The sequence below is a fragment of the Salipiger aestuarii genome (genome assembly GCF_003259905.1).
Taxonomy (GTDB): Bacteria; Pseudomonadota; Alphaproteobacteria; order Rhodobacterales; family Rhodobacteraceae; genus Salipiger; species Salipiger aestuarii.
The window spans coordinates 1-43266 of record NZ_QLMG01000037.1 but is presented as its reverse complement, the minus strand read 5'-3'; the positions used below and the strand labels follow the sequence as shown (position 1 = coordinate 43266).

The following is a 43266-nucleotide window of genomic DNA, read 5'->3' as shown; positions in this document are numbered from 1 at the left end:
TCCAGCGGCAGAAATAGTCGTTTACCGTGCTGCGCGGCGGCAAGTCCTTCGGCAGCGCAGCCCACTGGCATCCGGTGCCGAGAATATACATCAGCCCGTTGACGACCTCCCGCATCACGACCGTCCGCTTGTTGCCGCCCCGCTTCGCGGGCGGGATCAGCGGAGAAATGATCCCCCATTCCTCGTCCGTCAAATCGCTGGGATAGCGCAGTCCACTGCGATCATAACGACCGCGGTTCTCGTTGGTCCACATCCAAAAGCTCCTGCAAAACCTTGCCTCCGCCAAGGATTCACAAGTGATTCCAAAGATTCAAGATGTTCCCGGATGGACACTAAGGGGGCGAGGTGCGGGCAGAACCAGGGCACGCGCCGCGCCGGCTGTACCGATGTCAGGGACGCCTCATTCGCGGGGGCGCGGGCGCGAGGGCGGCTCCTTGAGCAGACCGCCGACGCCCATGCGCATGATGTCGCCTTCGCCGATCGTTACCCCGCACAGGATGCGTTCAAGCACCCAGTCGGCCCCGTTCAGCGCGGGCGAGCGCGCGCAGCCAGGCAGGCCGATCACCGGGGTCCCGCCGAGATCGCCGTAAAACAGCAGATTGCCGGGATCGACGGGCATTCCGAAATGCGTGACGGTGCCGCCCGCAGCGCGCAGTGCCTCGGGCGCGGTATCGTACAGGTCAGAGGTCGCCGATCCGGTCAGGACAAGGATCACATCAGCGGCGCTTGACGCGATCGCTTCCGCCAGGGGGGCGGTGTCGTGCGCGACCAGCCGTGTGCGCGACAGATCCGCGCCAAGGCGTTGAAGCCGCTGGCGTATGGCGCGCCGCCCCTTGCCCGTGGCGCCGGCGCCGATGCTGGTTTCGATCAGCTCGGCCGTACGCAGCACCGGGGGGCGCAGCGCCAGGGCGCGCGCGCCCGCCGCCGAGGCCGCGACCAGGGCATCGGACGGCACCGCATAAGAGATGATCTTGATCGTGGCGACCATGGTGCCCTCTGCGCAGCGCGACCAGGGGCGCAGCGTCGCCACGGTGATCATGGGATGGACAGCGTTGGCGGCGTCGATCCGCGTCGTGTCCAGTTCCAGCAAGCCCGGCCCGAGGCTGTGCAGATTGACTCGCCCGGTCGACGCGGCCCCGATCCGCAGACCGGCGGTGTGCGGATCGGGCACCAGCGCGGCGGCAAGGCGGGATGCGGCCGCATCCTCGCCCACGTCGCCGGGTTCCAGCCTGGCGATCACCACATGGTTATGGCCATCAGCCCCCAGCGCCGAGATGTCCGCGGCGTCAAGCACCCGCCCCTTGCGCAGCCTGCCCCGCGTCAGCGCCACCGAATGGGCCAGCACGCCGCCAAGCGCCTCCTGCAGGGGGACAGGCCCGAATTTCATGCGCCCTTCCTCAGCACCCGGATCATTTCCGCAAGGATCGATACCGCGATTTCGGACGGGCCTGCCGCCCCGATGTCAAGGCCGACGGGGCCATGGATGCGCGCGATATCATCGCCCGAGAACCCCGCCTGCCGCATCCGCTCGGCCCGTTTGGCCTGGGTGCGGGACGATCCCAGCGCACCGATGTAGAAGCATTGCGAGGTCAAGGCCGATTCCAGTGCCGGATCGTCCAGCTTGGGGTCATGGGTCAACAGGACAAGGGCCGTGCGCGAATCGAGTCCAAGCCTTGCCACCGCCTCGTCGGGCCAGTCGTTCAGCAGCGTCTCGCCGGGGAAGCGCGCGCCGGCACCAAAGGCCTCGCGCGGATCGACGATGGCGGGATCGAAACCCGCGATCCGGGCCATCGGCACCAGAGCCTGCGCGATATGCACCGCCCCCACGATCACCAGCTTGAGCGGCGGATTGTGGATGCCAACGAAGCTGCGGCTGCCCTCGTCAAAGCCGGAACGATCCATGCGAAAGCGCGTCTCATGCCCGCCCCGGTCAAGGTGGCGCGCGCCGGTGTCCAGATCCGCGACATAGGCGACCGGGGTGCGGGCCGCGCGGGCATCGCACAGCTCTGCCAGCAGCGGTTCGGGCAGAGCGCCGCCAACGGGTTCGACCAGCACGCGGATGGTGCCGCCGCAGGCCAGCCCGACGGCAAAGGCATCGTCATCCGAGACGCCGAATTCCAGCTCGCGCGCGGCGCCGTCTTCGAGCGCCTCAAGCGCCTCGACGATGACGGCGCCTTCGACGCAGCCGCCCGAGACCGAGCCTTCGATCTCGCCGCGCCCCGACACCGCCAGCTGCGCGCCGACACGGCGGGGCGCAGAGCCCCAGGTTTCGATCACCGTGGCAAGCGCCGCGCGGCGCCCGTCCCGGTGCCAGGCCAGCGCGGTTTCGGGGATGGTGTCAAGAACGGGTGTGGTCATGTCCAAAGTCTCCCTGATGATCCCGGCACTCCTGCAACGGCCGGGCCGGTCGTGTCGCCGGCGGTTGCATTTCCGGCCTGTCAGCCCCGCTGAAAGAGCGCGCCCGCTTCGGCCCGGATGATCCGGGCAATCTGCGCGCAATCCTCGACGCTGAAGGTCAGCGGAAGGCGCATGTCGACAAGGCCCGCAAGGATGCGGTCGGTGGCGGGCAGCGGCGCGGTCGCCGCGTAATGCCAGCTGTCATAGCGGGACGTGAAGGCGGCGGGTTCCGGCGCGCCGAACCACTTGAGGTCGACCCCGCGCGCGGCGCACCGGCCCAGCAAGGCACGGATCGCGTCCGGCGCCCAGTCCGTCAGCAGGAACTGAAAGGACGACCCGACGAAGCTTTCGGGTTCGGGGCGCTCGATGATCGCAAGACCGGGGGTGTCGCTCAGCCCGTGCGCGACCGCAGCGTAGCGGGCGTTCCAGCGCAGGACCTGGTCGGGCAATGCGGCAAGCTGCGGACGCAGGATGGCCGCGCGCAGGTTGTCCATGCGGCCCGACACGTTGGGGATGTCGTATTTGATCCGCTCGAACACGTCGGGCGGCGGCGCGGCGGCGTGACGTTCGTACAGCATATAGGATCCCGACAGCAGGATCGCGCGCGCGGCAATGTCGTCATCATCGGTGACGAGAAAACCGCCTTCGCCCGAGTTTATGTGCTTGTAGGTCTGGGTGGAATAGCATCCCACAGCCCCGTGCCGCCCCGATGGCACCCCCTTCCACGCCGCCCCCATGGTGTGGGCGCAATCCTCGATCACGGTGACGTCGGCCGCGTCGCACATGGCCATCAGCCGGTCCATGTCGCAGATGTGCCCGCGCATGTGTGACAGCATCAACACCCGTGCCTGCCCGAGTTTCCGCGCCAGATCCTGCAGGTCTATGGTCAGCGCCTCGGTCACCTCGACGAAGACGGGCACCGCCCCCAGCGCGGCGATTGCGCCGGGTACGGGCGCCAGCGTGAAGGCATTGGTCAGCACGCGATGACCAGGGGCCACCCCCGCGGCGCGCAGCGCGCAGCCAAGCGCGTAGCCCCCCGAGGCGACCGCCAGCGCGTAGCGGGCCCCCGTAAAGGCGGCGACGTCCAGCTCCAGTCGCGCAACCTCGGACAATTCGCCCGGCGCGGTGTTGTACCGGTGCAGACGCCCGTGCCCCAGCACCTTGAGCGCGGCAGCGATCGCGGCCTCCGGAATCGGTTCCTGCTGGGTGAAGCTGCCGGTGAAACGCTCTGTCATGGCGCCAGTCATGCGCTTCGCACGCTGCCCCGTCAATCGCCGCCGCCCCAAGATTTTTCGTCCGAAAAATCTTGTTTGAGACGCAAGAGAAGATCTTTCGTCCGAAAGATCTTCGGCCCTTAGCCCAGCAGCCGCGCAACTTCGGCGTCCAGCGCGCCGAAATCGCCGATAAGCCCCTCGGGGGACAGCGCGTTGACCGCATCGCCGTCAGGGCCAAACGTCACGAGAATGCATGGAACGCCGGCCGCCGCCGCTGTCTTGCGATCGGTTTCGGTATCGCCGACCAGAAGACTGCGCGCCGGATCGCCCCCCGCCCGGCGCACCGCCGCGACAAAGGGCGCGGGGTCCGGCTTGCGGACCGTCAGGGTGTCGGCGCCGATCACCGATCCGAACAGATCGCGCACGCCAAGGCGCGCCAGCAGCGTTTGCGCAAGCGCCTCGGGCTTGTTGGTGCAGATGCCGACGCGAACACCCGCGCCGCGCAAGGACCGGACCGCGTCGATTGCTCCGGGATAAAGCCGCGTGTGCACGTCGATCGCCTCATCGTAGAACCCCAGCAGACGGGGGTACCAGCTCTCCACCAGATCGGTGTCAAAGGCCTCTGCCCGCCGCAGCCCCAACCCCAGCATCGCGCGCGCCCCGCGAAACGCGGTGTGCGCGTCGGCAACCGGATCAAGCCGCACGCCCTGGCCCATGCTTTCGAAACAGCGGTTCGCGGCCGCGATCAGGTCGCCGCTTGTGTCCGCCAGCGTGCCGTCGAGGTCGAAGATCACCGCCCGCATGTTCTGCCCTTGTCCTGTCATATGTCGAAATCAGACGTGATGCCTGCTGGCTTGCTCCTGCCTGCGGACCCGATAGAACGTATGCACAGGCAGAACACAAACGGGAAAACCCAGCATGAGCATCGCTCTCATCATCCTTGCCGCGGGAAAGGGCACCCGCATGGGGTCCGACCTTCCCAAGGTGCTGCACCGCATCGCCCACGCACCGATGCTCTGGCATGCCATGCGCGCAGGCCAGGCGCTGGCGCCGGAGCGTACGGTTGTCGTCACCGGGCACGAGGCCGACATGGTCGGGGCGTCTGCGCGGGATTTCGATCCCGAGACTCGCGTTGTCCTTCAAACCGAACAAAAGGGCACGGCCCACGCGGTCGCGCAAGCCGCCCCCGCGCTCGACGGGTTCACCGGCGATGCCATCGTGCTGTACGGCGACACACCCTTCATCAGCCAGGACAAGCTGGAAGAAATGGCGCGCGCCCGTTCACGACACGACGTGGTCGTGCTTGGGTTCAACGCGGCCGATCCCGGCCGATACGGGCGACTCGTCACCGAGGGCGACGCCTTGCTGCGCATTGTCGAATACAAGGACGCGACCGAAGACGAACGCTCCATCGCCTTGTGCAATTCCGGCGTCGTTGCCGCGGATGCGACGCTGTTGATGGACCTGATCGCCGAGGTCGGCAATTCCAACGCGGCAGGCGAATATTACCTGCCCGACATCGTCGCCATCGCCCGCGCCCGCGGGCTGTCCGCCGGTGTCGTGCCCTGCGACGAGTCCGAAACCCTGGGGGTGAATTCGCGCGCAGAACTTGCCCAGGCCGAGGCGGCCTTTCAGCGGTGCGCCCGCTTGCGCCTGATGGAAGACGGCGTGGCGCTTCAGGCCCCGGAAACGGTCTGGCTGGCTTGGGACACGGTGATCGGGCGCGACGCCGAGATCGAGCCGAACGTGGTGTTCGGCCCTTGCGTGACCATCGAAAGCGGCGCGCGCATCCGCGCCTTTTCGCATCTCGAAGGGTGTCACGTCAGCCGCGGTGCCATCGTCGGCCCCTTCGCCCGGCTGCGCCCCGGCGCCGAACTGGCGGAGCACAGCCGTGTCGGCAATTTCGTCGAAATCAAGAACGCCCATCTCGGCGCGGGCGCCAAGGCCAACCACCTGACCTATATCGGTGACGCCGACATCGGTGAGCGGACCAACATCGGCGCGGGCACCGTCACTTGCAATTACGACGGCTTTTTCAAGCACCGCACCACCATCGGCAAGGACGCGTTTATCGGTTCCGACACCATGCTGGTCGCCCCGGTGACGGTGGGTGACGGCGCGATGACCGGGTCGGGGTCGGTCGTCACCAAGAACGTGGCTCCGGGCGACCTTGCCATCGGGCGCGCCCGTCAGGAAAACAAGCCCGGGATGGCGCGCGCCCTGCGTGACATGCTGCGTGCCAAAAAACAAAAACAAACCAAGGGGTAGCAGGCCATGTGCGGTATCGTCGGAGTTCTGGGCACACACGAGGCGGCCCCCATCCTGGTCGAGGCGCTCAAGCGTCTGGAGTATCGCGGCTATGACAGCGCCGGGATCGCCACCGTCAACGGCGGCAGGCTTGACCGGCGCCGCGCGGTGGGCAAGCTTGTCAACCTGTCCGACAGGCTGGTACACGACCCTCTGCCCGGCAAGGCCGGCATCGGCCATACCCGCTGGGCGACACATGGCGAGCCCAACGAAAAAAACGCCCATCCCCACCGATCCGGCCCCGTCGCCGTCGTGCACAACGGCATCATCGAAAATTTTCGCGACCTGCGCGCCCGGCTTGCCGCCCAGGGGCACTACCCCGAAACCGACACCGACACCGAAGCCGTCGCGATGCTGGCGCGCCATCACCTTGAGTCCGGCCTGACCCCGGTCGCGGCCGCGCGCGCCACGCTGGCGCAATTGGAGGGCGCCTTTGCGCTGGCCTTCCTGTTCGACGGCGAAGAGGACCTGATGATCGCCGCTCGCAAGGGGTCTCCGCTGGCCATCGGCCATGGCGACGGCGAGATGTATCTTGGCTCGGACGCCATTGCGCTCGCCCCCATGACCGACCGGATCACCTATCTGGAAGAGGGCGACTGGGCCGTCATCACGCGCGCGGGGGCACAGATCTTTGACGCGCAGAACCGCCAGACCAGTCGCGAAATGCGCCAGATCCGAATGGATGCGGCGCGAATCGACAAGGCGGGTTTCAAACACTTCATGGCCAAGGAGATCGCGGAACAACCCACTGTGCTGGCCGACGCGCTCGGAGCGTATCTGGAAGGCGACACCATCCGACTGCCCGGTCAGGGCGTGGATTTTTCACGCATCGAACGGCTGACGCTCGTGGCGTGCGGTACCGCGTTTTACGCCTGCCTCACCGCGAAATACTGGTTCGAACAACTCGCCCGCCTGCCCGTCGAAGTCGATATTGCGTCGGAATTCCGCTACCGCGAACCACCCGTCCTGCCGGGAACCACTGCGGTCTTTGTCAGCCAGTCGGGCGAAACCGCAGATACGCTTGCCGCCCTGCGCTTCTGCAAGGGGCGCGCCGACAGAATCCTGTCGGTGGTCAACGTCGAGACGTCTTCCATTGCGCGCGAAAGCGATCTGGCACTGCCGATCCACGCGGGCGTTGAAATCGGAGTGGCCTCTACCAAAGCCTTTACCTGCCAACTGAACGTGCTTCTTTTGCTGGCCATCGAGGCGGCAGTGGCGCGCGGGCACATGAGCGTACAGGACCGCGCCACCCTGCTGACACAGATCAGGGGCCTGCCGGGACTTTTCAACGCGGCCTTGGACAGGGATGCCAGCATCGAAGCGGCCGCACAAAAGATCTCCGAAGCGCGCGACGTGCTGTTCCTCGGGCGTGGCACAATGTACCCACTCGCGCTTGAAGGTGCGCTGAAGCTGAAGGAAATCAGCTATATACATGCGGAAGCGTATGCATCAGGCGAACTGAAACACGGGCCGATCGCGCTGATTGACAAGACAGTGCCGGTGATCGTCATGGCCCCGCATGATGCGCTTTTCGACAAGACCGTGTCGAACATGCAGGAAGTCATGGCGCGCGGCGGCAAGGTGTGCCTGATCACCGACGCCACCGGCGCCGCGGAAGCTGGCGAGGGCGTCTGGCAGGTAATCACCCTTCCCGAAGTGGACAGCCGCCTCGCGCCCCTGCTTTATGCGCTGCCCGCGCAGTTGCTGGCCTATCACGCCGCCGTGGCCAAGGGAACGGACGTGGACCAGCCGCGCAATCTGGCAAAATCGGTGACGGTGGAATAGCCGCCCAAGATTTTTCGTCCGAAAAATCTTGTATCACCCAGCGGCAAAGATCTTGCGCCCGAAGGCGCGGCCTGACCTCCGAGTGAAGATTTTTCGGACGAAAAATCTTCGTGCGCACCGACCCTACGGGCTTATCCAAGCTGGCCCGGCATTACATGACGACCGGCGAGCCACATGCGCGGTCAAACCCTGCGGCGCAACGCCGCCACGGCTGTGCGGATCTCATCTCTTATCTCCCCGTCGCGCGGCATATCACGCAGCGTTGTCAGCAGAGCCGCGTCCGGGCGTACCTTTCGATGCCATGAAAGCCTCCCAAGGTGTTCTGACGCCGCCGCGGGCAACGCATCGGGGATGTCCCGGCCCGACAGCGTCGCCCAGACGCCCGCCCAGCACCGCGCAACCGTCCAAGGATTATACCCGCCGCCGCCTGACACGATCAGTTTTGGAGCAAGATCACGCAGCGCGGACACCGCCCGGAAATGACTGTTGTTGGACAGCGCAAGCCGCGACAGTGGGTCCTCGGCCAGCGCATCCGCCCCGCATTGCAGGAAAACCGCGTCGGGCCGGAACGCCTGGGTCGCGGGCAGGATGAACTCATCCAGCGCCAGGCGAAATTCGCTGTCGTTGAAGTCGCGCGGAAGGGGCAGGTTGAAGGCCGCCCCCCCGGCGTCAGCCTCAAGCGCGCCGGTATAGGGCCAACGACGCGCTTCATGGATCGAAATCATCCGCACCCGCTCCGACCCGTGAAAAGCGATCTCGACGCCGTCGCCGTGATGCGCGTCGATGTCGATATATACCACACGCCGCGCACCAAGCCGCAGCAGGTGAAGGATGGTCAGCACAGGCTCGTTTAGAAAGCAAAAGCCGCTGGCACGGTCCTTCAAGGCGTGATGCGTGCCCCCGCCGGGATTGTGCACGACCCGCGCCGTTCCGGACATCACCAGTGCCGCCGCGAGTAGCCCGCCGCCGACGGCCGTGGCCGGGCGGCGGTACATCTCGGGAAAAACCGGGTTCGACACGGTACCTAGCCCATGGCGTGCGCGCGTGTCGCCGGACACAACGCCGTCGGTCTCGGCCTTTTGCAGGGCGGCGACGTAATCCGGGTCGTGAAACGCGTGCAGCGCCTGCGGCTTGGCCCGTGGGCTGGAGCGGCACAGATGCGGCGGCAACCAGCCCATGTGGCGCGCAAGATCGGTTGCGGCGGGAACGCGTTCGATAGAAAGAGGGTGGCGGGCCCCATAGCGGGACCCCCGATAGATATTCGATCCGATAAATAGCGCCTGCTCCATAGGATGAGGTTTAAAGCGCCCTCCAGCCAGAGCCAAGGCGTCACGCGCATGGCAGGGTCAGCCCATTGCACCGGCTGGAAAACTCTGCTTGGTTGCCCGGCGATGACCGGCACGTCCCTTTCCCTTGGAACCATCTGGCTGACCGCCGTCATGCTGACGGTCGGGGCGGTGTGCGGACTGGGTGCGCAGATGGCCGGGCTGCCGATGCCCTTCATGCTGGGCAGCCTTGGGGGCGCGGGGCTTGCCGCGGGGGTTCAAGGCCAGTCCTTACTGCGCGACTACCGCTTTCCCGAACGCTTGCGCACGGTCTTTATCGGGCTGATCGGGGTCATGATCGGCACGCAGGTGCAGCCGGACCTGTTAGCTGAGGTGGGGGATTTTGCGCTGACCCTGACAGCGCTGGCCGGTTTCGTACTGCTGGCCCATGCGGGTAACATGGTCATTTTCCAACAGCTTGGAGGCTACAGCCGCGCGACCGCCTTTTACGCCGGGATGCCGGGAGGGCTGATGGAAAGCCTTGTGATGGGAGAGCGCGCCGGTGCCGATCTGCCGGTGCTGACCGCCCAACAGTTTTTGCGCGTCATTCTTGTGATCACGCTGTTGCCCACCGGCCTGTCGCTTTGGCTGGGTCATCCTGTCGGCAGTGCCGCGGGCGCGACGGCTATGGCGCCCGCGCCTTTGCCCGCGATGTCGCTGCCTCTGATCCTGGCGGCCGCGCTGGGGGGGCTGTGGATCGGCCGCTTGCTGCGCCTGCCCGCCGGTCAGATCACCGGGCCGCTGGTTTTGACGGCAGGGCTGTCGCTGACCGGATTGGTCGATCTGCACCTGCCGTTCTGGCTGATCGCCACGGCGCAGGTGGTGGTGGGAGTCTCACTGGGACTGCGGTTCAACAGCATGTCACTGGCGATGTTGCGCCGGTCAGCGGGACTAAGTGTGGTTTCGGTGCTCTGGATGCTGACGCTTGGCGCACTGTTCGCGTCGGTGCTGGCCCGCGTCACGGAATTGCCCTTTGTTCAGCTTTTCCTCGCTTACGCGCCCGGAGGCGTCACCGAAATGTCGGTAATCGCGCTCAGCCTTGCGGCGAACCCGGCGCTGGTCAGCCTGCACCATGTGGTGCGCATTCTGTTCACCGTCACCTTCATGGGCATGTTTGCACGCAGGACAGGCCCGGACGAGGGTTGAGCCTGGACCAAAATTTTTAGCTAAAAATTTTTCCCAGCCCGGCGCTCTCAGCCTTGTTCGGCCTTTTCCTCAAGCTCCAGCCATTCCTCTTCGGAGACGGCCAGCTTGTTCTGCCGCTCGGTCAATGCCTCGGTTGCCTTGCGAAATTTCACCGGTTCCCGGGTGAACAGATCGGGATCCGCCAGCAAGTGTTCAAGCTTGCCGATCTCGGCCTCAAGCCGTGCAAGGACCTGCGGCAGTTCCTCAAGCCGGTGCTTTTCGGTAAAACTAAGCCCCGCCGGTTTCGCCGCCGGTCTTGCCACCGCGCTCTTGCCCGACTTTGCCCCGCCTGCCGGGGCTGACCCTGCGGCAGCAGCCGTTCTGGCCGCACGCTGCGTCTGATAGTCACTCCAGCCCCCCGCATAGACAATGGCGCGGCCATCGCCTTCCATCGCGACGGTCGTCGTCGCGACCCGGTCAAGGAAATCGCGGTCGTGGCTGACGATCAGCACCGTGCCGTCGTATTCCGCCAACATGTCCTGAAGCAGATCCAGCGTTTCAACATCAAGATCGTTGGTCGGTTCGTCCAGCACCAGAAGGTTGCTTTCCCTGGCCATCAGCTTGGCCAGCAACAACCGCGCCTTTTCGCCGCCCGAAAGCGACCGGACCGGCGCGCGTGCCTGGCGTTCGTCGAACAGGAATTCCTTGAGATAGCCCACAACATGCTTGGGTTCGCCCCGCACCAGCACCTGATCGGCCTTGCCCGACACGCGCATGTCCTTGTCCCCGACAAGGTTTTCCCAAAGGGACATGTCCGGATCAAGCTGCGCGCGCGACTGGTCGAACACTGCCGGAACCAGGTTGGTGCCCAGCTTTATGCTGCCCGTGTCGGTTGGGATTTCGCCCATCAGCATCCGGATCAGCGTGGTTTTTCCAGTGCCGTTCGGACCGACAAAGGCCACGCGATCGCCGCGCTGCACGGTCAGCGAAAAGCCGCTGACGATCACCTTGTCGCCAAAGGACTTGGCCACGTCCTGCGCCTCGATCACCTTTTTGCCCGACACCGGGGCCGAGGCCAGCTCCATCGCCGCAGTGCCCTGCCGGCGGATCATGCCGGCGCGATCCTGCCGCAACGCCTTGAGCGCACGCACACGGCCCTGGTTGCGGGTACGCCGCGCGCTGATCCCCTCGACCGCCCATTTCGCTTCGGCCTTGATCTTGCGATCCAGCTTGTGTCGACTGCTGTCCTCCTCGGCCCAGATCTTGTCGCGCCAATCCTCAAAGCCCTTGAAGCCCTGCTCCTGGCGGCGCACGGCCCCGCGGTCGATCCACAGCGTGGCGCGGGTCAATTCTTCCAGAAAGCGTCGGTCGTGGCTGATAAGCACGAAGGCCTTGCGCGTACGCTTCAGCTCGTCCTCCAGCCAGCGAATGGCCGAGATATCAAGGTGGTTGGTCGGCTCGTCCAGCAACATCACATCAGGGTCGCGCGCCATCAGACGCGCCAGTGCCGCACGGCGCCGCTCGCCCCCCGACGCGGTCGCCACAGGGCGATCAGGATCAAACCCCAGCCCTTCGCCTGCGGCCTCGACAAGATACATCTCGGCCGGCCCCAGCCCCTCGGCGGCATACTCCCCAAGTGTTTCAAAGCCCGACAGATCCGGGTCCTGCTCCATATAGCCCACGGTGGTGCCGGAAGGGACCACCCGGTCGCCCGTGTCGCTTTCGACCTGTCCCGCCATGACCTTCAGCAGCGTCGACTTGCCAGAGCCGTTGCGCCCGACAAGCGCCACCCGATCGCCCGGCTGGACGTTCAACGAAAGACCTGAAAAGACCGGCTCGCCCCCAAAGGTCAGCGAGATATCGGAGAGTTGTAAAAGAGGTGCCTGTGCCATGCCGATGCGCTATTTTGCGGCGCGCCCGGCGTCAAGACCCAACGCACGCAAGAGCAGCGCGTGTCGAGGGGGCGCTGCCCCCGCCCCGCGAGCCCCCCGGAGTTCAACAGGCAAGATGAAGAGCGGCGCCCTGTCTTCATCTTGCCAGAAAAACTCCCGCCGGAGGCAGGCCGTCGGGCGCGGCCTGGTGATGCGCCGGGGTCAGACGCGCGCGATCTGACCGCCGCTCACCGGTGCCGCGACCCCGGTCGTGCCGGGTGCCGAGGTTGGAAGCCGCCGTGTGACCCGCACCGCAAGATAGGCAAACGCCTGTGCTTCAAGCATATCGCCGTCCAGCCCCGCAGCCTCGACCGGTTCGACCGCGCAATCCAGTCCGGCTTGCAGCATGGCCATCATTACCGGGTTCTTGCGCCCGCCGCCCGTCACCAGCAGACGGGCCGGGACGGTCGGACAATGCTCCATGCCCAGCATCACGGCGGTCGCGGCCATGGCGGTCATGGTGGCGGCGGCGTCCGCGTCGCCCAGTTCGCGTACGAGGTCGAGCATCAGCGCGAAATCGTCGCGGTCCAGAGATTTGGGAGGGATGTGGCGGAAATAAGCGTCCTCCAGGAACAGCTCCAGCGCCCCGTCGACGACGTTGCCCCGCGCGGCCAGTGCTCCGTCGCGGTCACATTCCAGCCCCAGTCTTTCGGCCACCAGATCATTCAACGGCGCGTTGGCCGGCCCGGTATCGAACGCAAGCAGCGCGCCGGCTTCCTCGGGGCCGGATTTGCGAGGGTCGACCCAGGTGAGATTGCCGACCCCTCCCAGGTTGAGAAACGCCACAGGTTCGGTCGCGCCCATCCAGCGGGCACAGGCAAAATGAAAGAACGGTGCCAGCGGCGCGCCCTGCCCCCCCAGCGCCACGTCCGCCGAGCGGAAATCCCAGACAACGTCACGACCCAGCGCCTCGGCCAGCGCCGCCCCGTCGCCAAGCTGGTGGGTGCCGCGCCCGCGCGGCTCATGCGCCACGGTCTGGCCGTGAAATCCGACAATTCCGGCCTGTGGAAACCGCGCCAGCAGTTCGGTATGGGCGGTTTCGACAACCTGCTGCGCGGCCGACAGATTGTCGCCCGGCCAGCGCCCCAGTGCCGCGCGCAACACCTGACGTTCAGCGTCGGTATAGGCCCGATAGCCGCTGTCTCCGAACGCGAAAATCTGCTGCCCGTCGGTTTCCAGCAAGGCCGCGTCGACCCCGTCCAGCGATGTTCCCGACATCGCCCCCAGCGCCCAGACCGGCGCTTTGTTCAACTTGCCCTTCACTCCTGTGCGCCTCGCCCTTATAGGATTGCGCGGATTAATAAAGGGAACCCCCATGACCTACCATCCCAAATCGGACTTCATGCGCGTCATGACAGAGCGCGGCTTTGTGGCCGATTGCACCGATTATCAGGGCCTTGACGAGGCGCTTGTCGCGGGGGTTGTGCCGGGGTACATCGGCTTTGACGCAACGGCAAAGTCGCTGCATGTCGGCGGTCTGATCCAGATCATGATGTTGCGTTGGCTGCAAAAAACCGGCCACCAGCCGATCACCCTGATGGGCGGGGGCACCACCAAGGTGGGCGACCCGAGCTTTCGCGCCGATGAGCGCCCGCTGCTGAGCAATGCGCAGATTGACGACAACATCGCGGGTATCAAGCAGGTGTTCGCGAAATATCTGGATTACGACGCCGCGACACCCCCGCTGATGCTTAACAATGCCGAATGGCTGGACGGGCTGAATTATCTCGACTTCCTGCGCGACATCGGGCGGCATTTTTCGGTCAACCGGATGCTGTCGTTTGAATCGGTGAAATCGCGCCTGGATCGCGAGCAGTCGCTGTCGTTCCTTGAATTCAACTATATGATCCTGCAAGCCTATGATTTCCTTGAACTGAACCGCCGCTACGGGTGTCTCGTGCAGTTTGGTGGCTCTGACCAATGGGGCAATATCGTCAACGGCATCGACCTGACGCGGCGGGTGCTGGACCATCAGATCTTTGGCCTGACATCCCCTTTGCTGACCACATCGGACGGCAAGAAGATGGGCAAATCGCAGGCGGGCGCGGTCTGGCTGAACGCCGACATGCTGTCGCCTTACGAATTCTGGCAGTTCTGGCGCAACACGACGGATGCCGACGTCGGCCGGTTCCTGAAGCTCTACACAGAGCTGCCGGTTGACGAATGCGACCGCCTCGGGGCGCTGTCAGGGTCCGAGATCAACGAAGCCAAGATCGTGCTTGCCAATGAGGTCACCACCCTGTGCCATGGTGCTAATGCTGCCGCGGCGGCGGCGGCAACTGCGCGCGAAGTGTTCGAAAGGGGCGGCGTCGGCGACGATCTTCCGACGCTGGAGCTGACCCGCGACGAACTGGGCGGCGGTCTGTCGATCGTGCAGGTGATCGTGCGCGCGGGGCTGGCGAAGTCGGGCAAGGAAGCCAAGCGTCTGATTTCCGAGAATGGCGCGCGCATCGACGATGCCGCGCTGACCGACGCCGCGCTGATGCTGGACGCCGACGCACTGGCCGCGCCAATCAAGCTCAGCGCGGGCAAGAAACGCCACGCGCTGGTCAAGCTGGCCGATGAAACGCGGGGCTCTGCCTAGAACGGCATCCGGCAGATCGCCAGCACCCCAAAGGGCAACGACAGCGCCGTCGCGAGCAAGAGCGCCGCGGCGGCGGTGGGTTTCGATCTGGGTGCGATGGATGCCGTGGCCCCTGCGCGGGATGAGGGCGCCGTCTGGCGCTGGAATATCTGTGCCATGATTCAGTTTAACCACGAATTTACTTTCCAGATCCTTAATGCAGATCATGGAATCGCTTGTCCTGCCCCTGACCCAATCGCCGCAATACGCCAGGACGCTCAAGGCGCTCGGGCTTGGCGTGCGTTGCGGCTTTACCGGCCCCGAACACGATCCGGATATGCGCTGGCTGGTACAATCGCGCCGCCTGCCGGTCATCGGACAGGTCGATCTGATGTCGCGCGGGCCGGTGTCGCACGATCCAACGCCGCCAGAGACCTGGCTGAGGCTGGCGCGGGCGCAGCGCGCGCGACCGCTGATCCTGAACGCCGCGCAACAGAATGCCCTCTCGCTGCGCGCCGCCGGGTTCTGGCCGCTGATGACCCCCGCCACCCTTGCCATTCTGCCGCTTGCCCCGCCCGATCAGATGCGCGCCGCAATGCTGCAAAAATGGCGCAACCGCCTGAACCGCAGCGCGCGGGCGGACCTGCGACTCACGCGTCATGCGCTTACCGGCGATCACTGGATCATGCGCGCCGAGGTGCTTCAGGCCCGCACCCGCCATTACCGCACCCTGCCCCCGGCGCTGATCGCCGCCTTTGCGCGTGAAAACCCCGGTCATGCCCTGGTATGGGAAGCCCGCCACAACGGCGTTGCCGTCGCCGCCATCGCGGTGCTGCGCCATGGCCCCATGGCCACCTGGCAAATGGGCGTGTCCCTGCCCGAGGGGCGGCGCCTGAACGCGATGAACGCCCTGCTGTGGAAGGCGATGACCTATCTGTCTGCCAGGGGCCACAGCCAGCTTGACCTTGGTATTGTCAATTCTGATGATTCGCCCGGCCTGATGCATTTCAAGCTGGGCACCGGCGCGCGCCTGCACCGGCTGGGCGGCACCTGGCTGCACCTTGGCGCGCTGGCCCCGATTGCCCGCCGCCTGCCCGGTCGGCTTGCGGCCTGAGCGCCGCGCTTGCAAGCCTGCGCGCCAGCCCTTATTCCGATGACATCAAGGAGGAGGCCCCCATGCGCTTCGACGGAACCGACAGTTATGTCGCCACAGACGATCTGACCGTTGCGGTGAATGCCGCGATCACCCTGGAACGCCCACTGCTGGTCAAGGGCGAGCCGGGCACCGGCAAGACCGAACTGGCCCGCCAGGTGGCGGGTGCGCTTGGCCTGCCGATGATCGAGTGGAACATCAAATCCACGACCCGCGCGCAACAGGGGCTGTATGAATACGACGCGGTCAGCCGGTTGCGCGACAGCCAGCTTGGCGAAGAGCGCGTGCATGACGTCGCCAACTACATCCGCAAGGGCAAGCTGTGGCAGGCCTTCGACACCGACGAAAGACTCGTGTTGCTGATCGACGAAATCGACAAGGCCGACATCGAATTCCCCAACGACCTGTTGCAGGAACTCGACCGGATGGAATTTCACGTCTACGAGACCGGACAGACCATCCGCGCGCGCACCCGGCCTATCGTCATCATCACCTCGAACAACGAAAAGGAACTGCCCGACGCGTTCCTGCGGCGTTGTTTTTTTCACTACATCCGCTTTCCCGACCCCGAGACGCTGCGCCGCATCGTCGGGGTGCACCACCCCGGCATCAAGCCCGCCCTGCTGACCGAGGCGCTGACGCAGTTCTATGGGCTGCGCGAACAGTCGGGCCTGAAGAAGAAACCATCGACCTCCGAAGTGCTCGACTGGCTCAAGCTGCTTCTGGCCGAGGATCTGGATGCCGAAGATCTCAGGCAGGACGGCACGAACGCCCTGCCCCGCCTGCACGGGGCGCTGCTGAAGAACGAGCAGGACGTGCACCTGTTCGAACGGCTTGCGTTCATGGCGCGCCGTCAGGGGCGTTAGGCGGTCGGGGCGTCGGGCGGTCGGGGCGCTAGCCCGCCTTTCGCAGCTCTGGCGCGACCTGGGTTCCAAGCACCTCGATCGCCCTGAGCACTTCGGCGTGCTCGATCACCCCGATGGCCATCTGGATGGACACCCGGTCGAACCCCAGATCCTCGCGCAGCGACAGGATCTTGTCGACGATCTGCGCCGGGGATCCGACGAATTGCGCGCCCTCCGGCCCCATCGAGGCATCGAACTGCGCCCGGCTTTGCGGAGCCCAGCCGCGTTCGCGCCCCAACTGATCCATCACCGCCTTTTGCGCGGGATAATACACATCCGCCGCGCGCTTGGCATCGGTGCCGACAAAGCCGTGCACGTTCATCGACACCCGCGCCACATCCGCGTGGCCGGCCTGGGCGGCCGCCCGGCGATAAAGATCGGTCAGACCGGCAAAGCGCCGCGGCTCGCCGCCGATGATCGCCAGCGCCAGCGGACGGCCCAGACCGCCCGCGCGCACCATGCTTTGCGGGCTGCCCCCGGCGGCGATCCAGATCGGAAGATGGCCGTTGACGGGGCGCGGATACACCCCCAGCCGGTCCACCGCCTGGGTATGATCGGTTCCCGGCCAGCGCAGCAGTTCGTGGGTGTCGATTTCCAGCAGCATCGCCAGCTTTTCTTCGAACAGCGCGTCGTAATCCTTCAGATCATGGCCGAACAGCGGAAAGCTTTCGATGAAACTGCCGCGCCCGACCATCAGTTCGGCGCGCCCGCCGCTGAGGTTGTCCAGCGTCGCAAACTGCTGATAGACCCGCACCGGATCGTCGGAACTCAGCACCGACACCGCCGAACTGAGCCTGATGCGCTGCGTCACCGCCGCCGCCGCCGCCAGCACCGTGTGCGGCGAGGTGACCGCGTAGTTGGGCCGGTGATGTTCCCCCAGGCCGAACACGTCCAGCCCGACCTCATCCGCAAGCCGGATCTCTTCCATGAGGTCAGACAACCGCTTGCGCGCGTCGACCTTTTCGCCCGTGACCGGGTTGGTGCCGATGTCGCCAAAGGTATAAAGGCCGATTTCCATGCTGTGCTCCTGGGCTGTGCTCCTTGCGGTGCGTGACATCTACGCCAGGCGCGTGCGCGTGACAGCCCCCAACCCCGCACAAAACCTGTGCGGCAGAGCCGCCCGCCGCAGCGGCATCAGTGTGCTGCAAAAAGCGGCAGATGCCGCGCCGGGACGACGCGGGCGCGGGCGACCGCTTTACAAAGCCCAAGGACCTGCGATGAGTTGCGAATGACAGCCACTCTTTCAATCGTCGTCGTCGAACCCGACCGGGACCGCGCCTTGCTGATAGTCGACAGCCTGCGCGACGCGGGGGATTTCGACGTTCACGTCATCGCCGAACCGACCGGGCTTGCCCGCCGCATCCAGGCGTTGAAACCCGATCTTGTCCTGATCGACCTGGAAAACCCGTCGCGCGACATGCTCGAAGAGCTGGCTCTGGCCTCCGGCCCGCTCGACCGCCCCGTGGCGATGTTCGTGGATCGCGACGGCGCCGGGCTGACCGAAGCCGCGATCGAGGCAGGCGTGTCGGCCTATGTGGTCGACGGGCTCAAGGCCACCCGCGTCAAGCCGGTGCTGGATGCCGCCATCGCGCGGTTCCGCATGTTTCAGCGGATGCGTACCGAACTGGCCGAAACCAAGCGCGCGCTTGAAGAACGCAAGATGATCGACCGCGCCAAGGGCATGCTGATGCGCGCGCGCGGCATCGACGAGGATGCCGCCTATGCGCTGCTGCGCAAGACCGCGATGGATCAGGGCAAGCGCGTGGCCGAAGTCGCCTCGGCGCTGGTGACCGCAGCGGGGCTGCTGGGATGATCGCCGCCACGCTGTCCCTGGGCTTTTTGCCGCTGGTCGATGCCGCGCCGCTGATTGTTGCGCATGAAATGGGGTTCGCCGCCGAAGAAAGCATCGCGCTCGACCTGCGCCGCGCGCCGTCATGGTCGTCGGTGCGCGACATGCTCAGCTTCGGGCGGGTCGAGGCGGCGCATATGCTCTCGCCCGTGCCGGTCGCCGTCGCGCTTGGTCTGGGGGGCGCCGGCACGCCGCTGTCCGCCGTCAGCGTGCTGTCGATGAACGGCGACGGCATCGGCGTGTCCAACGAACTGGCTGCCCGGATGCGCGCGGGCGGGCATGATTTCGATTACGTCGACGCGCGCAAGGCGGGCGAGGCGCTGATCGCCCATGCCAGCCATCCGCTGCGGCTGGGCGTACCGTTTCCGTTCTCGATGCATGCGGAACTGCTGTATTACTGGCTAACCGCGCTGGGAATGCCGGCGCCGCAAAACGTCGACATCCGCACCGTGCCGCCGGCACTGATGGCGCAGGCGATGGAGGCGGGCGAAATCGATGCCTTCTGCGTGGGCGAACCCTGGGGCTCGATGGCGGTCGAAAACGGCGTCGGCACCTTGCTGCTGCCAGGCAATGCGATCTGGAAATCCTCGCCCGAAAAGGTGCTCGCCGTGCGCAGCGACTGGGCCGAGGCGGAACCCGACCTGCTGGGCCGCCTGATCCGGGCGGTCTGGCGCGCCGGGCGCTGGCTGGCGGAACCCGGCGCGCCCACGCTGGCCGCCGAGTTGCTGAGCCGCAAGGAATACCTTGACCTGCCCGCCGAAATTCTCGACCGGGCGCTGACCGGGCGCATGGTGATCTCGGCGCGGGGCGAGGAACGCCAGGTCGACCGCTTCATCGAATTCCATCGCGGCGGCGCCTCGTTCCCGTGGCGCAGCCAGGCGGAATGGATCGGCATACAGCTTGCCGCGCGCACCGGGCTTGACCGGGCATCGGCGGCACGGGCCGCGCGCGCGGTGTTTCGCAGCGATCTGTACCGCGCCGCGCTTCAGGGCACCCGCGCCGACCTGCCCGGCGCCTCCTCAAAGATCGAAGGCGCGCTTTCCGAGGCGACCGCGGTCGCCTCGGTATCGGGGCGGCTGTTCCTGGGGCCGGATTCGTTCTTCGATGGCCGCATTTTCGAGCCAACCGGATCATAGCGCAACATTCTTGTGCAGCTGCGGCATCGAAATCCGGACTCCCCGGTAAAAGATGCCCTCACAAGGAATTTTATCTTGAGCGATGCGCCGGGCATGCCGCATAGACGGTCCAAGAGACGGGCAATGGCGCCCCTCTTCCGAAACTCTCCCAAAGACCGGGAATACTGAGCAAAGCCGCTCGACTGTCGTGATCGTTTGCAGATCAGGACCAGTCAGCGGCTTTTTCACGTTTGGCCCGAGCGCATCCGGGCCTTTATCCAAAGGGACGGACCGAATGAAGAAACTTCTCCTCGCGCTCAGCGCCACCACGACGCTTGCTGGCCCCCTGTTCGCACAGGATCTGGAAAAGGACGAGCTGACCTTCGGCTTCATCAAGCTGACCGACATGGCGCCGCTCGCCGTGGCCTACGAACAGGGCTATTTCCTTGACGAAGGCCTGTTCGTGACCCTGGAAGCGCAGGCCAACTGGAAGGTGCTGCTGGACGGCGTCATCGGCGGGCAACTGGATGGCGCGCACATGCTGGCCGGTCAGCCGCTGGCCGCAACCATCGGCTACGGCACCGAGGCGCATATCGTCACGCCCTTTTCAATGGACCTGAACGGCAACGGCATCACCGTGTCCAACGCCGTCTGGGACGAGATGAAACCCAACATCCCCACCAATGCCGACGGCCTCCCGCAGCACCCGATTTCCGCGGCGGCACTCAAGCCGGTCGTGGAAAAGTACCGCTCCGAAGGCAAGCCGTTCAACATGGGCATGGTGTTCCCGGTCTCGACCCACAACTACGAACTGCGCTACTGGCTTGCCGCCGGTGGGCTTGAGCCGGGGTATTACAGCCCCGAAAACGTCACCGGCCAGATCGGCGCCGACGTGCTGCTGTCGGTGACTCCGCCACCCCAGATGCCCGCCACGCTCGAGGCCGGCACCATCTATGGCTATTGCGTCGGCGAGCCCTGGAACCAGGCCGCCGTGTTCAAGGGCATCGGCGTGCCGGTCATCACCGACTACGAACTGTGGAAGAACAACCCCGAGAAGGTGTTCGGCATCTCCTCCGGTTTCGCCGAGGAAAACCCCAACACCACCCGGGCCGTCGTCAAGGCGCTGATCCGCGCCGCCATGTGGCTGGACGAAAACGACAACGCCAATCGCATGGACGCGGTCGAGATCCTGTCCAAGCCCGAATATGTCGGCGCCGACGCCGAGGTAATCGCCAACTCGATGACCGGCACCTTCGAATACGAAAAGGGCGACAAACGCGAGGTGCCCGATTTCAACGTCTTCTTCCGCTACAACGCCACCTATCCGTTCTATTCCGACGCGGTCTGGTACCTGACCCAGATGCGCCGCTGGGGGCAGATCCCCGAAGCCAGGTCGGATGCGTGGTACGACGAGATCGCCAGATCGGTCTACAAGCCCGAAATCTACCTCGACGCAGCCCGCGCGCTGGTCGACGAAGGGCTTGCCGACGAGGCCGATTTCCCCTGGGACAGCGACGGCTACAAGGATGCGACCCCCTCGGGCGACATCATCGACGGCATCCCCTACGACGGCCGCACCCCCAACGCCTACCTCGACAGCCTGCCCATCGGCCTCAAAGGTAAGCAGACCGTGGTCGGCACCGAGGTAAAGGGCTGATTTCCCTTCCCCGGAACGCCCGACCGGGCGCACCGTAAAACACAGCGCGGAGATTCACCTTTTGCAGGATCTCCGCCACCTCCCGCCAAGGATCACCTGCGGGATGGCGGGTGGGGCGATGTTCCGCAAGGAACGAGCGTCCGACCGTCTCCCGACCAAGCCGAGGACCCCTCACATGACGACCGTCGATCCCGACTACGCCCGTGAAGCCGAACGCGAGGCCCGCAAGGCCCGCACCTTCACCCGCATCAACAAGGCGGACGCCTGGTTTCGCGTTCTCGGCCTGTCCTGGATTACCCCCATCCTCAAGGCAGCCGCTGGCGACAACCCCCGCGCGCAGATCAAGGACATCTGGCTGCTGCTTGGGGTGCCCCTCGTCGCCATCACCGCCTTCCTTGTGATCTGGGGCACGCTTGCCCCCAGGGTGCAGACCTCGCTCGGCGCCGTCCCCGGCCCCGCCGAAGTCTGGCACGAAGCGGTTCTGCTGAACGAGGATGCCGCCGCCAAGGCCGCCAAGCAGGCCAAGTTCGAAACCATGGTCGCGGCGCGCAATGAAAAGCTCATTGCCGCGGGCAAGGCCGATCAGGTCAAGACCATCGCCTATACCGGCGCGCCCAGCTACTACGAGCAGATCTGGACCTCGATCAAGACCGTGTTCTTCGGCTTCCTGATCGGATCGGCCATCGCCATCCCGCTGGGCATTCTTGCCGGCCTGTCGCCATATGCCAACTCGGCCATCAACCCGCTGGTGCAGATCTTCAAGCCGGTTTCCCCGCTGGCCTGGCTGCCGATCGTGACCATGGTGGTCTCTGCCGCGGTTGCCACCAATGATGGCCTGTTTTCCAAATCCTTTTTGATCTCGGCCATCACCGTGACGCTTTGCTCGCTTTGGCCGACACTGATCAACACCGCGCTTGGCGTGGCCAGCATCGACAAGGATCTGGTCAACGTCTCCAAGGTGCTGAAGATGAACACCTGGACCAAGATCACCAAGCTGGTCCTGCCCAGCGCCCTGCCGCTGATCTTCACCGGCCTGCGCCTGTCGCTTGGTGTTGGCTGGATGGTGCTGATCGCCGCTGAAATGCTGGCCCAGAACCCCGGTCTTGGCAAATTCGTCTGGGACGAATTCCAGAACGGTTCGTCCAGCAGCCTCGCCAAGATCATGGTCGCCGTCTTCACCATCGGCATCATCGGCTTCCTGCTCGATCGCGTGATGTTCGCGCTGCAATCCCTCTTCACCTTTTCGAACAACAGGTAACCGGCGCTCAGGCAGCGAAGCGATAGCGCATAGAAAACCGCGCTCAGGCAACGAAGCGATAGCGCGAAAGGAAATCCAATGAGCCTCCTCAAGTTCGAAAACGTCTCGAAAAGCTTTGGCACCGGCATCCACGAAACACCGGTTCTGCAAAACATCGACCTGGATGTGCAGGAGGGCGAATTTCTTGTCCTGCTGGGCTTTTCCGGCTCTGGCAAGACCACGCTGATCAATATGATGGCGGGACTCGACACCCCCACCAAGGGCCGCGTGACCTATCGCGGCACGCCCATCACCGGCCCCGGCCCCGAACGCGGCGTGATCTTTCAAAGCTATTCGCTGATGCCGTGGCTGACGGTGAACGGCAATGTGCAGCTTGCGCTCGACAGCGTCTTTCCCAGGATGCCCAAGGCCGACAAGCAGGCCACCGTCGCCAAATACGTCAACATGGTCGGTCTGGGCCACGCCACAACCCGCCGCCCTGCCGAACTGTCCGGCGGCATGCGCCAGCGAGTCAACGTCGCCCGCGCGCTGGCGATGAATCCCGAAATGCTGCTTCTGGACGAACCGCTGTCGGCGCTTGATGCGCTGACCCGCGCCAACCTCGCGGACGAGATCGAAGCGATCTGGAACCAGGACAAGAAAACCTGCGTCCTTATCACCAATGACGTGGACGAGGCGATCATCCTTGCCGACCGCATCATCGCGCTGAACCCCGACGGCACCCTGGGCGAGGAATTCACCGTCGCGCTTCCCCGCCCCCGCGACCGGGGTGAAATGAACCACAACGACGACTTCAAACGCCTGCGCGCCGCCGTCACCACCTACCTCATGGACGTGGGCATCGAGGCCAAGGCCCAGGGCACCCACAATCTGCCCGACATCACCCCGATCCACGGCGCGGCCTCGGACCTTCCCGCCGCCGTACAGGATGCGACAGGCAGCCTGCGCGAAGACCGCTTTCTCGAATTTTCGCAGCTGCACAAGGTTTATCCCACGCCCAGAGGGCCGCTCACGGTGGTCGAGGATTTCAACCTCAAGATGGACAAGGGCGAATTCATCTCGCTTATCGGCCATTCGGGGTGCGGCAAGTCGACCGTGCTGACCATGGCGGCCGGGCTTAACAGCATCTCGAAAGGCGCAATCAAGCTCGATGGGCGCGCCGTGATGGGGGCCGATCCCGAACGCGCCGTGGTGTTCCAGTCACCCAACCTGTTCCCCTGGCTGACCGCCCGCGAAAACTGTGCCATCGGGGTCGACAAGGTTTATCCCAAGGCCCGCCAGGCCGAACGGCAGGAGGTGGTGGAATACTACCTTGAACGGGTCGGCCTAGCCGACAGCATGGATCGGGGCGCCGCCGATATGTCCAACGGCATGAAGCAGCGGGTCGGCATCGCCCGCGCCTTTGCGCTGTCGCCGAAACTGCTGTTGCTGGATGAACCTTTCGGCATGCTCGACAGCCTCACCCGGTGGGAGCTGCAAGAGGTGCTGATGGAAGTCTGGAGCCGCACCAAGGTCACCGCCGTCTGCGTCACCCACGACGTGGACGAGGCAATCCTGCTGGCCGACCGCGTGGTAATGATGACCAACGGGCCGCAGGCCACCATCGGCAAGATCGTCGATGTGAAACTGCCCCGCCCGCGTACCCGCAAGGCGCTGCTCGAACACCCCGATTACTACCTTTACCGCGAACAGGTGCTGAATTTCCTTGAGGAATACGAGCACGGAAAACACGGCAAGACCAAGATGAAAGCCGACAAGAAGAAAGCCGCCTGACCCGGCGCGCGCCCCGGTCGGGGTGTGCCTTCAACAATCTCTCTGACTTGGGGGTCCCTGCATGGACACTGTCATCGACGCACGCGTGAAAACCTTTATTCAGGTCACCGAACTCTGGATTCCCGACGGCGACCGGCTTGTGCTTGCCAACGGCAATTACGGCGACCTCGCCGCCTTTGAAACCGCCACCCGCGCCATCAGCTTCGGCAAGGGCGAGGGCCTGCCCGGCAAGGCCTGGGCCGAACAGCGCCCCGTCGTGCTCAAGGGCTTTGACGGTTCGTATTTCAAACGCATCGAGGCCGCCGCCGAGGCCGGCCTGACCAGCGCCGTGGCCCTTCCGGTCTTTGACGAAGACGACCTGAAGGCGGTCCTTGTCGTGCTGTGCAGCGACAGCGACGAACGCATCGGCGCGATCGAGGTCTGGTCCGAACTGGACGGGCTGATGATGCTGGACGATGGCTATTACGGCGCCGCCAAGCATTTCGAATGGGTCAGCCAGCACACGCATTTCCCGCGCGGCCAGGGCCTTCCGGGCGGTGTATGGTCGGCACGCACGCCGATGCTGTTCCGCGAGCTGGGCAGCGGCTACCGGTTCATCCGCGCCGACAGCGCCGGCAAGGCGGGGCTGACCACCGGCCTTGGCGTGCCCGTGCCGGTGCCCCATGACCGCCAGTTCGTGCTGACGCTGCTGTCCGCGCGCGGCACCCCCATCGCGCGGCGCTTCGAAATCTGGGACGCGCGCCCGGAAAAGGTCGGCAAGGAAACCGCCGCGATCCTCGTGGATGGCATCTGCGAACGCGACGGTCCGTTGTGGACCGATGACAACGACGCGCCCCCGCGCCGCGTCACCGCCAATCAGGGCAATATCGGCAAGGTGCTTGCCACCGGCCTGCCGGTGATCCTGTCCGGCGCCCCTGCCCTGACCGAAGGCTACAGCGCCATGGTCGCGCTGCCCGTCTATCAGGGCGGTGCCCTCGCCCACGTCGTCGCCTGGTACATCTGAGAGGAGCCAGAACATGCAGAAACTCGTCGTCATCGGAGCGGGCATGGCCTCTGGCCGCCTGCTGGAACAGATCATCGCAGCCAACCCGGCCGCCTATGACATCACCCTTTTCAACGCCGAACCGCGCGGCAACTACAACCGGATCATGTTGTCCCCGGTGCTGTCGGGCGAAAAGAGCTATGGCGAAATCGTCACCCATGACGATGCCTGGTATGCCGAAAACAGGATCACCTGCCGCTTTGGCGAAAAGGTGGTTTCGGTCGATACGGACCGCAAGGTGGTGATCGGGGAAAAGGGCGAGGTGCCCTATGACAAGCTGGTGTTCGGCACCGGCAGTTCGGCCTTTATCATCCCCTGCCCGGGGCACGATCTGCCCGGTGTCGTTGCCTTTCGCGATCTCGAAGACACCACCGCCATGACCGAAGCCGCGGGCAAACCCGGCGCGCGCGCGGTGGTGATCGGCGGCGGCCTGCTTGGCCTTGAGGCCGCGGCGGCGCTGCGCCTGCGCGGTATGGAGGTGACCGTTCTACACATCTCGACCCACCTGATGGAACGCCAGCTTGACCCGGCGGCGGGCTACCTGCTGAAGAAGGATCTGGAAAAGCGTGGCATCACCGTGATGCTCGAAGCGTCCACCAAGGAAATCGTCGGCAATGGCCGGGTCGAACAGGTGAACCTTGCCGACGGCACCGAACTGCCCTGCGATATCGTGTGCATGGCCGTGGGCATCCGCCCCTCGGTCAAGCTGGCGCAGGACAGCGGCATCGCCTGTGGTCGCGCGATCAAGGTCGACGCGCAGATGCGCACGCAAACGCCGGATGTCTACGCCGTGGGCGAATGCGTCGAATATAACGGTGCGCTCTTCGGGCTTGTCGCGCCGCTCTACGACCAGGCCAAGGTGCTGGCGAAAACACTGCTGGACGAAGAAGAAACCTTCGTGATGCGCGAGCTGTCCACCAAGCTCAAGGTCACCGGGTGCGACCTGTTCTCGTCGGGTGATTTTGCCGAAGGCGAGGGCCGCGAGGACATCGTGTTCCGCGACCCCGCGCGCGGCATCTACAAGCGCCTGGTGATCGAAAACGACAGGCTGATCGGTGCGGTGATGTATGGCGACACCGCCGATGGCAACTGGTTCTTTGGCCTTATCAAGGACGCCACCGATATTTCGGACATACGCGAAACGCTGATCTTTGGTCCGTCTTTTCAAGGGGGTGCCCAGGTGGACCCTCTGTCAGCCGTTGCAGCATTGCCGCCTGAGGCAGAAATTTGCGGCTGCAACGGCGTATGCAAGGGCAACATCATCAAGGCGATCGAGGCAGGTGCCACCGACCTCGGCGCCATCAAGGCAACCACCAAGGCGTCGGCGTCCTGCGGCACCTGCACCGGGCTTGTGGAACAGGTGCTGTCGGTCACACTGGGCGATGATTTCGTGCTGCCCGCCGCGCAGCCGGTCTGCGGCTGCTGCGATCTGACCCATGAAGACGTGCGCCGCCTGATCAAGGTGCAGGAACTGAAATCCCAGGAAGCGGTCTGGCAGGAACTGGGCTGGAAAACCCGCAACGGCTGCCACGTCTGCCGTCCCGCAGTGAACTACTACCTGCTGGCCGACTGGCCGCTGGACTACACCGACGACCCCCAGTCGCGCTTTGTCAACGAACGCAACCACGCCAACATCCAGAAAGACGGCACCTATTCCGTCATGCCGCGCATGTGGGGCGGCATGACCACCCCGCAGGAGCTGATCGCCATCGCGCAAGCGGCCGAGAAATACGGCGCCACCGTCAAGGTGACCGGCGGCATGCGCATCGACCTTCTGGGCATCCAGAAAGAAGACCTGCCCGCGATCTGGTACGATCTCAATCAGGCGGGCATGGTGTCGGGCCATGCCTATACCAAGGGGCTGCGTACGGTGAAAACCTGTGTCGGCAAGGACTGGTGCCGCTTTGGCACCCAGGACAGCACCGGCCTTGGCATCAAGCTGGAGAAAAAGCTGTGGGCGTCCTGGACGCCGCACAAGGTCAAGCTGGGCGTGTCGGGCTGCCCGCGCAACTGCGCCGAGGCGACCTGCAAGGACATCGGCGTGATCTGCGTTGACAGCGGCTATCAGGTCAGCGTGGCCGGCGCGGCCGGAATGGACGTCAGGGAAACCGAGCGTCTGGTCGATGTCGCCACCGAAGACGAGGTCATCGAATGGACCACCGCCTTTGTGCAGCTTTATCGCGAGAACGCCAAGTATCTTGATCGCGCCTACAAGTGGGTCGCCAAGGTCGGACTCGACTGGGTCAAGGAGACGCTGGCCGACGACGCCACGCGCCGCGCGCTGGTCGAACGGTTCGACATCTCGCAATCCGTCTACCAGGTCGACCCCTGGGCAGAACGGGCACAACCGGCCGAGGCGGTGAAATTCCACCCCCTCGCGGATCTTACCAAGGAGGCAGCGGAATGAACTGGATCGACATCGGACATATCGACGACGTGCCCCTGCGCGGGGCGCGGCAGGTGAAAACCAAGGTGGGCTGCCTTGCGGTGTTCCGCACCGGCGAGACCGAAGTCTTTGCCGTGTCCAACCTCTGCCCGCACAAGGGCGGCCCCCTGTCCGAGGGCATCGTGCACGAGCAAAAGGTCACCTGCCCGCTGCACAACACCATCTTCGATCTGAACTCGGGCGAATCCCTGGGGGTGGATGAGTACCGCATCGACACCTACCCGGTGCGCGTCGAGGACGGGCGCATCCTGCTGGACCGCGACGCCATCGCCCAGCGGAGTGCCGCGTGATGAAAGACCAGAGCTTTCCCGAAATCCGCTCGACCTGCCCCTATTGCGGGGTGGGCTGCGGCGTGCGGCTGCGCGCCGACGGCAACGGCGGGCTGGACGTGCGGGGCGACCCTGACCATCCGGCCAATTTCGGCAAGCTCTGCTCCAAGGGCTCGGCCCTTGGCGAAACCGTGGGGCTGGACGGCCGGTTGCTGTCCCCCCGCATCCACGGGCGCGATGCAAGCTGGGACGAGGCGCTGGAACTGGTCGCGGACCGCTTTCGCGACACAGTGGCGCGACACGGCCCCGACAGCGTGGCCTTCTACGTCTCGGGGCAATTGCTCACCGAAGACTACTACGTCGCCAACAAGCTGATGAAGGGCTACGTCGGCAGTGCCAATATCGACACCAATTCGCGGCTGTGCATGGCCTCGTCCGTGGCCGGGCACAAGCGCGCCTTTGGCACCGACACGGTGCCTGGCACCTACGAAGACCTCGAAGAGGCAGATCTGGTGGTGCTCGTTGGGTCCAACCTCGCCTGGTGCCACCCGGTGCTGCATCAACGCATTCTGGCGGCCCGCGAGGCGCGCGGCACCAGGCTGGTGGTGATCGACCCGCGCCGCACCGCGTCCTGCGACGGGGCGGACATGCACCTAGGGCTGGCGGCGGGCAGCGATGCCGCGCTGTTCAACGGGCTGCTGTCCGCCATCGACGCCGCGGGCGCGATCGATGACGATTTTTCCGCCCATATCACCGGCATGCAAGACGCCATCGCCGCCGCCGCGCTGGATGACGACGCCGCGACCGGCCTGACCCGCGCCCAGCTTGATGCGTTCTACAAGCTGTGGATCGGCTCCCGAAGGGTTGTCACCGTCTACAGCCAGGGCGTCAACCAAAGCACTTCGGGTACCGACAAGGTCAACGCGATCGTCAATTGCCACCTTGCCACTGGCCGCATCGGCCTGCCCGGCACGGGGCCGTTTTCGGTGACCGGCCAGCCCAACGCCATGGGCGGGCGCGAGGTCGGCGGGCTGGCCAACACGCTCGCCTGCCATCTCGATCTGGAAAACCCCGACCACCGTGCCGCCGTGCATCAATTCTGGGACAGCCCGGTCATCGCCGACACCCCCGGCAAGAAGGCCGTCGACATGTTCCGGGCGGTGGGCGACGGGCGCATCAGGGCGCTGTGGATCATCCACACCAACCCCGCCGTCACCATGCCCGACGCCGATGCGGTGCGCGACGCTATCGCGGGCTGCGATTTCGTCGTGGTCAGCGACATCACCGCGCAGACCGACACCGCGCGCCTGGCGCATGTGTTGCTGCCCGCCACCGCATGGGGCGAAAAGGACGGCACCGTCACCAATTCCGACCGCACCATCAGCCGCCAGCGCACCGCGCTGCCCGCCCCCGGCGACACGCGCCCCGACTGGGATATCATCGCCGAGATCGGGCGTCGCATGGGCCATGCCGCCGCCTTCGATTACGCGTCGCCCGCCGAGATCTTTCGCGAATATGCGGCGTTGTCGGGGGTGGCCGGGACGCTGGGGCGCGATTTCGACATTTCGGGCAAGGCCGAACTTGGCGACAGCGGGTACAAAACCATGGCGCCCTTTCGCTGGCCCTTTACCCAGGGGCGTCAGGGTGGACGGTTCTTTGCGGACGGCCAATTCTATCATGACGGCGGCAAGGGCAGGATGATCCCGGTGCGCCACCGCGCGCCCGGCTCGACCCCCACGGCGGACACCCCTTTTCGGCTTAACACGGGGCGCATCCGCGACCAGTGGCACACCATGACACGCACCGCGCTGTCGCCGCGCCTATCGGCGCATCTGGCAGAACCATACTTGGAAATTCACCCTACGGATGCGGCGCGCCTGCACATCTCGCCCGCCGATCTTGTGCATCTGCACAGCCCCCACGGCCGCGCCATCCTGCGCGCCCGCCTGACCGATGCCGTACAGCCCGGCGATGTCTTTGCCCCAATGCACTGGACCGGCGAAACCGCCCCCGCCGCGCGCATCGACGCGTTGGTGGCCCCGCTGACAGACCCGGTTTCGGGACAACCCGAAAGCAAGGCGAGCGTGGTTTCGGTGGCACGTTTCGATCCCGCGTGGTACGGATTCGCCGTGTCGAGCCAACCCCTTTCCCCCGACAGCGCCTATTGGGCGCGCGCCCGCACCCGCACCGGATGGCGCGCCGAAATGGCGGGCGCCACCCTGCCGCAGGATTGGGAAAACTATGCTCGCGGCCTGTTCGACCTGCCACAGGCGCAGGCGCAGGTGATGCTGGATGCCCGCCGCGGCCGCGCGCGCATCGCGTTTCATCACGACGGGAAATTGCTGGCCGCGCTGTTTGCGGGCCCCGAGCCGGTCGCGCTGAAGCGTGAGTTCCTGGCGACCCTGCCGGGGACTGCGGCCCCCGACGCGCTGACCGGCCACCCCCCCGCCGACCGCCCGGACCCCGGCCCGCTGGTGTGTTCGTGTTTCAATGTCGGGCTGAACACAATTCTCGCCGCGATTGAAGACCAGCACCTGATGTCCGTCGAAGCCATCGGCACCGCGCTGGAGGCCGGCGCCAACTGCGGCTCGTGCCGCCCCGAACTGGCGGGAATCCTTGCCTCGGCCTTGTCAAAGGAAGCCGCCGAATGACCGCCACGCCGCTTGGCGCGCACGTCCGCACCCTTGCACGCGGCCCCGGCCGGTCACGCGCGCTGACCCGCGACGAGGCCGAAGATGCCATGCGTCTCATGCTGTCGGGCAATGCCGACCCGCATGCCATCGGCGCCCTGCTGATGCTGCTGCGTATGAAGGGCGAGACCGCCGACGAGATCGCGGGCTTTGCCCATAGCGCGCAGCAGGCGATGCCCCGAATGCCGCAGCCGGCGCTGGACTGGCCCAGCTACGCCGCCGGGCGCACGCGCGGTTTGCCGTGGTTCCTGCTGTCGGCGCGGCTCGTGGCGGATGCGGGCCATACGGTGTTGCTACACGGTTGGAACGGCGCGGATGGCGCGGTGCGCGCCGGGCTTGCACCGCTGGGCATTCCGGTTGCCGACGACCCCGGCGATGCCGACCGACTGATCCGCGCCCGGGATATCGTCTATCTGCCGCTGGAACGCATGTCCCCGGCGTTGTTCGGGCTGCTGCGCCTGCGCGATGTGCTGCACCTGCGATCCTGCGTGAATACCGTGTGCCGGATGCTGAATCCGGGCCGCGCGGCGTGCAGCGTGCAGGGCGTGTTCCACCCGCCCTACCGGTTGTTGCAACAGGACGCGGCGCAGATCCTGGGGCTGCGGGCGCTGACGGTCATCAAGGGCGGCGGCGGCGAATTCGAGCGCCACCCCGCCAAGGCGATCGAAGGCTTTGGCCTGCGCGACGGCCAGCCATGGGACGATATCATCCCGCCCCTGCGTCCGGAAGACACGCGCCGGCTCGACGATGGCGAAACCGACCCCGCCCGGTTGAATGCGATCTGGCAGGGCACCCTGACGGATGCCTTTGCCGAAGCCACGGTGATCGGCACCGCCGCGCTGGCGCTGTCGACGCTGGGCGAACAGGCGCCGCGTGAGGCTGCACAGGCACTTTGGGCGCGCCGGGTGGTCAGCGCACCGAACTGACAAGCCTGCCCGGCAGCCCTGCGGTGGATGTCATCCCCGCCAGCCGCGCCATGTGCCCAGCCCAGCCCAGCCCAGCCCAGCCCAGCACGAGATTGCCGGACAGCACCGCCATCGCAAGGCCGGATTCAAGCGCATCGCCCCCACCGCGCGGTATCGGAGCGGCGTCCGGCGCGGCGTCAACCGATACCCCGCCCGCCGTGCGCGCGGCGAAGGCCGCCTAGTGCGGCTCTCCGGCCAGATGCGTCACGTCCAGACCACGGGTGAACACCAGCCCCATGGAATCGCGCAGGGTAATCGGCCCGCCCAGGTAATCCGTTCCGATACCGGGGCTGCGGATCGCCAGATACCAGTCGTTGCGCGACACACCGTCGGGCAGCAGGTCGAGCGGGTCGATTTCTCCGGTCTCGCCGCCCTCCATGTGGCAGATGGTGAATACCTCCCCCCCGTCCGGCGCGTTGCGCAGCGAGACCAGCACCGTGCGCCCGTCGATCGGTTCGACATAGCGGAAATGGTCGTCGGCGCGCAGATTGTGGCGCAGCCACGGGTTGTGCAGGCGGAACATGCGCAGGCGGCGCATCGCGTTGGTCTGCACCGGGTCCAGTTTCGACGTGGAATGCGACACGTTGCAGTATTCGTGCATGTCATCCATCCACGCCCGCGCGATCTGTTTCAGCGCGCCGACGGTCACCGGATGCGGTCCCGCCAGTTTCGGCTCAACGGCGTTGAGCAGCGTCGCGATGGTGTGCAGGTCGTAATCCGTCACCTCTACCAGCGCGGGCAGGAATTCCAGGAAGCGCGCCAGATCCTCGCGGGTTTCGAACCCCAGCTCTTTCAGGAACCGGAACGCGCCGGGGATCGAATAGGCGTATTCATCCACCTGCCACTTGAGCGAGATCGCCTCTTCGGACACCACCTTGACGCCGTATTTGTCATCCTGATTGCGGATGAACCCCCAGCTGGCACGCGCGGTCGCGTTCAGGAAATCCATCGGAACCCCCGGCAGCGCCGCGTAGGTCAGAATTGACACCGCCGGGTTGTCATAGGCCTTGTCGAGGATCTCCATCTTGGTGTCGCCAAGCCGGGTGTTGATGTTCAGCTTGGGGCTGACCTGCGTGCCTCGGCGCAGCGTGTCGTGGTTGGCGGTGCCGGAAATCCAGTTGGCGCCATGTTCCAGGATTTCCTTGATGCGCCAGTATTTCGACAGCCAGAACGTGTAGATGAACGGCGTATTGTGGGCGAATGTCAGCGGCCCCCACTGGAATACATCCGGATCGGTGCCCTGCTGGTTCTTGATGACGGCGCGGTAATCCGACGACAGTTCCCAGTCTTCCTGCGGCCAGGGGCGGCCATCCTCGAACACGAACCACGGGCGGTAGTCGACCCCGCCGACATTCTGCACCAGATCCGACATTTCCTGAAGATAGGCGTCGTCATGGCGCATGTCCTGCACGCTGGCATCCCACCATTTGAAATCCTGAGCGCCGTCGATCCGCACCCCGTCGGCACCGAAATCCACCTTGCGGCGTTGCAGTTCCAGCAGAATCGCCCGCACGAAGGGATTTCGGTAATCAAGGTTCTGGCCATACATGTTCGGCCCGGCAAAGAAATGGCTGTTGAGCGCGTGCAGCCCCTGATTGTCGGCATGGCCGAACACCACGTCCAGCACCAGCATCTTGGGGTGACGCGGAAAATTGTGCAGCACGGCAGCCAGGTCCACCAGTTCATCGGGCCGGGCGGTTTCAAGCAGCACCGGATTCACCGTCGCCATTCCCGAAATGACGATGTCGTACCCCCAGTTGGTGGTATCCGGGCGCAGAAGATGGGCGGTCACCTGGCCTTCGTCTTCGCCGGTGTGGGTCCAGAAATCGGGACCGGCCTCGTAGACGGTGGTCGGCTCGACGGGCAACAGTTGCACCGCGTCGTAGCCGGCGAACAGCTCATCGTCGGGTTCCAGCGGCAGCCCGGCGGCGACGCGCACGCCCAGCCGTTCGAACTGTCGGGTCAGCGCGGCCAGCGTGCCCCCCGGCGTGGCGGTGGGCACATGCACCTGCAATATAGAGGTGGGTGGCGCGAATTTGTGCGGCGCATCCCCGCGGACCTGCTCGAAATAGCCGGTGTCCTGTCGGCGCGCCTGCATCGCGGGCAGATCATAAATTTCGGCCGGGGCGAAGGCGCCATAGGGCAGCGAGGCCGCCAACGGGTCCAGAATGCGGTGCAGCGCGCCGTCGTGATCCCGCCAGACCAGCGCATAAAAATCGCCGACCGTCTCGCGGTCGCCCAGCCTTAGCCCGCTTGCGGCGGCAAAGGTGAACGCCTCGGCCCGCGCCACCGGCAACAGCGTGCGATCAAAGCAGACATCGGCGGCGGTGGCGGTCAGGTCGATGCCGTCGCGCGGACGCAGAATCTCCAGAAACACATCGCCGTCGGCGATCCGCCAGTCCAGCAATTCCGGCGTCCAGAAGCCGAATTCGACGCGCCCGCCTTCGACCAGCGCGCCAAGCCGCCGCGCGATCTGGCGACCCGCGTCAAAGCGGTCCGGTGCGCTGTTGAGCACATCGTGACACCAGGCCGCGCGGGCATGGGCCTTGGTGCAATCGCTGGAAATGGAGGAGATGTCGGTCATCTGGTCTTTTATCCTGTCCTTGGCGTGCGGGCGCACCGGATACCCGCCGACTGGCAGCAGCGTCAGCGTCGCGCCGGCAAAAGCGCGTGGGTCCGGGGCGCAGAGCCATCGGGCCGCACCGTCTTGCGCCCCAACCTAGGCCGCACGCGCATCCATGCAACGCGAAAGGCCCGGTTTCTGTCGAAACCGGGCGTCGTATTTGGGGCGTGCCCCACGGAAAGGCAGGATCAGGCCGCGTTCCTGTGCAGGGTTTCGGCCATTGCGGGCAGTCGATCCTGCCCCAAAAACCGTTCGCTGCCAATCATGTAGGTGGGGGATACAACCGCCTCACGCTGCACGATTTCCAGCGTGATGTCATCGGCCTTGTCGCGGATCTCGTTGCGCTCGGCCAACGCCATCAGGCGGCATCCGGGCAGGTCGATCTGATGCATCGCCTCGGCCAGATCTCCCGGATCGGCGATGTTGCGCCCCTCGGCCCAGGTGCCGCGCATACAGGCAAGCGCCACCTCGGACTGGTCCAGACCGAGATCGCCGGCGGCGATGATCACGCGCGCCGCCAGACGTGAGTCCACTGGGTGATGCATCGGCATCGGCGCCATGTGCAGGCCGCGCAGACGCGCCCAGCGGCGGCGGTCCTCGACGCTGTCCTCGGGGCGCGGCGGTTGGTCGAGCAAGGCCTCGCGGCAGATCCGGTCGATGTCGGCGGGCCGAAAGCGCACTGTCGCACCGCTTTCACGGGCCAGTCGCATCAGTGTTTCATGTCCGAGATAAGCGTATCCCGAGGCCGGCGAGAAATAGTAGTCGATGATCGTAGTCATGACGGTCCTCTTGCGCGAAGGCGGCCGGGTCACGGCCTTCCGGATCGCCCGAAAAGGCAGCGCCGGGGGACAAATCGCACATCAGCCCGCCCAAGCGGGCCTGACACAGCCGCGAAATGTTTCCGGGCGAGGCCCGTTTCAGAACGCCGTACCACAAGGGAAGCGCCGCCGAGGGCTTGTGTCAAACGCGCTGCACCGCAGCGCGCGCTTTTTTGTCGTTTTGCCTCGAATACGCCGGATCATTCCGGTTTCGGCCCGGTCAATGCCTTATTGATGGGCAGAAACCGGGCATCGCCGGCCTGACAGGCGCCCCCCGGACCAGTCCATACGGCGATTGCACATCGGTTGCCCACTGCTATTGTGCGCCCCGAGGATGCCGCATCGCGGCAAGCAAGCAGGAGAAGACAGACATGCAGATCCAGGATCGGGTATTCCTAGTCACGGGCGCAGGATCAGGCCTGGGCGCCGCGGTGGCCGAAATGATCGTCGAAAACGGCGGACGCGCGGTGCTGCTTGACGTCAACGCCGAAGCGGGCAACGCAATGGCGGCCAAGCTGGGCGACGCGGCGCATTTCGTGCGAACCGACGTGACCTCGGGACCCGATGGCGAGGCCGCCGTCGCCGCCGCGCAAGACACCTTTGGCCGACTGGACGGGCTGGTGAACTGCGCCGGAATCGCGCCGGGAGAAAAGATCGTCGGGCGCAACGGGGTGCACGCGCTGGACAGTTTCGCCAAGGCGATTTCGGTCAACCTCGTCGGCACGTTCAACATGTTGCGGCTGGCAGCAGAGGCCATTTCGAAACACTGCGCGAACCCGGACGACAAGGCGTCCGAACACGGGGTCATCGTGAACACCGCGTCGGTCGCCGCCTTCGACGGGCAGATCGGTCAGGCGGCCTATGCGGCGTCCAAGGGGGGCGTGGCGTCGATGACGCTTCCGGCGGCACGCGAACTTGCGCGCTACGGCATTCGCGTCGTCACCATCGCTCCGGGTATCTTTCGCACGCCGATGATGGCCGGCCTGCCGCAAGAGGTGCAGGACACGCTTGGCGCCTCGGTCCCTTTCCCGCCACGTCTTGGCGACCCGACGGAATACGCCGCCCTGGTGCAGCACATCATCTCCAACAGCATGCTGAACGGCGAGGTCATCCGCCTGGACGGCGCGCTGCGGATGGCACCGAAATAGGCCACGCCGCCCGGTTTTCACAAACCTCTCACCCCGACCGGCAGAGGTGGGCGCAGCCATGAAAAAGCCCCGGACGCCTGCGCATCCGGGGCTACAATGCGGGGCCAGAACCCGCGACAGCCGCCGCGAAGACCCGCGGGCGTCACTCTGCCGGCATCGCCTCGATCGAGATCTCGACCGCGACCTCGTCGCTGACATAAGGGGCATAGGCACCCACCTCGTAATCCGAGCGCAGCAGCGTGGTGGTGGCAAAGAATCCAAGCCAAGGCTTGCCTTCCATCGGATGCTCGCCCGCCTGGGTCAGCGTCGCGTCCAGCACCACAGATTTGGTCACGCCGTTCAGCGTCAGATCGCCGGTGATCTCGGCCGTGCTGTCGCCCGTCACGTTGATCGAGGTCGAGGTAAAGGTGACCATCTCGTCATCCGATGCGTCGAAAAACTCGCCGCTCATGAAGTGATCCTTGCGCGCGTCCCAACCGGTGATCATCGAATTGACTGGAAACGACACTTCGACCGACGAGGCAGCGGGATCTTCGGCATCGTACTGGATTTCGCCCGCGAACCCGGAATACATTCCAAACCCGGTCGAATAACCAAGGTGGTTGTAGGAAAACACGATCTGGCTGTGGCTGCTGTCCAGTTTGTATGCCTCGGAGGCAGCCATCGCCGTCATCGGGACCGCAGCCAGGAGGCCCGCAAAAATCATCGTCTTCATATTTGTATCCGTTCTGCTGGGAGCCGGCGAACCACGCCGCCAATGACCCGAGGATCGACCGACCGGGGCGTAATCTCAACTCCGGCTCGTGTCACAGAGTCTGTGGAAAAACACACAGATCCTTGTGTCCCAAACGCACAAGCACCAGGTTCGGTCCGCGGCCGCGCCCGTGCCGTTAGGCAACACCGCCCGCCGGCCGCAAACGCAACAGAAATCACGAGCCGCAGCATCAGCGGAGCGGCCTCGCGGGCGCGGCCGCCGGCAAACGGGCAACAGGGTGCCATGGCAAATCATTTTTCCCGGCGGCGGCGCGCAAACGTCGGGAACAGACCGTGGTTGACAGGCCGCCAGCGTCGGCCCGAAAGCGGACCATTCCAAGACGACCGCTCGTCAATTCGCGGGCGTTTTCGGGAAAGAAGCGCCCCCCCCCGCTGCGCTTGCGTCCGCCGCCCATCCGTGTATATGGGCATATCCCTTGCAGGACGATGTGAACCGCGCAGTCTCTCGTGGGCAGGAGCAAGGGTGTGCCTGTCCTATGAAATGCGCCCAGACAAAAATGGAGCTCACATGCCGCTTTACGAGCATGTTTTCATCGCGCGTCAGGATCTTTCCAACGCGCAGGCCGAAGGCCTCGTCGAACATTTCAGCACCGTGCTTTCGGACAATGGCGGCAGCATCGTCAATTCCGAATACTGGGGCGTCAAGACGATGGCCTATAAGATCAACAAGAACCGCAAGGGCCATTACGCCTTCCTGCGCACCGACGCCCCGGCGACGGCCGTTCAGGAAATGGAGCGCCTGATGCGCCTGCATGACGACGTGATGCGCGTGCTGACCATCAAGGTCGACGAGCACGCCGAAGGTCCGTCGATCCAGATGCAGAAGCGCGACGAGCGCGAAGGCCGTGGCGACCGCCGCGAACGCCGCAACTGATCCCCGAAAAAAGGAGTTAAACCATGGCCGCAAAACCGTTTTTCCGCCGCCGCAAGGTCTGCCCCTTCTCCGGGGACAACGCGCCGAAGATCGACTACAAGGACACGAAACTGCTGCAGCGCTACATTTCCGAGCGTGGCAAGATCGTGCCGTCGCGCATCACCGCCGTTTCGGCGAAAAAGCAGCGTGAACTGGCCCGCGCCATCAAACGCGCCCGCTTTCTCGCCCTGCTGCCCTACGTCGTGAAATAAGGAGGCCAAGCCCATGCAAGTCATTCTTCTTGAGCGTGTGGCCAAGCTTGGCCAGATGGGTGACGTCGTCGACGTCAAACCCGGCTTCGCCCGCAACTACCTGCTGCTGCAAGGCAAGGCGCTGACCGCATCGAAAGAGAACATCGCGTCTTTCGAAGCGCAGAAAGCCCAGTTCGAAGCGCGCAACCTGGAAACCAAGAAAGAAGCCGAAAGCCTGGCATCCAAGCTCGACGGACAGCAGTTCGTCGTGATTCGCTCGGCATCGGACGGCGGCAACCTGTACGGCTCGGTCACCACGCGTGACATCGCCGACATCGCCACCGAAGAAGGTTTCTCGATCGACCGCAAGCAGGTCATCATCCGCCTGCCGATCAAGGAACTGGGTCTGCATGAAGTCGAGGTGCACCTGCACCCCGAAGTCATGTGCGTGGTCGAAATCAACGTCGCCCGCTCGCCCGAAGAGGCCGAGCTTCAGGCGTCGGGCAAGTCGATCCAGGAACTGGCCGCCGAAGAAGAGGCCCAGGCCGAGTTCGAGATTTCCGAGCTGTTCGACGACATCGGCGGTGCAGCCGATGACGACGAATCCGATCTGGTCGAGACTCCGGAAGGTCGCGCCGCAGAGGCCCGCGAGGACTGATCCTCGCACGGCATGCCGAGGCGAACCCTTGGTCTTATCGAAACCGCGCCGATGCATTCGGCGCGGTTTTCTTGATTCTCGGACGGCGTCAGAACGCAAGCGATTGAGCCGCGGGCGCCGTCCCTTTGTTCCAGCCGGGATCCCGTTGGTCGACAGAGCGCGCACATCCCTGCGATTGTCTTGCTCTCACGTCATAAACTCTAAAAATTTACCTTACTTAGCTGCAATTCTTGCCTATCCTCGGACGGCAAGGCACTCCGTTCACGGTTCAGTGGACAGAGTAACGAGGACGATCCGTGACGTTGGAACAAGGCATCGCCGCGCGTCTGCGTATGTACAGGCAGGCTGCGGGATTGACACAAGGCGAGCTGGCGGGCCGAATCGGCGCGAACACGCAACAGATACACCGCTACGAGACCGGAGCCGGCCGGATCCCGGCAGCACAGCTGTTTCAGATCGCAACCGCGCTGGCGCTGCCGCTTGCCGCCTTCTTCGAGGTGCCACCCGACACCCCTCCTCCCGAGGATACGCTGATGCGCGACACCCGCATCGTGGCGGCGCTGCTGCGGGAACTGTCAAAACAAGAACGCCAGGCGGTCATCAAACTTGTCGAGGCAATGGCCCGGCCGCGCTGACGCCCGTTTCCTTGCCGAGATGCACAGCGTCCGGAATGAAAAAAGCGCGCCGCTTGTACGACGCGCTTTTTCTGTCTCTTGCAGCTGACGGGCAGCACCCGCCGCCCGGACCGGATCACTCTTCGTCAAGCGCCTCGACCGCCGCCTGAAGCTCGTCCTTGGTGACTTCCTTTTCCGTCACCTTCGCCTGGGCGGCGATATGATCGATCACCTTGTCTTCAAAGATCGGCGCGCGCAGCTGCTGCTGCATCTGCTGGTTCTGGCGCACGAAGTCAAAGAAGGCGCGTTCCTGTCCCGGATACTGGCGTGCCTGGGACATGATCGCCTGGGTCATCTCGGCGTCGGTCACCTCGACCTCGGCTTTCTGGCCGATCTCGGCGAGCAGCAGACCAAGGCGCACGCGACGCTCGGCAAGGGTCCTGTGTTCTTCGGTGGGCTCGACGGACGGGTGATCGTGACCCTCGACCTCGGGGTTTTCCTCGTGCCACAGCTGGTGCGCGATCTGGCCGGCTTCGGCATCGACCAGCGCCGGGGGCAGATCGAAGCTGACCAGCTTGTCCAGCTCGTCGAGCAGACCGCGCTTCATCACCTGACGCGCGGCGCCGCTGTATTCGGCTTCCAGACGCTCGGCGATCTGCGCCTTGAGACCGGCAAGATCCTCGGCCCCGAATTTCTTGGCAAGCTCATCGTCCACCTCGGCAGCGACGGGCTCTTTCACGGCCTTGACGGTCACATCGAAGACAGCCGCCTTGCCCGCAAGATGTTCAGCGCCGTATTCCTCGGGGAAAGAAACCTCGACGGCCTTCTCTTCCCCGGCCTTCACGCCCACGAGCTGCTCTTCGAAGCCGGGGATGAAGGAGTTGGAGCCGAGCACCAGCGGATAGTCTTCGGCAGAGCCACCCTCGAAAGGTTCACCATCGACCTTGCCGACGAAGTCGATCACGATCTGATCGCCGTCCTTGGCCTTGGTGCCTTTCTTGCGGTCCTTGAAATCCTGCGCGGTCTCGGCAAGCGAGGCCAGCGCCTCGTCCACGGCGGAGTCATCGGCCTTGACCACCAGCTTTTCGATCTCGACGCCGCTCAGGTCCAGCTCGGGGACATCGGGAAGCTTTTCGTAGGACATCTCGACGGCAACGTTGTCGCCCTCTTTCCAGTCTTCATTGGTCATCTTGACCTGCGGCTGAAGCGCGGGCCGGTCGCCACTGTCTTCGAAATGCTTCGACATGGCTTCGTCGATGGCTTCCTGCATCGATTCGCCCATGATGCGCTGGCCAAATTGCTTCTTGAGAAGCGGCATCGGCACCTTGCCCTTGCGAAAGCCCTTCATCTCGACTTCGGGCTGCGCTTCCTTGAGCTTGGTGTTGACCTTTGCGTCCAGTTCCTCGGCGGTGAGGATAAGCTCGTAGGCGCGCTTCAGCCCTTCGTTCAGAGTCTCGGTGACCTGCATACCATTTCCCTATGCTTCCGGGCGCCGCCCTGCGGGAGACGCCACGCTCTTGCGAATTTTCGGTCTTCTAAGCGCAGGGAGCCAAGCGTGCAAGGCAGATTCGCGCGCCGCCGCGCGGCAGACCGCCTTGCGGCAGCACGGCGGTTGTCCGGGCGGAACAAGGCAGTTCCAGCGACCCCAAGACCAATCTGCACCGACTGAGCGGAATTTGCTCAGGTTAAGGCGCCAATCTGAATGCCTCGGCAGGCGTGCACATGGCGAGTGCCTGATGAGGGCGGCGGGTGTTGTAGAAAGCGATCCAGTCTGCGATCATGCGCATCGCGTGCTGTTTGCTTTCGAAACGGTGTCGATATCCTTCAACGTCTGGATGAAGCGCTCGACCATGCCGTTCTGCTGCGGGCAGTGGGGGTAAGGAAATCCTGCTTCAATCCGTCGCTGCGGACGATGGCCGTGAAGTGCGGGCTGGTGAAGACAAGCCCGTTGCACGACCTCAGCAGGAACTCTTCTTCGATTCGGCCGAAGGTGCCGAATCGGACGATCAGGGCGTGTTCGAGGGCTGCGCTGGCCGTCGTGGCCACGGAAGGCACAGCCTGAATGCGGGGCCTCATGCCAACGGCAGGACCCAGAGCTTTTCCGGGCCCGCAGCTCCGGCATCGCCTCGCCATAAGCTTCCTGCAGGTCCCGGAGCCGCTTTTCGTATTGCTCGCGGATGTCGCGCGGGTTGGCGCGCAGCGGATTCTCCATGCCGCGCTTCGCGTCCTCGCCCCCCCCTTGATTTCGGAAGGCGTTGGGTCGAAGGATCGGATCGCTTCCGACTCGGTCGTCTCGCCCTGGATGATCTCGATCACCAAGGCCGTCTTCCGCTTCGCCGTCCACCGTTTAACGCTGTCGCCCATCGTCATACTCATTGCTGCGTTCTCGCCTGTAGCATGAGCAGGTTTTCGCTGGGTCGATACACGCGCGCCGATGGAATCCCCGACTTGCCCCGCTGTCAGGAACAGGTTCAGCGGCCGCCCCATGCTATCGCGGATGGCGTGCAGCTAGGTGTTCATACCGCCTTTGTGCGCCGCCCCTCTCGGGACATTGCTACGCAATACCCTGTCGGGCAGCGATCAGGCGTCCGCGTCCCCCTTTTTGACGCCCATGCTGGTCGCTGTGCGGTGTGCCTTCAAGTAAGTCACGGCGATCATCACGGTCTTTCGTTCGCGGTGCTCGGCTGCCGGGCTCGCCATCACTTGGGCAAAGACGCCTTTGGCACACCACCGCTTCCATCGGTTGTAAAGCGCCTTGTGAGGTCGGTGGTCCCTCGGCGCATCGCGCCACCGTAATCCATTGCCATTGATAAAGATAATGCCACTCCGAACACCTACCGCCGTGCGTTCGACCTGACGCTGAACGCCTTGCAGTTGAACGGAATGAAAAACGTAGCCGAAAAGTACGAGTTTGTGGTTGGCACACAGTAGCGTTCTGCATCTTTCGGCCTTGCCCATAAGCGGTGAGCTATGATACGCGGCCAACCGTGCGGGTGTAGCTCAATGGTAGAGCATTTGCTTCCCAAGCAAGTGACGAGGGTTCGATTCCCTTCACCCGCTCCATACCAGCAAAAATGTCTAAGTGAATTCATAAAGCTACGGGCAATTGTGTCCCGCGCAGAACGGGACCGTGGGACACTTTGGCCCCGGAAGCCGCCCAGAGATGTTTGATCCCATGGTTTGATGGTGTGATCTGTTCTCATGAATGGAAGGATGCACTTTGGGACAAGTTCGTCAGGCGCGCGCCGCGACCAAGCTCGCCGTCAGAACTGCAATACAACGATCATAAGCTTCGCGTCGACGCTCGGCGCGTTTTGAGCGGCATTATCTTTACCAATCGCAATGGCGTGCGGGATCAGAAATGCGCGCAGGGATCGGCAAGTGGCTGACTTACTATAACTCCGAACGCCCCCACTCAACGCACGGCTTGTTGCCCCCCGACGTAAGCATCCGGCGTAGGCTGCGGTCATGTAGCGAGTTGGCGCTGCGATGTCTGCCAATTCCATGGCAGAAGGTCCGGCACCCGTGAAGCCGTTGTGTTGGGGAGCTTGTCGCGGACGTCGGCGCGCCAAGCTTGCGGGGCGATGTCGTTTATCCTGGCGGTGACGATCAGGGAAGACATGAAGGCGGCGCGGTCGCCTCCGCGCTCGGAGCCGACGAAGAGCCAGGATTTCCGTCCCAAGGCGATACCGCGCAGCGCGCGCTCGGCCGCGTTGTTTGTCAGGCGGACGCGCCCATCCTCAAGGAACAACGTGAAG

40 protein-coding genes, 1 tRNA gene and 2 pseudogenes are annotated in these 43266 nt (G+C 64.8%); 24 read left to right on the top strand and 19 right to left on the bottom strand.

Features of this window, described 5'->3' with window-relative positions; all coding sequences use genetic code 11:
* From ATI53_RS16730 to ATI53_RS16710, 5 genes are all read right to left on the bottom strand, one after another.
* A partial coding sequence (locus ATI53_RS16730) for a transposase (RefSeq protein WP_146609947.1) occupies positions 1 to 253 on the bottom strand: 253 nt, incomplete at its 3' end.
* 147 nt (positions 254 to 400) lie between these two features.
* Complete coding sequence (locus tag ATI53_RS16725) at positions 401 to 1387, bottom strand: molybdopterin-binding protein (RefSeq protein ID WP_111550911.1); 987 nt, start codon at positions 1385 to 1387, stop codon at positions 401 to 403.
* Positions 1384 to 2358: an XdhC family protein gene (locus tag ATI53_RS16720; RefSeq protein ID WP_111550910.1), complete on the bottom strand. Its 975-nt coding sequence runs from the start codon at positions 2356 to 2358 to the stop codon at positions 1384 to 1386. The genes ATI53_RS16725 and ATI53_RS16720 overlap by 4 nt, the downstream gene beginning before the upstream one ends.
* An 80-nt stretch (positions 2359 to 2438) precedes the next feature.
* Positions 2439 to 3632 (bottom strand): DegT/DnrJ/EryC1/StrS family aminotransferase, encoded by a 1194-nt coding sequence (locus ATI53_RS16715; protein WP_009502860.1) that lies wholly within the window; start codon positions 3630 to 3632, stop codon positions 2439 to 2441.
* Between the two features lie 119 nt (positions 3633 to 3751).
* On the bottom strand, positions 3752 to 4414 hold the full coding sequence (locus ATI53_RS16710; protein WP_111550909.1) for an HAD-IA family hydrolase: 663 nt from the start codon (positions 4412 to 4414) through the stop codon (positions 3752 to 3754).
* A gap of 115 nt (positions 4415 to 4529) precedes the next feature.
* Between ATI53_RS16710 and glmU the strand changes: the two genes are divergently transcribed.
* Both glmU and glmS read left to right on the top strand, forming a co-directional pair.
* A complete protein-coding gene (gene glmU, locus ATI53_RS16705) occupies positions 4530 to 5879 on the top strand; it encodes a bifunctional UDP-N-acetylglucosamine diphosphorylase/glucosamine-1-phosphate N-acetyltransferase GlmU (protein WP_111550908.1) in 1350 nt (449 codons plus the stop codon).
* A gap of 6 nt (positions 5880 to 5885) precedes the next feature.
* Positions 5886 to 7703: a glutamine--fructose-6-phosphate transaminase (isomerizing) gene (gene glmS, locus ATI53_RS16700; protein ID WP_111550907.1), complete on the top strand. Its 1818-nt coding sequence runs from the start codon at positions 5886 to 5888 to the stop codon at positions 7701 to 7703.
* A gap of 182 nt (positions 7704 to 7885) precedes the next feature.
* Here the strand turns inward: glmS and ATI53_RS16695 are convergent, their stop codons facing one another.
* A complete protein-coding gene (locus ATI53_RS16695; RefSeq protein ID WP_111550906.1) occupies positions 7886 to 8992 on the bottom strand; it encodes an acetoin utilization protein AcuC in 1107 nt (368 codons plus the stop codon).
* A gap of 48 nt (positions 8993 to 9040) precedes the next feature.
* Between ATI53_RS16695 and ATI53_RS16690 the strand changes: the two genes are divergently transcribed.
* Positions 9041 to 10174, top strand: a complete 1134-nt coding sequence (locus tag ATI53_RS16690; protein WP_375342742.1) for an AbrB family protein — start codon at positions 9041 to 9043, stop codon at positions 10172 to 10174.
* A 47-nt stretch (positions 10175 to 10221) separates the two neighbouring features.
* Here the strand turns inward: ATI53_RS16690 and ATI53_RS16685 are convergent, their stop codons facing one another.
* A complete protein-coding gene (locus ATI53_RS16685; RefSeq protein WP_009502866.1) occupies positions 10222 to 12045 on the bottom strand; it encodes an ABC-F family ATP-binding cassette domain-containing protein in 1824 nt (607 codons plus the stop codon).
* A 201-nt stretch (positions 12046 to 12246) separates the two neighbouring features.
* The gene (locus ATI53_RS16680; protein ID WP_240778621.1) at positions 12247 to 13302 is read right to left on the bottom strand and encodes an anhydro-N-acetylmuramic acid kinase; all 1056 of its coding nucleotides are present in this window, start codon (positions 13300 to 13302) and stop codon (positions 12247 to 12249) included.
* A 97-nt stretch (positions 13303 to 13399) separates the two neighbouring features.
* Between ATI53_RS16680 and tyrS the strand changes: the two genes are divergently transcribed.
* A complete protein-coding gene (gene tyrS, locus ATI53_RS16675; protein WP_111550904.1) occupies positions 13400 to 14668 on the top strand; it encodes a tyrosine--tRNA ligase in 1269 nt (422 codons plus the stop codon).
* Here tyrS and ATI53_RS23385 read toward each other — a convergent pair.
* Positions 14665 to 14826, bottom strand: coding sequence for a hypothetical protein (locus tag ATI53_RS23385; protein ID WP_009502869.1), 162 nt, complete (start codon positions 14824 to 14826; stop codon positions 14665 to 14667). The genes tyrS and ATI53_RS23385 overlap by 4 nt on opposite strands.
* A 47-nt stretch (positions 14827 to 14873) precedes the next feature.
* On the opposite strand from ATI53_RS23385, the gene ATI53_RS16670 reads away from it, so the two are divergent.
* The gene (locus ATI53_RS16670) at positions 14874 to 15761 is read left to right on the top strand and encodes a GNAT family N-acetyltransferase (RefSeq protein WP_249033405.1); all 888 of its coding nucleotides are present in this window, start codon (positions 14874 to 14876) and stop codon (positions 15759 to 15761) included.
* A 62-nt stretch (positions 15762 to 15823) separates the two neighbouring features.
* The gene (locus ATI53_RS16665) at positions 15824 to 16666 is read left to right on the top strand and encodes an AAA family ATPase (RefSeq protein ID WP_009502871.1); all 843 of its coding nucleotides are present in this window, start codon (positions 15824 to 15826) and stop codon (positions 16664 to 16666) included.
* A gap of 28 nt (positions 16667 to 16694) precedes the next feature.
* Here ATI53_RS16665 and ATI53_RS16660 read toward each other — a convergent pair whose 3' ends face one another.
* Positions 16695 to 17723: an Atu2307/SP_0267 family LLM class monooxygenase gene (locus tag ATI53_RS16660; RefSeq protein WP_009502872.1), complete on the bottom strand. Its 1029-nt coding sequence runs from the start codon at positions 17721 to 17723 to the stop codon at positions 16695 to 16697.
* A gap of 210 nt (positions 17724 to 17933) precedes the next feature.
* Between ATI53_RS16660 and ATI53_RS16655 the strand changes: the two genes are divergently transcribed.
* The 10 genes from ATI53_RS16655 (at position 17934) to ATI53_RS16610 (ending at position 31730) form a co-directional block, all read left to right on the top strand.
* Positions 17934 to 18518, top strand: coding sequence for an ANTAR domain-containing response regulator (locus ATI53_RS16655; protein ID WP_111550902.1), 585 nt, complete (start codon positions 17934 to 17936; stop codon positions 18516 to 18518).
* Positions 18515 to 19690, top strand: coding sequence for a CmpA/NrtA family ABC transporter substrate-binding protein (locus ATI53_RS16650; protein WP_009502874.1), 1176 nt, complete (start codon positions 18515 to 18517; stop codon positions 19688 to 19690). Before ATI53_RS16655 ends, ATI53_RS16650 begins: the two co-directional genes overlap by 4 nt.
* Before the next feature lie 274 nt (positions 19691 to 19964).
* Positions 19965 to 21326, top strand: coding sequence for a CmpA/NrtA family ABC transporter substrate-binding protein (locus tag ATI53_RS16645; protein ID WP_111550901.1), 1362 nt, complete (start codon positions 19965 to 19967; stop codon positions 21324 to 21326).
* Between the two features lie 175 nt (positions 21327 to 21501).
* Positions 21502 to 22584 carry an ABC transporter permease gene (locus tag ATI53_RS16640; protein ID WP_111550900.1) on the top strand — a complete coding sequence of 361 codons (1083 nt, stop codon included), beginning with the start codon at positions 21502 to 21504 and terminating at the stop codon, positions 22582 to 22584.
* Between the two features lie 78 nt (positions 22585 to 22662).
* Positions 22663 to 24357, top strand: a complete 1695-nt coding sequence (locus ATI53_RS16635) for an ABC transporter ATP-binding protein (protein WP_111550899.1) — start codon at positions 22663 to 22665, stop codon at positions 24355 to 24357.
* Positions 24358 to 24418: 61 nt separating this feature from the next.
* A complete protein-coding gene (locus tag ATI53_RS16630; protein WP_009502878.1) occupies positions 24419 to 25360 on the top strand; it encodes a GAF domain-containing protein in 942 nt (313 codons plus the stop codon).
* A 13-nt stretch (positions 25361 to 25373) separates the two neighbouring features.
* Positions 25374 to 27806 (top strand): nitrite reductase large subunit NirB, encoded by a 2433-nt coding sequence (gene nirB, locus ATI53_RS16625; RefSeq protein WP_111550898.1) that lies wholly within the window; start codon positions 25374 to 25376, stop codon positions 27804 to 27806.
* Positions 27803 to 28135 (top strand): nitrite reductase small subunit NirD, encoded by a 333-nt coding sequence (gene nirD / locus ATI53_RS16620; protein ID WP_009502880.1) that lies wholly within the window; start codon positions 27803 to 27805, stop codon positions 28133 to 28135. The genes nirB and nirD overlap by 4 nt, the downstream gene beginning before the upstream one ends.
* Positions 28135 to 30765, top strand: a complete 2631-nt coding sequence (locus tag ATI53_RS16615) for a nitrate reductase (protein ID WP_111550897.1) — start codon at positions 28135 to 28137, stop codon at positions 30763 to 30765. Before nirD ends, ATI53_RS16615 begins: the two co-directional genes overlap by 1 nt.
* Positions 30762 to 31730, top strand: a complete 969-nt coding sequence (locus ATI53_RS16610) for a glycosyl transferase family protein (protein WP_111550896.1) — start codon at positions 30762 to 30764, stop codon at positions 31728 to 31730. The genes ATI53_RS16615 and ATI53_RS16610 overlap by 4 nt, the downstream gene beginning before the upstream one ends.
* On the opposite strand, the gene ATI53_RS24225 is transcribed toward ATI53_RS16610, so the two are convergent.
* From ATI53_RS24225 to ATI53_RS16600, 3 genes are all read right to left on the bottom strand, one after another.
* A complete protein-coding gene (locus ATI53_RS24225) occupies positions 31714 to 31842 on the bottom strand; it encodes a hypothetical protein (RefSeq protein ID WP_276613125.1) in 129 nt (42 codons plus the stop codon). The genes ATI53_RS16610 and ATI53_RS24225 overlap by 17 nt on opposite strands.
* A 105-nt stretch (positions 31843 to 31947) precedes the next feature.
* Complete coding sequence (gene gghA / locus ATI53_RS16605) at positions 31948 to 34353, bottom strand: glucosylglycerol hydrolase (RefSeq protein WP_009502883.1); 2406 nt, start codon at positions 34351 to 34353, stop codon at positions 31948 to 31950.
* A gap of 227 nt (positions 34354 to 34580) precedes the next feature.
* Positions 34581 to 35171 carry a 2-hydroxychromene-2-carboxylate isomerase gene (locus ATI53_RS16600; RefSeq protein ID WP_111550895.1) on the bottom strand — a complete coding sequence of 197 codons (591 nt, stop codon included), beginning with the start codon at positions 35169 to 35171 and terminating at the stop codon, positions 34581 to 34583.
* Between the two features lie 410 nt (positions 35172 to 35581).
* Here ATI53_RS16600 and ATI53_RS16595 point away from each other — a divergent pair, with 410 nt between their 5' ends.
* Positions 35582 to 36358 carry a 3-hydroxyacyl-CoA dehydrogenase gene (locus ATI53_RS16595; RefSeq protein WP_009502885.1) on the top strand — a complete coding sequence of 259 codons (777 nt, stop codon included), beginning with the start codon at positions 35582 to 35584 and terminating at the stop codon, positions 36356 to 36358.
* Between the two features lie 142 nt (positions 36359 to 36500).
* Here ATI53_RS16595 and ATI53_RS16590 read toward each other — a convergent pair whose 3' ends face one another.
* Positions 36501 to 37073 carry a YceI family protein gene (locus ATI53_RS16590; RefSeq protein WP_009502886.1) on the bottom strand — a complete coding sequence of 191 codons (573 nt, stop codon included), beginning with the start codon at positions 37071 to 37073 and terminating at the stop codon, positions 36501 to 36503.
* Positions 37074 to 37640: 567 nt separating this feature from the next.
* On the opposite strand from ATI53_RS16590, the gene rpsF reads away from it, so the two are divergent.
* From rpsF to ATI53_RS16570, 4 genes are all read left to right on the top strand, one after another.
* Positions 37641 to 38006, top strand: coding sequence for a 30S ribosomal protein S6 (rpsF, locus tag ATI53_RS16585; RefSeq protein ID WP_009502887.1), 366 nt, complete (start codon positions 37641 to 37643; stop codon positions 38004 to 38006).
* A gap of 23 nt (positions 38007 to 38029) precedes the next feature.
* Positions 38030 to 38257: a 30S ribosomal protein S18 gene (gene rpsR / locus ATI53_RS16580; protein WP_007800837.1), complete on the top strand. Its 228-nt coding sequence runs from the start codon at positions 38030 to 38032 to the stop codon at positions 38255 to 38257.
* A 13-nt stretch (positions 38258 to 38270) separates the two neighbouring features.
* Positions 38271 to 38894, top strand: coding sequence for a 50S ribosomal protein L9 (gene rplI / locus ATI53_RS16575; RefSeq protein ID WP_009502888.1), 624 nt, complete (start codon positions 38271 to 38273; stop codon positions 38892 to 38894).
* Positions 38895 to 39196: 302 nt separating this feature from the next.
* Positions 39197 to 39529, top strand: coding sequence for a helix-turn-helix domain-containing protein (locus tag ATI53_RS16570; RefSeq protein ID WP_111550894.1), 333 nt, complete (start codon positions 39197 to 39199; stop codon positions 39527 to 39529).
* A 115-nt stretch (positions 39530 to 39644) separates the two neighbouring features.
* On the opposite strand, the gene tig is transcribed toward ATI53_RS16570, so the two are convergent.
* The 3 genes from tig to ATI53_RS23650 form a co-directional block, all read right to left on the bottom strand.
* A complete protein-coding gene (tig, locus tag ATI53_RS16565; protein WP_111550893.1) occupies positions 39645 to 40976 on the bottom strand; it encodes a trigger factor in 1332 nt (443 codons plus the stop codon).
* A 217-nt stretch (positions 40977 to 41193) separates the two neighbouring features.
* Entirely contained in the window at positions 41194 to 41379 is a 186-nt protein-coding gene (locus ATI53_RS24585) for an integrase core domain-containing protein (RefSeq protein WP_446000288.1), read from the bottom strand.
* Positions 41333 to 41554, bottom strand: coding sequence for a hypothetical protein (locus ATI53_RS23650; RefSeq protein ID WP_211315401.1), 222 nt, complete (start codon positions 41552 to 41554; stop codon positions 41333 to 41335). Before ATI53_RS23650 ends, ATI53_RS24585 begins: the two co-directional genes overlap by 47 nt.
* A gap of 16 nt (positions 41555 to 41570) precedes the next feature.
* Here ATI53_RS23650 and ATI53_RS23645 point away from each other — a divergent pair, with 16 nt between their 5' ends.
* Entirely contained in the window at positions 41571 to 41909 is a 339-nt protein-coding gene (locus ATI53_RS23645) for a hypothetical protein (protein ID WP_211315400.1), read from the top strand.
* Positions 41910 to 41935: 26 nt separating this feature from the next.
* Here the strand turns inward: ATI53_RS23645 and ATI53_RS16550 are convergent.
* Positions 41936 to 42340, bottom strand: a pseudogene (locus ATI53_RS16550) (transposase); the annotation flags it as partial.
* A gap of 157 nt (positions 42341 to 42497) precedes the next feature.
* Here ATI53_RS16550 and ATI53_RS16545 point away from each other — a divergent pair.
* Positions 42498 to 42571 (top strand) — tRNA-Gly (locus ATI53_RS16545).
* Between the two features lie 253 nt (positions 42572 to 42824).
* Positions 42825 to 43037 (top strand): annotated as a pseudogene (locus tag ATI53_RS24455) (integrase core domain-containing protein); the annotation flags it as partial.
* On the opposite strand, the gene ATI53_RS16535 reads toward ATI53_RS24455, so the two are convergent.
* A partial coding sequence (locus ATI53_RS16535) for an IS66 family transposase (RefSeq protein WP_146609946.1) occupies positions 42975 to 43266 on the bottom strand: 292 nt, incomplete at its 5' end. The pseudogene ATI53_RS24455 and the gene ATI53_RS16535 overlap by 63 nt on opposite strands.

Coding starts and splice junctions, on each gene's coding strand:
- ATI53_RS16640 (WP_111550900.1), top strand. CDS start 21,502: ATGACGACCGTCGATCCCGACTACGCCCGTGAAGCCGAACGCGAGGCC.
- ATI53_RS16670 (WP_249033405.1), top strand. CDS start 14,874: ATGGAATCGCTTGTCCTGCCCCTGACCCAATCGCCGCAATACGCCAGG.
- rplI (WP_009502888.1), top strand. CDS start 38,271: ATGCAAGTCATTCTTCTTGAGCGTGTGGCCAAGCTTGGCCAGATGGGT.
- ATI53_RS23645 (WP_211315400.1), top strand. CDS start 41,571: ATGCGGGGCCTCATGCCAACGGCAGGACCCAGAGCTTTTCCGGGCCCG.
- rpsR (WP_007800837.1), top strand. CDS start 38,030: ATGGCCGCAAAACCGTTTTTCCGCCGCCGCAAGGTCTGCCCCTTCTCC.
- ATI53_RS16630 (WP_009502878.1), top strand. CDS start 24,419: ATGGACACTGTCATCGACGCACGCGTGAAAACCTTTATTCAGGTCACC.
- ATI53_RS16660 (WP_009502872.1), bottom strand. CDS start 17,723: ATGGAAATCGGCCTTTATACCTTTGGCGACATCGGCACCAACCCGGTC.
- ATI53_RS16590 (WP_009502886.1), bottom strand. CDS start 37,073: ATGAAGACGATGATTTTTGCGGGCCTCCTGGCTGCGGTCCCGATGACG.
- ATI53_RS16685 (WP_009502866.1), bottom strand. CDS start 12,045: ATGGCACAGGCACCTCTTTTACAACTCTCCGATATCTCGCTGACCTTT.
- ATI53_RS24225 (WP_276613125.1), bottom strand. CDS start 31,842: ATGGCGGTGCTGTCCGGCAATCTCGTGCTGGGCTGGGCTGGGCTGGGC.
- rpsF (WP_009502887.1), top strand. CDS start 37,641: ATGCCGCTTTACGAGCATGTTTTCATCGCGCGTCAGGATCTTTCCAAC.
- ATI53_RS16715 (WP_009502860.1), bottom strand. CDS start 3,632: ATGACAGAGCGTTTCACCGGCAGCTTCACCCAGCAGGAACCGATTCCG.
- nirB (WP_111550898.1), top strand. CDS start 25,374: ATGCAGAAACTCGTCGTCATCGGAGCGGGCATGGCCTCTGGCCGCCTG.
- glmS (WP_111550907.1), top strand. CDS start 5,886: ATGTGCGGTATCGTCGGAGTTCTGGGCACACACGAGGCGGCCCCCATC.
- ATI53_RS16725 (WP_111550911.1), bottom strand. CDS start 1,387: ATGAAATTCGGGCCTGTCCCCCTGCAGGAGGCGCTTGGCGGCGTGCTG.
- ATI53_RS16635 (WP_111550899.1), top strand. CDS start 22,663: ATGAGCCTCCTCAAGTTCGAAAACGTCTCGAAAAGCTTTGGCACCGGC.
- tig (WP_111550893.1), bottom strand. CDS start 40,976: ATGCAGGTCACCGAGACTCTGAACGAAGGGCTGAAGCGCGCCTACGAG.
- ATI53_RS23385 (WP_009502869.1), bottom strand. CDS start 14,826: ATGGCACAGATATTCCAGCGCCAGACGGCGCCCTCATCCCGCGCAGGG.
- tyrS (WP_111550904.1), top strand. CDS start 13,400: ATGACCTACCATCCCAAATCGGACTTCATGCGCGTCATGACAGAGCGC.
- ATI53_RS16655 (WP_111550902.1), top strand. CDS start 17,934: ATGACAGCCACTCTTTCAATCGTCGTCGTCGAACCCGACCGGGACCGC.
- ATI53_RS16665 (WP_009502871.1), top strand. CDS start 15,824: ATGCGCTTCGACGGAACCGACAGTTATGTCGCCACAGACGATCTGACC.
- ATI53_RS16615 (WP_111550897.1), top strand. CDS start 28,135: ATGAAAGACCAGAGCTTTCCCGAAATCCGCTCGACCTGCCCCTATTGC.
- ATI53_RS16650 (WP_009502874.1), top strand. CDS start 18,515: ATGATCGCCGCCACGCTGTCCCTGGGCTTTTTGCCGCTGGTCGATGCC.
- ATI53_RS16695 (WP_111550906.1), bottom strand. CDS start 8,992: ATGGAGCAGGCGCTATTTATCGGATCGAATATCTATCGGGGGTCCCGC.
- ATI53_RS16645 (WP_111550901.1), top strand. CDS start 19,965: ATGAAGAAACTTCTCCTCGCGCTCAGCGCCACCACGACGCTTGCTGGC.
- ATI53_RS16720 (WP_111550910.1), bottom strand. CDS start 2,358: ATGACCACACCCGTTCTTGACACCATCCCCGAAACCGCGCTGGCCTGG.
- glmU (WP_111550908.1), top strand. CDS start 4,530: ATGAGCATCGCTCTCATCATCCTTGCCGCGGGAAAGGGCACCCGCATG.
- nirD (WP_009502880.1), top strand. CDS start 27,803: ATGAACTGGATCGACATCGGACATATCGACGACGTGCCCCTGCGCGGG.
- ATI53_RS16680 (WP_240778621.1), bottom strand. CDS start 13,302: ATGTCGGGAACATCGCTGGACGGGGTCGACGCGGCCTTGCTGGAAACC.
- ATI53_RS16600 (WP_111550895.1), bottom strand. CDS start 35,171: ATGACTACGATCATCGACTACTATTTCTCGCCGGCCTCGGGATACGCT.
- ATI53_RS16710 (WP_111550909.1), bottom strand. CDS start 4,414: ATGCGGGCGGTGATCTTCGACCTCGACGGCACGCTGGCGGACACAAGC.
- gghA (WP_009502883.1), bottom strand. CDS start 34,353: ATGACCGACATCTCCTCCATTTCCAGCGATTGCACCAAGGCCCATGCC.
- ATI53_RS16690 (WP_375342742.1), top strand. CDS start 9,041: ATGGCAGGGTCAGCCCATTGCACCGGCTGGAAAACTCTGCTTGGTTGC.
- ATI53_RS16595 (WP_009502885.1), top strand. CDS start 35,582: ATGCAGATCCAGGATCGGGTATTCCTAGTCACGGGCGCAGGATCAGGC.
- ATI53_RS16610 (WP_111550896.1), top strand. CDS start 30,762: ATGACCGCCACGCCGCTTGGCGCGCACGTCCGCACCCTTGCACGCGGC.